The sequence below is a fragment of the Halobacillus karajensis genome (assembly GCF_900108515.1).
Taxonomy (GTDB): domain Bacteria; phylum Bacillota; class Bacilli; order Bacillales; family Halobacillaceae; genus Halobacillus; species Halobacillus karajensis.
Window position 1 is genome coordinate 115,343 of sequence record NZ_FNWW01000008.1, and the last position, 53,338, is coordinate 168,680.

A 53,338-nucleotide genomic window follows, 5' to 3' on the forward strand; every position below is an offset into this window, starting at 1 on the left:
TAATATACAACTTTTCTCCGGGGAAACGGTAACGGAAATAGACAAGGATCATAAGTGTGTCAAAACTGACAAATTGAGAGAAGTATCCTATGACAAATTGATTATAGCCACTGGCTCGTCACCTATAATTTTACCACTCCCTGGATCAGATAGAGAAGGGGTGATGTCCTTTCGTACAATAGAAGACTGTCACCGAATGGTGGAGGTATCAAAAAAGCATAAGAAGGCAGTAGTCATTGGTGGAGGACTTTTAGGCCTGGAAGCAGCCAGAGGTTTATTAAATATTGGGATGGAGGTAGATGTGGTCCACAAATCTCGGTTTCTAATGGAAAAACAACTCGATCAAGAAGCCTCGTTGATGCTTCAAACGGAATTGGAGAACCAAGGGATGCATTTTTTATTTGAAAAAGATACAGAGGAAATAGTTGGAGGGAAACGCGTAGAAGGGATTCGTTTTAAAGATGGGGATTATGTGGAAACTGATCTCGTTGTCATGGCTGTTGGAGTAAGGCCGAATATTAAGTTGGCACAAAAAAGCAAGATTGAAACGAACAAGGGCATTCTGGTTGATGATTTTCTGGCTACACGGTCTAGGGATATTTATGCTGTTGGAGAGTGTGCGGAGCATGAAGGAATGGTCTATGGGTTAGTTAAACCACTGTATGAGCAAGGGGAAGTATTAGCCCAGCATCTATGTGGAAATAATCCCTCCGGCTACCGTGGCACCGTTCTTTCTACGCAGTTAAAAATATCTGGTATTGATGTTTTTTCTGTTGGCCAGTTTATAGAGGACCGAACCTCTAAAACGATACATTATCAAAATGAATGGGATGCTGTTTACAAAAAAGTGGTTTTTCGAGGGAACAAAGTCATCGGTGCTGTGCTCTTCGGGGATACACGTTTGGGACCAAGTCTCTTAGATTCGATCGTGAAGCAAAGGGTGATAGCTGATAAGGATAAAGCTTCCTTGTTGGAATCCCCAAATCCGAGTGATTCTTTTGTTGCTTCCTTACCGGTTAGTGAAAATATTTGTACATGCAATAGTGTTTCTAAGAGGACAATCATTCATACTGTCCAGCAGGACGAATTGACAACCATTGAAGAGGTGAAAAACTGTACGAAAGCTTCCAGCTCATGTGGAGGATGCAAGTCTGCCGTTTCAGACCTGCTCGATTATATTCATAGTGAGCATTTTAACGAAGGGGCAGAACAAAGGTCATCCTTGTGTCATTGCACATCTTTAGATGAAGATGAGATTGTTAGGCAAATACAGCTGAACCACCTTTCTACATTACAAGAGGTCATGGATGCGCTTGATTGGAAATTTGAAAAAGGATGCTCCACTTGCCGTCCTGCATTGGAGTTTTATTTGGGCATCATTTTTACAGAGTATGAGATGGAAAATGAACATTCTTTTCTTAATGAACGGATGAATGCAACTCTTCAAAAAGACGGCACATATGCTGTTACCCCCCAGTTTTATGGAGGAGTGCTTGACGGGGATCAGTATATAAAAATTTCAAAAGTGGTGGAAAAATACCCCAGGACCAAGGTCGCTATTTCCAGTGACCAAAATGTTCATATTTTAGGGGTAAGAGAGGAAGAGTTAGAGGGGGTTTGGGCTGCTCTTGACATGCCCCTCCGTTCTTTTAATGAAAATATGGTTCATGTTACGAATACGGGCATTGGAGAATATAGCTGTCTTTGCGATCAAGATCCTTCCCTAAGATTGTCGGAAGAAATAGAACGAAAAACATCTTATTTAAGGCTGCCGAATCGAATCAAAGTCGGGATATCCCCCTGCTTGCATAAAGGAGTAGATTCTATAACCAAAGATATTGGAGTCATAAGGATGAATCAGGGGTGGGAGATTTATGTTGGAGGAAGTGGCGACAAACATGCCCAGGCAGGTGAATTGCTATATGTAGTTGGTATGGATAAGAAAGCTAGCGAGATCATTCGTGGATTTATCGAGTATTACAGGGAGTCTGCTAATTATCTTGAACCCGTATGGCGATGGGTGAATCGAATAGGGGTGGTTCACATAAGAGAAGCGCTATTAGATGAAGAGCTCCTTAACCATTTCCTTCAAAATTTAGACCAACATGTAATCCAAAGGAAACATAAATTAACCAAAAGTTTATTCGTTCAATGAAGATTGTACGTAAAAATAGTTTAGATGGAAGGGTGAAGCCGTTTGACTGAATTAATGCTAAAATACTTTCGGACTAAGCAGCAAGAGGTACAATCACAGAAAGTTTACGATACCCAATGCCCATTTTGCAGTATGCAGTGCAAAATGCAACTGATTGAACAAAGGGTTGTTTCGAGGAGAAATTACAAAACGGTCGGTAAGGACAATCCCACAACAAACGGGCGACTTTGCATAAAAGGTATGAGTGCTCATCAGCATGCCTTACACCATGAACGGATAAAACAACCGATGTTGAAGGTGGACGGGGAGTTTGTACCCATAACATGGAAGAAGGCCCTGGGACATATCAGAGAAAAATATACTGCCATTCAGAGGGAGGATGGTTTAGATGCATTATCAGTATACGGAAGCGCCTCTCTCACGAACGAGGAAGCCTATTTATTAGGTAAATTTGCTCGGGTCGCTTTAAAGACAAAACATATTGATTATAATGGCCGTTTGTGTATGGCTTCCGCAGCCACTGGTGCGAATCAAACCTTCGGAATGGATCGGGGATTCACGAACACCTTGCAAGAGGTTCCCTATACACGCTGTATCATACTTGCTGGAACTAATCTTGCGGAGTGTCAACCAACGGCCATGCCGTATTTTGAAAAGGCGAAAGAGAATGGCGCTTTTATCATTGCCATAGATCCTCGTGAAACGGCAACAACTAAAGCTGCTGATTTGCACTTAAAAAATAAACCAGGTACAGATGCAGCTTTGGCCAATGGACTATTGAAAATATTAATCGAAGAACAAATGATTGATCAATCATTCATCCAAAAACGTGTGAATGGGTTTGAAGAAGTTAGAGAGTACCTTTCTTCTATCGAAATAGAAGAAATTGAATCAATAACTGATCTATCAAAAGAGGAATTATACCAGGCGGCCAGCATTTTTGGTCAAGAAGAATCAGGTATGATTTTTACTGCCAGAGGCATAGAACAACAAACGGATGGTACAGCGGCTGTTCGTGGCTTTTTAAATATTTTATTAGCGACAGGGAAAATAGGCAAGGCTAACTCGGGATATGGGGCAATTACTGGACAAGGGAACGGTCAGGGAGCCAGGGAGCACGGGCAAAAGGCGGATCAGCTCCCTGGTTACCGATCCATTGAAAAAGAGGAGGACCGTGCTTATATTTCCAAAGTCTGGGGAGTAGAGGAAAAGGACTTGCCCGGCAAAGGGGTATCGGCCTACGAGATGTTCGAGAAAGCCTATGAAGGAACAATTTCCGGGATGTTTATAATGTGTTCTAATCCGGTTGTTTCTCATCCAAATGCAAATTTTGTAGAAAAAGCATTGAAGAACCTTAAGTCCCTTATTGTGGTCGATATGTTTATCTCTGAGACTGCGAAATTGGCTGATTTAATCCTGCCTGCTTCTTCATACTTAGAGGATCAGGGGACTATGACCAATGTTGAAGGAAGGGTAACCCTTAGAGAAGCGAACCGCCCCCTACCAGGTAACGTAAAGCATGATTGGCAAATCATTTGTGACATGGCTAAGGTTCTTGGAAAAGGAGATTACTTTTCCTTCACTACAGCAGAAGAAATCTTTGAGGAATTAAGAGTGGCCAGCCGTGGCGGTAAAGCGGATTACTTTGGGATAACTTATGAGAAATTGAGAAAGGAAGACGGGATATTATGGCCATGTCCAAGTGTAGAACATAGGGGGACGGAAAGGTTATTCGAAGACTCTTTTGCACACAAAGATGGAAGGGCAAAGATGGCCGCTATTAGCAATCTCCCTCGTGTTCCAAAACAATCTCAAAGTAAAAAGTACCCTTTATTATTAACGACGGGGCGAGTGATGTCTCAATATCTTACAGGTGAGCAGACAAGAAAAAGCTCCACTTTAGTCGCGAGGAACTTTGAATCTTTCATGGAAATTCATCCGCATACAGCGAAAAAATATCAGCTCGAAGACCATTCTGTAGTAAAAGTTGAATCCAAAACAGGCCATATAAAGGTTAGATGCAAATGGTCTATGAAAATAAGAAAAGATACAGTGTTTGTTCCTTTTCATTGGGTTGGAACACAAAATGTAAACAAATTAGTTTCCGATGATCTGGATCCTTCCTGCAAAATGCCAGGATTTAAAGTGATAGCTGTGAGAGTCAGCAAAGCTTCGAGCGATGGAAATGAAGAAATGGTTTACCCTGACGAATAACTAGAATGGGAGGAAGTATAGCATGGGAAAATCGTATGAAGGAAATCGACACATACTGATCATGTCAACATTGGCATTCTTTGTAAGTGTAATGGTATGGTTCAACATGGCTCCCTTTAATTCTACCATAATGAAACAAATGGGTATTAGCAAAGATGAAATAGGGGTATTGATGCTGGTTAATCTGGGTTTAGCTATACCTGCCAGAATCATTATGGGGCAATGGGTAGATCGATTTGGTCCTACAAAAGTATTTTCTTCCTTGCTAATGGTTATGAGTATTCCGTGTTTTGTCTTTGCTTTTGGAAATTCATATGAACAACTGCTCCTTTCTCGTCTCTTGTTGGGGAGCATTGGGGCGAGCTTTGTTATAGGTATTCGAATGATTTCGGAATGGTTTCCTCAAAAGAGCATGGGGCTTGTTCAGGGAATTTATGCAGGGTGGGGGAATTTTGGGTCGGCTATGGCTTCTTTTTCCCTTCCTTTGCTTGCCTTGATTTTCGGAGGAGAGAGTGGTTGGAGATATGCGATTGCTCTAACTGGCCTTCTTGCTTTGATCTATGGATTGATTTTTTATAGAAAAGTGGCCGATGCTCCCCCTGGAAAGGAATTTAAACGTTCCCCATCTTCTGGGATGATGAGAGTAAATAGTCATTCTGACCTTATTATACTAGTGTTTCTTATTTTTCCAATCTATGGAGGAGTCGCTTTACTTGTATGGTCTCTGCAACGTATGATGTTGCTATCTTTAGCGTGGGCAGTTAGCTTATATGCGTTCCTTGGGGTGTTTTACTTGGTCCATGTCATCAAAATTTGGATTTCAAACCGGTCGTATTTAAATGGAAAAGTTCCGAGCGGTGAGCAAAATTCGATGAAACTAGTCGGTGTATTAAGTCTTGCCTATTTTTCTACGTTTGGTGCTGAGTTAGCTGTTATTTCAATGCTGCCTATGTTTTTTCAAGGGAATTTTGCTTTAGGTGCTATAGGTGGAGGGATGATTGCCAGCAGCTTTGCATTTACTAATTTAGTTGCGCGTCCCGCAGGGGGATGGTTAAGTGATAGATTCGGTCGCAAAAAGATATTGGTGATGTTGTTACTTCTGTTATCTATCTTATATTTTAGCATGTCCTCTTTATCAGGTGACTGGCCGTTAATACTTGCCGTTCTATTGACGATGAGCTGCTCCATGGTCGGACAGGCTGCATCCGGATCCGTTTTTTCAATGGTACCTCTTGTTAAGAAGAGCCAGACAGGCCAAGTTGCAGGTATAGTTGGCGCCTATGGAAATATTGGATCTGTTTGTTTCTTGGCCGTACTTAACCTCCTGTTTCCATCCTTTTTCTTTATCACCATTGGGGTCTTTGCCTTCCTTTGTTCTATTTCCTCGTTCCTTATAAAAGAACCAGGGCCTAAAAATGATGTTCAAGAGCGGATAAACTCAGTAAATAACTACCGATACCCGACTGAAATAAGGCAAAAAGTTTAAATGGAAAACTTTTATCAAGGAATGGGCCACATAATTTTAGTGGTTTCAATCTTTAACTAATTCTTTGACTTGATTGATTAAACATTCATTCCTCATTCTAAATCGAAAAATCCTCTTATTTGTTCATTGAACTTTTAGGAGGATTTTTTTGTCCACTCGCTTTCGATAATTAGAGGGTTTCCATAAGTGATCGGATAGGGACACATATTATCCGCTTCTACGTTTGGTGGGGCCCTCGTTTTTATATACTCACAAAAACACTACAAATTGCCTGTTGTGCAATAATTCTCATTTTGCAACCATATAAATGTGGAAGCTTTTACAAAAAATATATCCATTTTATTTGGAAAGAAGGTGTACGCATAAGCGTTTTATGATGAGCAAACAAAGCTTACGTGAATTAAAAAAGGAAGCGACGGGACATGCGTTGGCTGATGCGGCGTTCGAACTTGCCATTGATCGAGGGTTGGATGGGTTCACCGTCGATGATATTGTCCAACGAGCTGTTTACTCCAGAAGAACGTTCGCAAACCACTTTTCCTGCAAGGAAGAAGCGGTGGCGACAGCAGCTCTGACCTTCAAATCCACCAAGGAAGCCGAAGATTTGATTGGTGACATGTCTGAAAACACTCCTTTACTCGACATGCTGTACCATATGATGAAGATGCAGATGACAGCAGACCATTTTTGGAAAATGCGTAAACTCGTGTCTCTTTCGAGACGAAATCCGACGCTCGTCCCCTATATTCTTAGCGCCTTACAGCGATTGAAAAAATCGGCGCAGCAGATTTTAACTGAATTATCTCATGGTCGTTACTCTAACGAGCACATCCATCTTCTTGTTGGCGCTGTTTATGGGGCTATACAGCCTTTGTACGACGGCAGCTTGGATGTATCATTACCAGGCGAGTCGGCATCGGAAACATCTGAGGCTATATCGTACGAACAATATGTAGACACGATTTTTAATTATTTGCGAAACGGATTTTAAAAACACTGATCCCAGCACAGGACCAGATATCTTTTATCGGAGCGGATTTTTTATTTTCTTCTTTTTGATGTGTGGCTAATACCATATCCATTGGAGAAATACGGAGGTGTGACGATGGGGAAATATGCAATCATTCATCGCGAATCATGTATTGGGTGCGGAAATTGCGAGGTTGTAGCACCAGAGCTTTTTGAACTTGATGAAGAGATGATAGCGTTTGTGAAATTAGATCACAATCAGGGGTCCATCCCAATACCTAAAGGGAACATTGATTTTTTGGAAGAAGCTGTTGAAGAGTGTCCAACGGAATCCATAAAGGTATCTGACCAGCCATTTAATAAGTAAGGTTCAATCGAATGTACTTGGATGACTTAAAAGAAGAGGTTACTTTTGGAAAATCTCCACCCTACAGGGATAAAAAACAAGTAGAACACATAGGGGATCATCCCTTCATTTTGAAAGTTAAAGGAGAGTATCTTGATGGCTAAAGAAGTCATTTCATTGCAGGAAGTGAAAAATTTTGAAACGCGTGCGGAGGAGTTTTTCCCGATACACTGGTATAAAGAAATGTTCAGTTCTCACCCTGTTTATTTCCATGAGGGGACGAATACATGGCATGTTTTTAAGTATGAGGACGTTAAACAAGTTCTGACGAATCATGATATTTTTTCGGTTGAAGGTGATAGGAGTGCCATTCCTGTAGGAGCGAATAACAAAGAAGGAACACTCCCTGATAATGCAAACATTATGGTCGACCCTCCCGTACACAAAAAGAGACGGTCCTTATTGTCGGCAGCATTTACTCCCCGGAGTTTGAAAAATTGGGAGCCCCGTATCCAACGAATTGCGAAAGAACTTGTGGACGACATACAAGTGAATTCCACTGTTGATATTGTTCAAGCTTTGGCAGCTCCTTTACCTGGGATGGTTATTGCGGAATTATTTGGAGTCCCTATAAAAGATCGCACTCAGTTTAAACACTGGGTGGATATTCTCTTTCAACCTTATGAAAAAGGAAAAGAGGATGAAATTGAGGTACGAAAACAAGAGGCTGCTAAAGAGTATTTCCAATACCTCTTCCCTATTGTTGTCGAAAAACGAAAAAATCCATCGGAAGATGTGATCTCTGACTTAATAAAAGCGGAAGTAGATGGTGAAAAGTTTACCGATGATGAAATTGTACGAGTGTCTATGTTTCTTTTAGGTGCAGGCATTGAAACAACTAGTCATGCGCTGGCCAATACGTTTTACTCATTACTTTATGATGATGAATCTCTATATGAAGAACTTCGAAAGGATATAGAGTTGGTTCCGGATGCAGTCGAAGAAATGCTTCGTTATCGGTTTCAGATTTCAAAGAGGGATCGTACCGTTAAACAAGACAATGATTTATTAGGGCCTGAGCTTAAAAAAGGGGATGTCGTTGTTGCCTGGATGAGCGCTGCCAATATGGATGAAGAGATGTTTGATCATCCTTTCACTCTAAATATTCATCGCTCCAACAATAAAAAACATTTGACATTCGGAAAGGGACAGCATTTTTGCCTGGGCGCCCCTCTTGCACGATTAGAAATAAGGGTGGCGTTGGAAGCATTTTTGCAGAAGTTTTCCAGAATCGAACCCATAGAATCATTTGATTTAGAAAACAATTTAACGGCTTCAGCTCCAGGTCAGTCTTTAATGCATCTGCCGATGAAGGTGTATCAATAAAAAAGAGATAGAACAACATTGGGAATCTATATCGTTTCGCTCCCCAAAATAAACGAAGGAGGCTATTTTCTCTTAAAGAAAATAGCCTCTTGTTGGTGTTCATGCTGAAATGGTTCCCTTTTCAATGAAAGGGGAGATCCATCTCTTTATATCTTACTTTATTTTTATTTTACCCATTCATCAACCAGGTCCTGGTTCTCCTCTACCCATTTTTCAGCCCCATCAAGAGGCTCTTCACTATTTTCCACATAGTCAATTAGCTCGCCGATTTGTTGGTCGTCCATTTTCCAGTTCTTAAACCATTCACTCACTTCAGGATAATCTTCTTCAAATCCTTTTCTTGTAGCATGGTGAATTTTTTCTACACCCCCGAATGTATTTTGCGGGTCCTTCAGAAATTTTAAGTCATATTTCGAGAAAACCCAGTGTGGGCTCCAAAGTGGTGCTACAATTGGTTCTTCCCTTTTTACGGCTTCACCAATTTCCGCTAGCATTGCAGATTCGGAGCTGGGTAATAGTTCAAAATTAAGATCGTAGTCCTTAATGGATTGTTCTGTCACTTCCATCGTACCTGCACCAGGGTCAAAACCAACAATTTCACTATTGAACAGTTCTTTATGTTTGTTTAAGTCTTCAATGCTGTTCACTTCTTTTAAATAGGTTGGAACTACCAGCCCTACTTTAGCCTTGTCATACCAAGTCGCATCTGAGAAATTAATCGTATCTTGATATTTCTCCAAATAATTTGCATCCTGAACCGGTAACCAAATTTCTAAACTAGCATCTAGATCGCTATTTTCTAACGCCTTCATCGTACTACCCATGTTCAAATTGTTTAGTTTCACGTCATAACCTTTATCTTTTAAAATCACTTTCCACATATTTGTTACGGCAATATTTTCAGCCCAGTTAATTTGGCCGATCGCTAAAGCTTGATCACTTTCCCCTGAATCTGTATCTTCCTGGTCACTGTTTGTCTCATTAGCGCTTCCGCATGCTGTCAGTAAAGCAACCATTAGAATCGCTAAAATAAAACGGAGTTCTTTTTTCTCCTTCATTTATAAAACGCTCCTTTTGTATATTCACTTCAAAATCTCTCTATATTAAATATATTAAGAATTTATTTAATATAAATGCAAAAAGAATATCGCTCTATTTTATGTATAAATAGAGGATAAATGTAATGCGGTAGTCTATAGCTGCCTTTCTATAGACTACCTGTTCCCTTACTCTTGTTGATCTTTCGGTAAGAATTCAAATATTTTACCGTTTCTTATACTTTCAACTAAGTCATCTAACCAGTGATAGTATATTTTAGATTCTTCTAATTGATCATAGTGCTCCTTTGCCTCCGCTACGATCTCGGGCGTGCTGTTGGAATCTTTTATAACCTCGATAAAATCTTCTTGCGCTTCCTCGATTGCTTCTAAATTCATTTTCACTTCGCGTTCCCACATCTGGCAATAAAAGGCCATAAAAGAACGGAAGAAATTTTTCTCAGCTGCATAGGTGTGTTTCCTAGAACCGCGGGTAAAGGTTTTTTTTACCATTTTTATTTCTTGGAGCCTGCGGACACTAGTACTCATACTCGGTTTACTCATCCCTAGTTCTGAACGCATTTCATCAAGTGTCATCTGATCTTTAAAGTACATCGTGGCATATAAATTTGCAGCAGCTGGTGTTACTCCGTATAAATCCATGGTCTCTGCAATGGCACCAATGACTTTATCTTTAGCTTGTTCTATTTTGATTTTTGGTCTTTCAGTAGATTCACTCATAGGGTCTCTCCTTCAATATAAAGTAAATCGCGTTAAACAATATTCAAATCTTCATTATGATCTTAATGTTAGCGTGTTCAGACGAAATGTCAAATGAAGAGTTGTTCTTTTTCCGAATTGTCATGTCCATTCCTTTCCTATCATAACTATTCCCGCTATTTTTCCTTCTTTATACTTTATTTTTGAATATATTTTGACAGCCCTAAAAAGACATGTTAGTGTTTTATTTGTTAAATAAATTCTTAATAAACTTAACGGTTTTAATACTTCAAAAATGGAGTTGATAGCATTGGACTTAAAATTACAACAATACATTAATGGTAAATGGGTGGGCGCAAATTCGGAGAATACGCGTAATATTATTAATCCATTTAACCAAGAGGTCATTGCCGTTGTCCCAGAAGGGGATGAATCAGATGCAAAAGCGGCCATCGCTTCAGCAAGAGAAGCGTTTGATAATGGGGAATGGGCTCATACCCCTCCCACTGAGCGAGGAGCCGTCGTAAGGAAAATTGCTGAATTGATTGAAAGAGACAAAGAAGAACTTGCTCATTTAGAATCTTTGGATACTGGCAAAACAGTAGAAGAAAGCCGGGGAGATATGGAAGATATCGCTGGAGTATTTCGTTATTATGCAGAACTTGCAGATAAAAATGGCGGTGAGCTGATCGATTCTCCAGTATCAAACTCTATCAGTAAAGTGGTTCATGAACCAGTTGGTGTTTGTGGGCAAATCACACCTTGGAATTACCCTTTACTTCAAGCGTCCTGGAAACTGGCTCCGGCGCTTGTAACTGGGAACACTTTAATTATGAAGCCAAGTGAAATTACACCGCTTACTACTATAAAAGTATTTGAACTAATAGGAGAGGCAGGAGTACCTGCTGGTGTTGCTAACCTAGTACTTGGTTCAGGCGATACAATTGGCGCAGAACTGTCTAGTAACACGGATGTAGATCTTATTTCTTTCACAGGTGGCATTGCGACAGGGAAGAAGATTATGCAAGCGGCAAGTACGAATGTGAAGAATCTTGCTCTTGAGCTTGGCGGGAAAAATCCAAATGTCATCTTTGCTGATGCTGATTTTGAGATAGCCGTCGATCAAGCATTAAATGGAGTATTCTTTCACGCTGGACAAATTTGTTCTGCTGGGACACGGCTGATAGTAGAAGAAAGCATTCATGATGAATTCGTTAACGCGCTTGTGGAACGAGTGAAAAAAATCAAGCTGGGAAGTGGATTTGATGAAGATACTCAAATGGGGCCGCTTATTTCAGCTGAACATCTTGCGAAAGTAGAAAAATATGTACAAGCAGGGGTTGAAGAAGGGGCTACCTTAGCAGTTGGCGGTAAACGCCCGGAAGATCCCGAATTACAAAAAGGCTTTTTCTACTTGCCTACTATTTTCACAGATTGCACAACAGACATGAGCATTGTTCAAGAAGAAGCATTTGGTCCCATTATTACAGTTGAGAAATTCTGTGCAGAGGAAGAAGCCATTAAGCTTGCTAATGACTCCATCTACGGACTTGCTGGTGGCGTATGGACTAATGATATTGCTAAAGCTGAACGCTGTGCAGCGAAGATGCGCATGGGTACGGTTTGGATTAATGAATTTAACTTATACTTCCCGCACGCTCCATGGGGTGGGTTTAAGCAGTCAGGTATTGGGCGCGAACTCGGCAAACTAGGCATTGAAGAATATACAGAAACCAAGCATATCTTCCAAAATCTTAAACCTGAGCCTTTGAACTGGTTCTAAGCTGATCATCTATTATTTATTTTACTAAAGTACACAAATCTATGAACTAGATTTAAATAAATAAGGGAGGGTGTTTGAGCAATGTTTTTCTATTGCTTGCATCCCTCTTTTTAATATCAACATGAGGAGGAATAAAACATGAGTGAAACATATGACATTGTTATCGTTGGAGGCGGTAGTGCGGGTTCTGTACTCGGCGATCGTCTAAGTGAAGATGGAACCAAGAGTGTTCTTGTTTTAGAAGCGGGGCGCAGTGATTATTCATGGGATCTATTGATTCAAATGCCGGCAGCTTTGCCATTTCCCGCCGGCAAGAGTCTCTACGATTGGAAATATGAATCTGATCCCGAGCCATATATGAATGGACGACGTATCAAGCATGCCAGAGGGAAGGTCCTTGGAGGTTCTAGTTCAATCAACGGGATGATTTATCAACGTGGAAATCCAATGGATTATGAACGTTGGGGAGCCGACGAAGGTATGGGAACGTGGGATTTTGCACACTGTCTCCCTTATTTCAAACGCTTGGAAAATGCTTTAGGCTCACCAGATGATGAGCTTCGCGGCCATGATGGACCAATCAAATTGGAACGCGGGCCAGCAAAGAATCCTTTATTTCAAGCATTCTTTGAATCAGGTGTACAAGCTGGTTACTCACGAACTCCTGATGTGAACGGTTTTCGTCAGGAAGGGTTCGGTCCGTTTGATAAGCATGTATACAAAGGGCAGCGATTGTCAGCATCACGTGCCTATTTACATCCGGCAATGAAACGTGAAAACCTAACGGTAAAAACGCGTGCTTTTGTTACGAGTATTGATTTCGATGGTACTCGAGCGAAAGGGTTGACTTACCGACGAAACGGTCAAACTCACCAGGTGAATGCAGGGGAAGTCATCCTTTCAGGAGGGGCAATCAACACGCCACAGCTACTTCAACTGTCAGGTGTAGGAGATGCCGAACACCTTCGCTCACTTGGCATTAAGCCGGTTGTTAACCTTCCAGGTGTAGGAGAAAACCTCCAGGATCATCTCGAAGTTTACATCCAGCACGCATGTCCGTTACCTGTCTCCGAACAGCCTAACTTAAATAAAACGCGCATGCCTTGGATTGGTTTGCAGTGGATGTTCGGACGCACTGGGCCGGCAGCGACTAATCATTTCGAAGGGGGAGGTTTCGTCCGTTCAAACGAGGACGTCGACTACCCGAATTTAATGTACCACTTCCTTCCGGTTGCCGTACGTTACGATGGACAAAAAGCGCCAACTGATCATGGATTCCAAGTTCATGTCGGGCCCATGTATTCTGATGCCAGAGGATCATTGAAGATTCGTTCAAAAGATCCTAAAGAGCATCCAAGCATGGTCTACAACTACCTTTCTACTGAACAGGACCGGCGCGAATGGGTGGAAGCGATAAGAGTCACCCGGAAGATCATGTCTCAACCTGCTATGAAGCCTTACAATGCAGGTGAAATCTCACCTGGTCCTACTGTTCAAACAGACGAGGAAATTTTGGAATGGGTGAAAGAAGATGCTGAGACGGCCCTTCACCCTTCTTGTACCGCGAAAATGGGGCCTAAATCAGATCCAATGGCTGTCGTAGATCCGCAGTCCATGAAAGTTCACGGGCTCGACAATGTACGAGTGGTCGATGCATCTGCCATGCCTTACGTTACAAACGGCAATATCCATGCACCTGTGTTGATGTTGGCGGAAAAGGCTGCAGACCTTATCCTTGGACGTAAACCGCTGGATCCTATTCATGCCGACTTCTATCGTCATGGAGTACATCCGGCTGATGCAGGCACAGCAACTAAATAACGCTTATCAGGAGAAGGCCTCTTTTAAAATGTATTTGCTGTTGGAGCATACATTTAGGAAAGAGTGCCTTCTCTTTTTTTCTAGAAGTATAATTATACCTACTGATCCAAGCTTTTTATGCCTATGGCGAAGCCCTCATTTACCGAATATCTTACTCAATATCGTAGGTTAGTAGATGTGGAATAATCTTTAAATAGAACCTAACGAATAGGTGTATAAACGTAATGGGTACTTTAATTTCTTAAAAACGCCTAAAATACTTTTCATCATACCCCATTCGTTCAGATGCCTCTTTTCCAGCTTCCATAACTTTTTTGGCAACATCAGGAATTTTGTATTCCTTCATGCGCTGGATAGGTCCGACTACGGTAATGGCGCTGACTACTTTCCCCTTATAATCCCGAATCGGTGCAGCGACTGATTTAGTTCCTTCTGTTAACTCCTCTGTACTGACTGCATATCCCTTCTCTCGTATAGTACATAGTTCTTGTCGGAGTAAATCTGGATCGGTGATGCTGTTCTCTGTATAGGAAACCAACCCTTGTTTAATGACATCCTCCACAATATCTCCTTCACTAAAAGCAAGCAGTACTTTCCCTGAACTTGTACAGTAGGAGGGGTTCCGCCGCCCGACATGCGTCAAGATTCGAACAGGGTGATGACACTCCTCTTTATGGATATATATGGTATCAAGTCCATCAAGGATCGCTAAATGAGCCGTTTCACCAGTATCATTGACTAGCTTATATAGAACAGGTGCAGATTCTTTGTGAATTTCCAGGTTGTTAGTAACAATCCCGCCTAGTGTGAGAACAGAGATTCCTAATCGGTAGGCATTGGTTTTTTGATCTTTTATTACAAACCCTTCACTAGCAAGGGTTGATAGTAATCGGCTGACTGTACTTTTAGCTAGATTTAAAGATTCGGCTAGTTCGCTCACCTTTTTGGTGGGCTCAAATGTAGTAAAGCTTTTTAAGATAAGTAATGCATTTTTAACCGAGGAAAGGGTTTGGGGTTGTTTTTTATTTTTAGTCATATTTCCACCTCTCTTAAATATCGTTCTGTATAAAGGAACGCCAAAATAGAGCAGTTGATCGTCAGTATACACATTAATTATAGGTAATTTTGGACGATATATAAATGGTAATTGAGTGAAAATTTAATTATTTCATTTTTGTTGCATATAGAGGAACGGCTGCCTTTTTCAAAATTTTAATTGTACCTATAATGGACTTGTGTTGAAAGGGATTTCAATAAATATAAGGGATTGGTTACCAAAACCTCGGGAACTATAAATAGTTTCCGGAAAATTAAGGAGGATTTCTATACTATGCAAACGACTAAAACCAAAGCGATTGATTGCTCTCATTACATTGATGGCGGCTATGTAAAGTCAAACAGTGGAAAATCGTTTAAAAATGTTAATCCAGCAACTGAGGAAGTATTAGGAACGGTTGCAGAAGGAGGGAAAGAAGAAGTTGACCAGGCGGTACGTGCTGCCAGAAAGGCACTTAATGGTGAATGGGGCGGCATGCCTTTAAAAAAAAGATCCAATATTATACGTAAAATTGGTGATTTGATCTTGGAGAGAAAAGAGGAACTCGCTGAGCTTGAATCTTTAGATACAGGCAAACCATTATGGCTTTCTAATAATGTGGATATTGACCGGGCGGCTAATAACTTCTATTTTTTCGCTGATTATATGACTTCAGTCGGGACCGAGGCTTACCAACAAGATGATATAGCCATTCATTATGCTGTTCGCCGTCCAGTTGGAGTGGTGGGTCTCATTAACCCATGGAATTTGCCATTATTCCTGATGACTTGGAAGCTGGCTCCTGCTCTTGCAGCGGGAAATACAGCCGTAATGAAGCCATCTGAAGTGACTCCAATGACAGCAACTGTGCTGGCTCAAATTTGTAAGGATGCCGGGGTGCCGGATGGTGTGGTCAATATGGTTCATGGCTTTGGTGAAACAGGAGCTGCTCTATCTTCTCATGAGGACGTTGATGCAATTGCCTTTACGGGTGAAACGGTCACAGGATCAACGATTATGAAGGCTGCTGCTCCAACATTGAAGAAATTGTCCTTTGAACTTGGGGGTAAAAATCCGAATGTCATCTTTGCAGATGCAGAAATGGACGATGTGATTGAAACTACGATTAAATCCAGCTTCATTAATCAAGGTGAAGTTTGTTTGTGTGGTTCAAGGATTTATGTGGAGCGTTCGGCGTACGATGAGTTCCTTGAACGATTTGTAGCGAGAACAAAAGAACTTAAAGTTGGAGATCCTTTTGACCCAGATACAAACGTCGGGGCATTAGTCAGCGAAGAACACTATAGCAAAGTAATCAGTTATTTGGGTATTGCAAAAGAAGAAGGCGGTACATTTTTGACGGGTGGTAAGGCTACGGAAGGATTAGATAAAGGGTTCTTCGTAGAACCAACGATCATTACGGGATTAGGAAGCGATTCGAGGTGTGTACGTGAAGAAATCTTCGGTCCGGTCGTTACTGTTGTTCCTTTTGATACAGAGGACGAAGTACTCGAACAAGTTAATGATACACACTATGGTTTAAGTGCAAGTCTATGGACAAGTGATATTAAGCGTGCCACCCGTTTCAGCGGACAAATTGAAGCTGGCATGGTCTGGGTGAACACATGGTTCCTCCGTGACTTACGTACACCATTCGGAGGAATGAAACATAGTGGTATCGGCCGTGAAGGTGGAGCTCATAGTTTTGATTTCTACTCCGAATTAACAAATATTACGTTAAAAATGTAGGGGGATGGCAATGAAAACGGAATTCTCAACGAAAAGGGAAACTTATGCTAAACATTTAGCTGATGCCTGGAGTAAAGGAGAAGGGGTTCAACCTATCACAGAGCTGGACCCTGAGCTCTCCATTGACGAAGCCTACCAGGTTCAGTTATGCACTATAGAACAAAACGTGAGAAACGGGCAGAGGATTACAGGGAAGAAAATCGGACTGACATCAAAAGCCATGCAGAATTCTTTAGGTGTCAACGAACCCGACTATGGACATTTACTAGATCAAATGGAGTGTAAGAACAGGGGAGAGATCTCCTTTAAGCAAGTTTTACAGCCGAGGGTAGAAGGTGAAATTGCGTTTATATTAAAAGATGATTTAGCCGGGCCAAATATAACGACATTTGATGTTTTAAAGGCAACCGATGTTATTGTCCCTGCACTTGAAATTGTAGACAGTCGTATTAAAGATTGGAATATTACATTAGCTGACACAGTGGCCGATAATGCCTCCTCCGGGATGTATATCCTCGGAGGAAGACCTAAAAAAATTGGTGATGTAAATCTAAAGCAAGTAGGGATGGCCCTTTATAAAAATGATGAATTACTAAACACAGGTGTTGGGGCAGCAGCCCTGGGGGACCCTGTAAAATGTGTGGCCTGGCTGGCCAATAAGCTGTCAATCTATGGCATCACATTAAAAGCGGGTGAAATTGTTCTTTCTGGAGCACTATCAGCTGCCATAGCCGCCGAACCTGGGGACCATTTTCACGCAAAATTTGCTGAGCTAGGTGAAGTACACGTTTCATTCAAAGGGGAAGAGGGGGCAAATGATGGAGACAAATCTAATTAATGAGCTTGCTAGTTATGTGCATTATGCAGAAAAAGAAAGACAGGAAATAACAAAAATTACAGCCGATTTATATCCGGAACTTTCCATTGATGAGGCGTACCTCGTCCAAGCTGAGCTGATTCGCAAAAAAATTAAAGAGGGGGGCCAAATCATTGGCCCAAAAATGGGAATCACTAGTGAAGCTAAAATGAAACAGATGAATGTGGATGATCCTATCTATGGATATGTATTTGACGATATGGTTGTCGAAGAGGGAGATTCCATTTCCCTATCGGATTATATTCATCCTAAAGTGGAACCTGAAATTGGCTTTATTTTATCTAGGGATTTAGAAGGACCAAATACGACAGCTCTTGATGTACTGCGAGCTACAGAATATGTATTTCCAGCAATAGAGATTATTGACAGCCGATATGAGAATTTCAATTTTACGCTACCGGATGTTATTGCAGATAATACATCTGCAGCAGGTGCCGTGTTTGGAACTTACTTTAGAAAACCGGAAGAATTAGAACTTGATGTTGTTGGTGTGACGTTGTCTATAAATGGAGAAATTCAATCTTTGGGGGCTGGAGCTGCTGTTCTTGGGAACCCTGCTAATTCTGTTTCAAGACTAGCTCATATGTTAAGTAAAAAGGGAGAAAAAGTACAAGCGGGGCAGCCGATTTTAACGGGTGGTGTCACAGCCGCCGTCCGTCTATCTCCAGGTGATTTAGTACAAGTTACTTATGGGGGATTAGGTGAAGTCTCATTTTTTGTGCAAGAATAATAGAATTTTTTAGAGGAGGTGAACCGACTTGCCGATTATCAACATACAATTAATGGAAGGAAGAGATTCTAATAAAATTCAAACGTTGATGAAGAATGTCACCGATATTGTCAGTGAGTCACTGGATGCTCCTAAGGAAAATGTACGTGTCCTTGTGAATGAAGTGCCAAAGACACATTGGTCCATTGGAGGTACAAGTGCGAAAGAATTAGGAAAATGACTGCATTGAACTTTAATAAGCCCCTATTTCATCCAAGGTATGAAATAGGGGCTTATTATTTTTTTACTAAAAAGTATATCAATATGGTCTCCTACGTGTTAAAGGATTTCGGTATATTTATGATTGATGATGGAGTATATAATCTTTTTTGCCAGACTTTCAATACGGGAATTAATTCGATATTGGACATAGACTTGATTGGGAATACTATAAATCTCATCGATTTCCCGGATTTCCACCTCCCCTTTATACCGTTTATCAATTCCCAATTTGGGTATAATTCCAATCCCTATATCATTGGCAACAGCATTTAACAGCATTTCGTTATTATCAACATCCATGCGGGTGACGTTTTGGGCGCCAATGAGCTGTTTATCAATTAACCTCCATAATGATGAATTTCTTCTATAACTTATGATTGTTTCCCCTTTTAAGTCTGTTACATGAAGGGATTGTTTATGACATAGCCGGTGTTTCTTTGGCAGAACAACCACCAGGTTGTTGTCAAATAAGTATTCTGAAATGATGTCAGGGTTATTTGAGAGAGGTTGTCTGGTAAAGATTAAGTCTACATCTCCTGATAGGGCTTTTTCATTTAAACTGACTGAATCATACCCTTCGATCACTTGAATATCTATATTCCCTATCGATTGAATCGTTTTTAATAGCTCAACAATAAATGAATGGGAATATCCAGGAGAGAAGCCAACTTTTATGACCGGATCTTTTAACAGGTTTGGAATTTCTTTGGAATGATTAATATAGATTAGAATATTTTTGGCGTAATCTATGAACATCTTCCCTTCTTCTGTTAAAAAGATTTCATGACCTATTCTTTTAAATAGTTGACATTGCAGGATATCTTCCAAAGCTTTTATTCGTGAGGTAACAGTTGGTTGTGTGACATTAAGGGCTACTGCAGCTTTTGAATAACTCTTATATTTGGCTATGGTAAGGAACGTATGTAATTGACATTCATTCATCTAATTCCTCCTAAACTCACGTGGTTAAAAGGGGTATTTAAAGAAAGCGTTTTCATATGTGGCTAATATTATTTCTAAATAATAGGTGAAGTAATGACCTAATGGGAAAATAGAGAAAGAAAGAGGTCAACTACCCTGAACGGCCATTTTTAAAAGGAGAGTGAAGGGCACCTTAAGCATCAGCACAAGAAGGTTACTTTGATTATATTTATAGGAAGAACAGCTTGTCAACTTAATTAACAGAATCTTTCTATTATAAAAGTCCTTTGCAGAACACTGTATTAATAATTTTTTTAAATTCATGAAAAAGTAAATAAATATTCAATTGGTATCTAAATATTCTGACTACTATACTTGAAAGTAAGCAATAACAAAGCAATCTATATTGACGACATGATTAACCGCTAAGGAGGGATTGCGGGAATTTATGTAAGCGCTGCAAAGTCCATGGGAGAAAGGAAGGGCTCTACTTTGGAAGATAACCGTATGAGTGAATCATTAGAGGGAAAGGTTGCTATTGTAACAGGATCTGCTCGGGGAATTGGGCGTGCGATTGCATTAAAGTTAGCTCATTCAGGTGCTAATGTGTTGATTAGTGGGACTAATGAAGAGCGAACACATAAAGCTTGCGAAGAAATGCAAGCGCTAACAAAATCGCAAATTAAATACTATGCCGGAGACCTTTCTGAAGAAGAAAATGTCGAGGAAATGGTGAAATACACCATAGATAGTTGGGGCAAAATTGACATTTTAGTAAATAACGCAGGTGGAGGGGTTATCTTACCATTTTTAGAACAAACCCCCGATACACTGAAGACAACAATAAATAGAAATTTATGGACCGCTATTTGGTCTTGTTACAAGGTCTTACCTTATATGGTCGAAGCCCGCCAGGGGAGAATTATTAATGTAGGCGCTGATTCAGTAAGAAATGGTTTATGGGAACATGCAGCTTACAATGCGGCAAAAGGCGGTGTCCATGCAATGACTACTGGGTTAGCAAGAGAATTTGCAGAAGGTGATATTACCGTAAATACGGTTGCTCCACCCGCAGTAGACTGTGAAGCGCTAGATAGGATAAGGGAAAGAGATTCCGGTTTAGTGGATAAATATATTGACATTATTCCAAAGGGGAGAGCCGCAAGAGAAGAAGAGGTAGCAGACTCCGTTTGGTATTTATCCACCGATGGAGCAAGCTTCATTACAGGTCAAGTGATTAGTGTCAATGGTGGAAGTAATATGCTTTAGGCAAATGTATTTTGAAAGGGTGAGCGAAATGAAGGAATTAATCCGGGATAATACGGAAAAATGTGAATTTCTTGTTCATAGAAGTGTATTTACTGATAGAGAGATACTAGCTAGAGAAAGAGCAGAAATTTTTAATAAGTGTTGGTTGTTTATTGGGCACGAATCGGAAATTCCTGAAAAAGGGGATTACAAACGGAAAAAAGTAGGAGGACGTAACTTACTACTTGTCCATAGCCATGATGGAGAAATGAGAGCATTATACAACACATGCCCACATCGTGGTGCGCTTGTTTGTAGAGAAAACTCAGGGAATTCTAGAGTGTTCCGTTGTTTCTATCATGCATGGAGCTTTACAAATGACGGTCAACTAGCAGGTATGCCAGGGAAAGATGGTTTCCCTGATGATTTTAACTGTGATGGAACGAAAAATATGACAGAAGTTAATAGGTTGGAAAGCTATCGCGGATTTATGTTTGTTAACTTTGACGATCATGCCAATTCTCTTGATGAATACTTAGGTAATGCCAAGGAATATATTGATTTGGTAGCTGATCAATCGGAAGCTGGAATGGAGGCTCTCGGTGGAGTACAAGAGTACAGTGTGAGAGCGAATTGGAAGTTGCTAGCTGAAAATAGTGTGGACCTCTATCATGGTATGCCTACCCATAAGACATATTTCGATATAAAACAAGGACAAGATCCTGACTTGAAAAAAGTGAAGTTAGAAGGAAAAGGAGTCGACCTTGGAAATGGTCACGCTGTTATGGAATATGTGGCTCCCTGGGGGAGACCTATTGCACAGTGGACTCCTATATGGAACGAAGACCTAAAAAAGGATATGGAGAAAATTAAAGCTAGGTTAGTGGAGAGGTTCGGCGAAGAACGTGCAGACAGAATCGCAAATTACAACCGAAATATTGTGATTTTCCCTAATCTGGTTATCAATGACATTATGGCGATTACGGCAAGAACCTTCTACCCTACCTCTCCTGGTTATATAGAAGTATCCGGGTATGCATTCGCTCCTAAAGGAGAGGATGAGGAACACCGAATGGCAAGAAATGATAACTTCTTAGAATTCTTGGGACCGGGGGGATTTGCTACGCCAGATGATAATGAAGCATTGGAACTATGTCAGGAAGCCTACAACAATAACCAAGAAGTTCAGTGGAATGATATCTCTAAAGGGATGGTAAGAGGAGAAGACAATACATTGGCAACAGACGAGATTCAAATGAGAAGCTTCTGGAGGCAATACAAAACCAGAATTGAACAATCCCTGAATAAGGAGGTTGCTCAGACATGACGGTAGCAACTATAACACGTCAAGATGTTGTTAATTTCCTATATACGGAAGCCAAATTACTGGATGAGTGGAAATTAACCGAATGGGCAGCATTGTTTACGGAGGATGCGAGTTATACCATTCCGCCTATAGGTGATCCCGATGCCAACCCAAAGGACTCTTTGTTTTTTGTTCATGACACTCGCGCACGCCTGCAAGAACGTGCTGAAAGATTACTAAAGAAAGAAGCCCATGTCGAATACCCGCACTCTACCACGCTTCGAAACTATCATAATATTATGGTTGGTGATTTGGACTCTCCGGTGATTCGCGTGGAGTGCAATTTTACAACACACCGGACAAAAAGAGAAGTATTGGATACGTTTATTGGAAGACATATCTATGAAATCGTTCAAATGAATAACGGGCTGGCTATAAAAAGTAAAAAGGTGATTCTACATTTAGATAGTCTAAGACCGCAAGGAAAGATTAGTTTGATCTTATAAAAGAGATATAAAAAGAAAGGTGGTGAATGAATTGAGTAATGAAAGAGAAGTGTTTGATATAACCATTGTGGGCGGTGGCCCAGTGGGGTTATTTACTGCTTTTTATGCTGGTATGCGTCAGACGAGTGTAAAAATTATTGAAAACTTATCTCAACTGGGAGGGCAGCTATCTGCATTATATCCGGATAAGTACGTCTATGATGTCGCCGGATTTCCTAAGATCAAAGCTAAGGATCTAGTCGATCAATTGAAGGAACAAATGGGACAATTTGAAAGTGATATTTGCCTTGATGAAGAAGTAAAAGAGGTAACGAAGGAAGATGATATCTTTACCATTAAAACAACCAGGCAGACCCATTATTCTAGAACGATTATTATAACCGCTGGAAATGGTGCCTTTAAACCCAGGAGCATGAAATTGGAAAATGAGGCCCAATTTGTTGGGAATAACCTTCATTATCGAATCGAGGATCTGAATGACTTCAAAGGTAAGGATGTTGTTGTTTTGGGTGGTGGTGATTCTGCAGTAGATTGGGCTCTCATGCTAGAGAGGATCGCGTCATCCGTGAACATTGTCCATAGAAGAGACCGATTCAGAGCTCATGAGCACAGTGTCAATCTATTGAGAGACTCATCTGTGAATATCTATACTCCATATACTCCAATTGAGTTAGTAGGGGAGAACGAAATAGAATCAATAATGCTGAAGCAAACCAAAAGTAAAGAAATTATGGAATTAAATGCAGATGAGTACCTGGTCAACTATGGCTTTATATCCAATCTAGGCCCCATAAAAAATTGGGGATTGAAAATAGAGAAAAATTTAATTCAAGTAAACTCAAAAGCTGAAACAAATATCCCAGGAATCTATGCTGTAGGAGATATATCAACCTACCCAGGGAAAGTTAAATTAATGGCTACCGGTTTTGGTGAGGCTCCCATCGCGGTAAGTAATGCGAAGATTTACATTGATCCAAGCGAATCCTTACACACAGCTCACAGTACATCCATCATGAGCAGGAAGGATAATAAGAAAAAAGTCGTTACCTATTAAGTGCACCATTTAACTGTCATCCATTTTTATGTTGGAACGTATCTAAATGAGGAGGATACTTATGTCTAAACTGAAAGAAAAAATTGCAAATAAAGAATCAGATCAAGAGAGATTAGAGAAGTATTTACGCACGGTTGCCCATATTGGCCATGTCGAAATCAGTGTGACAAATTTTGAAAAGTCTCTATGGTTTTTCACTGAAGTTATGGGGCTTGTATTAACTGAAACAGATGGAGACCGTGCCTATTTAAGAGCATGGCAGGACTTTGATCATCATACGCTGGTTCTTCAAGCATCCCATACATCGGAAGTCAACCGTATGGGATGGCGTGTAAGTTCAAGGGAATCTTTAGAGTTATTTGAAAAACAATTAAAAGAAATGAATATCGATTATGAGTGGATAGAGGGTGGACGGAAGAAGGCCCTGGGTGATGCCCTCCATTTTAAATCCCCATCTGGATTACCGGTTGAATTATATTGGGAAAAGGAACTCTTTGTGACGGATGACCCGCAATTAAAGTCAAATTTACCGAGTCATCCAAGTAAATATACCGGAAAAGGTGTCTCACCTCGTCGATTTGACCATGTTAATCTCATGGTGAATGATGTTAAAAAAGAACAACAATGGTGGACAGACCTACTTGGTATTCATCATCGATACTATATTCAAAATAAAGAGGACATCCGTTTAGGCTCATGGTTGAGTAGAACGAACATTGCGCATGAAATGGCCCTAATGAGGAATTCCAATCAAGATGGGGCAGCATTTCACCACTTAGCCTATTATTTGGATTCTCCAGATGAACTTATTCGAGCGTCTAATCTAATGGCAGAAAATGATATAAAAATAGAATGGGGTCCAGGTAAGCATGGGACAAGCGGAGCACAATTCATCTATGTTATTGAACCGTCTGGTCATCGGGTGGAAATTTGGACAGGCGGACTCCTCATTTTCTCTCCTGATTGGGAACCGATTGAATGGTCTCCCGAGGTAGGACAACTAGGTCTGGAAATGTGGGGAAGTACACCACCGGAAACCTATTTAACTTATGGAACGAAGATAGGAGAATAAATGGGAGAGAGACGAACGTATTTTATTCTTTTCCCTATAAAAACTATAAATATTGGGAGAGTTTATTTGTGAATCAACACTTAAAAATTGATTTTCATACACATATTATTTCAGAGGAATATCTGGATTTAAGAGAAAAATATGGGGATAACCGTTGGCCGGTGTTAGAGAAAACTTGTGACTGTGGGGCCAACATTATAATAAAGGGGAAGAAATTCAGGGAAATCACCAACCAAACATGGGATGCAGAGCAGCGAATAAAAGATATGGATAAAGAAGGTATTGATCTCCAAGTTTTATCGCCGATCCCAGTCACATTTAGTTACTGGTCGGAACCTGAACAAGGGTTGGAGATGGCAAAGTTCCAAAATGATTTTATTGCCTCTATCACAAAAGAATATCCGAAAAGGTTTATAGGTTTAGCAACCGTTCCATTACAGGAAGTTGACCTTGCGATCAAGGAAATGGATAGAGCGGTCCACGAATTGGGCTTAAAAGGTATTCAAATAGGAAGTAATGTGAATGGCAAGAATTTAGATGACGATTCATTAGAAAGATTTTTTCAGGCTGCGCATGAATGGGGGGTTCCATTATTTGTTCATCCTTGGGAAACATTAGGGAGGGAACGAATGCCAAGGCATAACTTTATGTACATGGTGGGGATGCCCTCAGAAACAGCTTTGGCTGCCGGAAGTATCATCATGAGCGGCCTGTTAGATAAATATCCAAACTTAAAGATATGCTTTGCCCATGGAGGCGGATCCTTACCCTACTTATTACCAAGAATGGACAAAGGGTGGAATGTATGGCCGCAAATAAGAAAGACCAAGAACCCACCCAGCCATTATGCAAAACTCTTGTATTTTGATTCATTAGTTTACGATGAAAGTAATTTACAGTTTATGGTCGATCGATTTGGAGTTGATCAGATCATTGCCGGTTCTGATTATCCTTTTTTACTACGTGAAGCCCCATCTGGAAGAGTGGTCGATCGATTATCATCATTGAATAACACAGAAAGAGAAAAAATCCATGGGCTTAATGCTTTACACTTTTTAAACCTTGATGACGAACAATATAGGAGATCAAACGAGGAAGAACTAGTACGAAATGAAATGCGGTAAGTAATCAAATTGGCTAGGGTTCATCAAGATATACAGAAAAGGAGGGTATTTTCATGGCCTTTGTAATAACTGATTCATGCCGTCACGAAAAGGCAGCCGAATGTGTCGGTATCTGTCCAGTCGACTGCATAGAAGAGGGGGCGGATCAATTTTTTATAGACCCAAATGTTTGTATAGATTGTGGCGCTTGTGTTGCTGCTTGCCCAGTTGATGCAATCGTAGATGAAAATGATTTACCAGCCGATCAAGAAGAACAACTGGAAAAGGCTGAAAGTTTTTTCGGGTAGGGAGCTTGTGATACCTTGCATGGACCTTAACCCTCTATATTTCTATAGATATCATTGGGAATGTTGTCGTTTAGGTAGCATTCCCTTTTTTAAAAATTCAAGTGTTTGGCATAGTCAAATCGCTTATTTTTAATAGAGAGAAGGTAGGAAGGTCACTTCATTGGTTGCTGGACCTTGCAAATTTCAGTTGTGGATAGGATTGTTTCTATCATTGGCTGATTAGAGACAACAGTGCGATGATTGCTGTTATTACTCGGAAGAATAAATGAGTTATAGGGAGAAATGAACATGTCGAATCAGAAAATAAAATGTGCCATTATTGGCTCCGGTAATATCGGAACTGATCTCATGTACAAATTACTAGGGAGCGATAAGCTTGAGCTTACCGCGATGGTCGGTATTGATAAAAATTCGAAGGGGCTAGCGCTGGCTAAGCAATATGGTGTGAAACCAATTTATAACGGTATTGATGGTTTGGTAGCGGATCCGGAATTAGCAGAAATCATCTTTGAAGCTACTTCTGCAAAAGCGCATGGAAATAATGCCCCGATTTTAAAAGATCTGGGGATGAAGGCGATTGATTTGACACCGGCAGCCATAGGGCCTTTTGTCGTACCATCTGTAAATTTGAAGAAAGATAGGATTGTTGGACTGGATAACGTTAACATGGTTACATGCGGTGGTCAGGCAACCATTCCTATTGTGAAGGCGATTTCTGATGTCGTGAAGGTAGATTATGCGGAAATTGTTGCGTCCATCTCTAGTAAAAGCGCCGGTCCTGGGACCCGGCAGAATATCGATGAATTTACGGTGACGACAGCAAAAGCTTTGCAGGAAGTTGGGGGTGCTAAAGAATCGAAGGCCATCATTACGTTAAATCCAGCTGAACCTCCGATCTTGATGAGAAACACGATTCACGTTAAAACTGCACAATCCGCAGAAGACCACCGTGAGGAAGTTTTATCTTCGTTGGATGACATTTTAAAGACGGTGCAACGTTATGTGAAAGGATACCGTTTCAAGGCAGATCCGGTTATCAAAGGAAATGTTGTAACAGTTTCTGTAGAAGTAGAAGGAAATGGGGATTTTCTACCTAAATACGCAGGTAATCTGGATATCATAACTTCAGCAGCCTTGGAGACTGGAGAAGTTATGGCGGAACATCTGAGGAAGGAGGAAACAGCACAATGAGTAACCATAGAAAAATAGTTTTTAATGACGTTACCTTACGAGATGGGATGCATGCCATTTCTCATCAATATACAAAAGAACAAATTGCTGAACTGACAAAGCTCATTGATGAGTCTGGCGTCGATATCATTGAAGCTACTCACGGAGATGGGTTAGGCGGAAGCTCGATCCAATATGGTTTTTCAAAAGAATCCGAAGAGGACATTATCACAACAGCAGTGAAAAACGCTAAGCGTGCGAAGATAGGTGTGCTCCTCCTTCCTGGTATCGGAACAATTGATCATTTGAAGCGGGCAAGGGAATGGGGGGCAGCTGTTGTACGAGTTGCCACGCATTGCAGTGAAGCTGATGTTTCCGAACAGCATATCAAAAAAGCTGTAGATATGGGGATGGACACCGTTGGTTTCTTAATGATGTCTCACCGTTCGACGCCGGAGGAATTACTGGAAGAAGCTAAAAAGATGGAATATTATGGGGCTGGAACGATTTATGTGGTAGACTCCGCCGGGGCATTGACGATGGATGATACTCGGAGAAGGATTGCGCTATTTAAAGAAAATTTGAGTACGGATATTGGCTTCCATGGCCATAATAACCTCTCATTAGGCGTGGCCAACTCAATCGTTGCTTTGGAAGAAGGCGCGAGCCGAATCGATACAAGCTTAGCAGGAATGGGGGCCGGAGCTGGGAATACGGCTACTGAACAGCTTATTGCCGTTATGAATAAAATGGAAATCCCTCACATTGTAGATTTATATAAGGCAATGGATGCAGCAGAAAACGTAATGAAGCCTATGATGAACCGTCCCGTGCAAATCGACCGCCTGAGCCTCACACTAGGTTACACTGGTGTCTACTCCAGTTTTCTTTTATTCGCAGAAAGAGCGGGAAAAGAGTATGGTGTTGATCCGCGTGATATTTTAACCAAAATTAGTGAAATGGGAGCGGTCGGCGGACAGGAAGACTGGATTATCGGGGTTGCGCAGGACTTGGCAAAAGAAAAAAAATACGTCTGACAAAAACGGTCCAGGCGAGGGAAACGCCCCTTATCTGGACCGTTTTTTATGGTCTAAGCCAAGTCTCCAGAATTCTATAAGCCCTGGATTGGAAACAATCCTCCATTGTACAGAGGAGCCGTTCTTGTTTTAAAGAACCTCTTTTTAGTTATCTATCCTACGGACCCAATCATGAATGCTCTGGATGAGCAGAAGGAATGCAGCATATCCAAAAAAAGAATAGATGTGCTTCCATTTTGAGCTGAAGGCAATGACCCCTATATCTTCCATCACCGGCTCCAGCACCATTGCAAGCACACTGGCAAGGAATATAAAAACGAACCGAGTCAGACCGCTCACCGATTTCATCACCCATAGAGCAAATAAGGTAAAAGCAGGAATAACCAATAAGGTGAATCGAATGTCAATGGGAAAGACATTTGGAAAGGGCCGGGTAAGAAATATGTAGTAATTTTGGGTGATAAGCCATATTTCGATGTACGTGACCAGCAGGGAGGCGGAAATCATAGTGAAGAGGTAGGATAAGAACGTTCGTCTACCGTTGCCGGTGGAATAAGATTTTTTTGGTAAAGACGGTCCATTCGAGTTTTTCGATAGATTCACAATAGTCATGTTTAATCTCCCCATTTATGTTTTCAGTCATAGGTTCTAAAAAATCTATTCCGCTCCATTCAGTAAACCAGTCCCCTTTTTCAGCCTTTGTTTGATTGCTATTTTTCCAAGCGTATTCCAGTCTCGGACTATAAATGCGGCTGGCGCCTTTTCGTAAGGTGCAATTTTTGGTTTGAGGAACATACAAGTTCCCCGGTACTGTCTCTTTCACATCATTAAACAGATGGGGCCAGTAATCTTTGCGAGACCCCGTATGAGGCGTAGTTTTAGCCCAGCCAATGATCTGCTGAAGGCGATTTGGATTTGAAAAAAGTAAAGCATATAATCGTTTCCCTAATTCAATGCGTTGGGACAAAGAGGAAAATGGAGGTAGTGTTTGCCCCACTAGCCAATTTTTTGTGAAAGGCTTTTGGGAATAGGGAAATAGAATATGGCTCATATTCAATAACTCCTGTAATTTAAACATGATCGTATCAAGTACCGTATTTTTATAGGTGGGATTTTGGATGACTCGTTTTTCCAAATAGCTTTGCTCATTAATGATCATCGCAAGGGCTAAGGTTGTGGTGTCTTGGGTGTTCCAAAAGTCTATCCAAACGACTTCCATAAATACGGATACATTTAGGTGTCGAAGAAGGTGGAAGTGGGGCTGCTTGTTTGCCAGACTCTCTTCATATAGGAGAAACTGGGGATAGATATCCTGGAAGATCAACCAATTTCCTCGCTCTAAGAATGAAAAGAAATCCGTTTGTTCCTTTTCCGTTAATAGCTTTGCTAGAAATTCTCCTTTTAAATCCGTCATATTCCAGCCACCGTTTCTCGATACCATGTGGCCAAGTAAAGCCCATTCAATTTCTGGATGCCTTAAATAGAAGTCAAGATAAGCTTGAGTCCGTGTTACGTTATTCAAGTTGAGCGTTTCCGTTTTTTCTCGAATCATTGTGATCAACTGCTGGTCTTTCGAGGACGGTGTGGCAAAAGGCTGAGCAGCTTTAGTTTTAAAATTATTGTTTAATTGCTTTTTTAGTTTTTCCAGGGAACGGAATGTTCTTGTAACCTTTACCAGAAGCGATCACTCCTCTCTAGGAATGTGTGTTTTCATATATGAATAAGTATAGGGAGTCATACTTTTTAGGAGGGATGGAATAGGTGAAACAATGGGTGCTATCTGAAATGGAACGCTTGATTAATCTCTTAAAAAGGGACCAATCTCAAGATGGGTCCTGGGACTATGCGTTTGAAACCGGAGTAGCGACGGACTCTTATATGATCATTTTATTACGTTCCCTGGAGATTCATGAGGAGAAGTTAATCCAGGCATTGTCAGAAAGAATTGTTAGTAAACAGGAAAAAAACGGGGCGTGGAAACTGTTTTATGATGAGGGCCCAGGTAATTTATCAGCTACCATCGAAGCCTATTACGGTCTCTTATATTCAGGCTATGCCAATTCCGAGGATCCTAACATGAAAAAAGCGGAACAGTTTATCCTTCAACATGGTGGATTAAATGAGGCAGGGATGTTTACGAAAATCATGCTGGCGTTAACTGGACAACAGGCCTGGCCAAAATTTTTCCCGATCCCCCTTGAAGCCATTTTGCTTCCGGTTCATTTTCCGCTCAACCTTTATGATATTTCGGTATTTGGCAGAGCAAACATGGTCCCGCTTCTTTTGCTTGCCCATGAAAAGTACCAATTAACTACACCTCAAACCCCTGATTTGTCCCATCTTTATGTTCATTTCGATGAACGTTCTGGGCACCATTTCTTTCGAGAATCGGACCGCATCCTGGAGTGGCGGAATTATTTATCCTCCTTAACGAAGGCTCTTCAGTCCAGTTTCTATACGCTTAACCATTTGGAAGAAATAGCTGCTGAACAAGCAAAACAGTACATGTTGAAGCGTATTGAATCTGATGGCACGTTCTTGAATTATTTTAGCGCCACGTTCTTAATGATTTTTGCCTTTATGTCGCAGGGTTTTTCAAAAAAAGATAAGAAAATCAGAAATGCTGTCAACGGATTAAAATCGATGGCCACTCTCATAGACGGACGTGTCCATATGCAATATACGACCGCTGATGTATGGAACACCTCTCTGATCAGCTATACCCTTCAGGAAGCAGGTGTTTCTGAGAAGGATGATGTCATCCAAAAGGCCAATCGTTATTTATTGTCCAGGCAGCAATTTAAATATGGCGATTGGGTGGTTCACAACCCTTCTACAAGCCCTGGTGGGTGGGGGTTTTCCGATTTGAATACGATAAACCCTGATGTAGATGACACCACAGCAAGCTTACGGGCAATACAAAAAATCCTTTCTTATCAACCAGGTTTCCATCAAGCGTGGGAGCGAGGAACTCAATGGGGGATGTCAATGCAAAACACGGATGGGGGATGGCCATCTTTTGAGAGGAACGTGGATAAGAAAATCTTAAACCTGCTGCCCGTGCAAGGAGGAGAGTTTTTGCTGCTCGACCCATCCACGGCTGATTTAACGGGAAGGACACTTGAATTCCTAGGGAACTTTACAAACGTAAATAAAAATCATTCTGCGATAGCTAGAGGGATCGAGTGGCTTAGGAAGAAGCAAAACCAGAACGGCTCTTGGTATGGCCGGTGGGGGATCTGCTATATTTATGGAACATGGGCTGCCGTTACCGGATTAATTGCATGTGGCGCGGACTCCAAAGCTCCGATGCTTCGTAATGCTGTCCAATGGCTAAAGGACATTCAAAACGAAGATGGGGGATGGGGAGAGTCCTGTAAAAGCGATACGGAGAAGCGCTATATGCCCTTAAAAGCAAGCACGTTGACTCATACCGCTTGGGCACTGGATGCTCTCATTTCCACCTCCTCATCACCCACTCCAGCCATTGAAAAAGGAATACAATTTCTTATTGAGAAGGGAAATAACAAGGATTGGACCCATAACTATCCGAAAGGACAGGGGATGGGAGGAGCATTTTATATCCACTATCACAGCTATCGTTACATTTATCCGCTTCTCGCTTTAAGTCATTATAAGCATAAGTTTCAACGCGAAGCGGTCTAAATAGTGATGACAACTCTTATTTAAAAAATGGGTATGAAAAATTTGTTTAACTAAAAAAACGATTGATCAGCTTTGATAAGTATGGAGAGTACTTACCGTAGGGTAAGTGCTTTTTTATTTTTATTTCAACTATTCAATTTTAGTTTTCTCCTACCAGCGATCATTCTTTGTCCTCCCATATTAAAGTAATTTGTTTAGCCATTCATGAATAAGGAAATGGAAATACCAAAAAAGGAGGGAATCTTCTATATGATGTTTTTTCAAATAGCCTTGAAGTTAATGGTCGGTTTAATAGGAATTGTCTTTATTACGCGCGTGTTAGGAAAAAAACAAATGTCCCAGGTTACACCCTTAGACTTCGTGTACGCGCTGATTCTTGGGGGAATTATTGAAGATGGATTATACGAGTCCCAAGTAACTGTATGGCACATGCTAATGGCCTTGGGGTTATGGGCCGTCTTTATTTTTACGGTAGAAAAAAGCGCTCAGAAATTTGCTAACTGGAGAAATATAATTAAAGGGAAGCCTTCCGTTGTTATAGAGAAGGGGAAAATAAACATAAAAGAAATGAAGCGAAATATGCTGGAAGCTGAGCAAGTTCGCACCCTGTTACGTATGCAGGGGATATTTTCCATTAGTGAAGTGGAATACGCTGTGCTTGAGAATAGTGGTACATTAAGTGTGCTTCCTAAAACAGGGGAACAACCTGTAGAAAAACAGGATTTTTTAAGAGATTATAAAGAAAGTGGACTTTCTTATCTCCTCATTGAAAAGGGAAGAATCAATGAAAGCACCCTAAATGATATCGGAAAAGATAAGCAATGGCTTATTAGGAAGATGCAGGAACAGGGATACTCTGTAAACCAAATCTATTACGCAGAATGGAGTAAGCAGGACGGATTCCTCCTACAAACCTATTAGTTTTTCAAATTATAAAATACCTTTACAGTTGATTAAAATAACATTTCCCTAAAGTAAATGAGGTTTAAGTTTCTTTGAAAATGAGAAATTATTAAATGTGACACGATAATTTTCAAAAGGAGGTTCATTCACATGGCCAAAAATAATCAAAAAATGACTACAGAGGAAGCAGGCAAAAAAGGCGGAGAAAAAACCTCCCGTAAATACGATCAAGAACATTTTGAAGATATCGGTCAAAAAGGTGGGCGTCATTCAGGTAACGGCTCAAGCAGGAATTCCTAAGGTTTAGGATTCCCATCACTGCTAATAGATTCAAATATTTAAGAGAGGTGGTAGATGATGGCGAAAGATAAACAATATAAAATAGGTGAAAAGGCTGCAGAAAGTGGAAAGTATAAAGTGGACAGCCTTGTGAACGGTAATTCTAGCAAAGATAAACAAACCATTGAGTTAAATCAAGGTGATCAATTCCCACCGTCTCCAGCTGATAATGAGGCAGCGTATTGGGTCAAAATATCCTAATATGATTTCTATCCCCCTCTTTAAGGAGGGGGATTCTTTTCTCTCTTGCCAAGGGCAGCCTCATTTTTGTAGATAAGAATCACTCTTTCATGTAAAACGTGAACATCCAGTCCTATCTATGTAAAAAACTTAAATGGCAGTCGAATATATTTCTCCAATAAGTTATTTGGTACGAAGCCTTACATAGGGCAATATTTAGGGGATCACTATAGGGAGGAATGTAATAATGGGATTGAAACTAAGACAAGAAATAAAAAAGTACTTTAATATGACAAAAAGAGAAAAGCGGATTTATAAATTTTCTAACCTTTGGATGACACCCGTTATTTATTCAATCGTAGCCTTTACACTATTTCTTTGCACTTCATGGGCTGACCTCTGGATGAATTTCGGCTATTTAGTACCTTCATTCCTAAACCCAAGTTACGAATTAACTCGAAATATATTAAGTACCCTGACTGCTGGTCTTCTGTCACTTACTTCCTTTACTTTTTATGGGGTGTTGACCGCGCTTACTACCTTTTCAGCTCAATTTTCACCTCGAATTTTGAAAAACTTTATGATGACTAAGAGGACTCAACACACATTAGGAATTTTTATAGGGAGTTTTCTATATGTACTTTTGAGCTTACTATTCCTTAATAAAGAAGCAAACTACTTTTTTATCCCAACTTCTGCAACTCTTTTAGCTGTCATTTCTCTCGGGGCTTTTGTCGTCTTTATTAACCATATTATTACTTGGTTACAAATAACAAACATGACATTAGATATGAAAAACGAATCGATAAATATTATGGATGATTCTTTGATTCATGAGTTGGATCCTTACCGTGTGGAAGACATAAGTGAAATTAAAAAGGATATCCCTAAAACTGAAGGAATCCAAGTAAGAATTAAAAGGTCGGGATATTTGCAGAAGGTTGACTTTATTGGACTCATTAAGGAAGCAGAAAACGATGGGATAGTTTTAAAGTTAGAATACAAAGTAGGGGATTTTGTTTATCATTCTACTCCATTATTCACCTATTGGAAGAGGAACTCTTTAAGCGAAAAAATTGATGTAAAAAAATATATGGGGATGTTTGATTTTGGAAAAACACAAACCGAAATACAAGATATTGAATTTAGCCTAAATAAATTTGTGGAAATTGCAATACGCGCTTTAGGAAACCATGACCCAAAAACGGCATCTGGTACAATCTATCAACTTGGAGACTTACTTATAAATATTTCACAGAATGCAAACTTTACCCCTTATCTATGGGATAATCAGGGGAATCTTCGAGTTATAGTAAAAAGCTTAGATTTCGAAGATTACTTGTATATTAGTTTTGCTTCTATACGACATTACTCAAGGAAAAATATAGTGGTTACCATGGATTTATTAAATGTCCTCCATGCAATTGCTCAAGCTGTACGGGAAAGAGATTATGATTCAGTTTGGGAGTTTGTGGTTTATACGGCTAAAGGTTTTGAACAGGAATATTTGCATAGTTTGGATCGGAGGAAGTTTTATAATATTCTATGGGAAATAGCTTCCATAACAGCTAATAAAGCTGGTTATTATAATATAGTTGATAAAACGTTATCCCAAATCTCTGATAAGGATGAGATTAGAGAAGCTAAAACAGTAGCTTATCCGAATTTTGATGAAAAGGAAAAGAGTTTTAATGTCTAATGCTAAGAAACATGCAAAATAAAGGAACCCTAAACATGAATAACGGAAGTTGTTTAGAGTTCCTTTTTATTTATTATAATGAGCACCATTCCTGAATTAATTATTTATAGGATAACAAAAAGCCCTCTTTATTAATTATTTATCGTTTTAATTGTATTGTGGTTCTTTTAGTTTATTGATTTCTTCGTTTCTAATCGTTGCCTGAGCTGTCGCAAGCCGTGCAGCAGGGACACGAAATGGTGAACAGCTTACATAATCCATCCCTAAATCAAAGCAGAATTGGATCGATTCTTTTTCCCCACCATGTTCTCCGCAAATCCCTGTTTTAAGTGCAGGTTTGGTATCTCTGCCTAATTTCACACCACTTTCTACAAGTTTCCCTACACCTTCCTGGTCTAATGAGACAAATGGATTTTGCTGCAGTACATCCTGTTCAACGTAGTGCTGGAGAAACTTCCCTTCGGCATCATCGCGACTAAATCCGAACGTGGTTTGTGTTAAGTCGTTCGTTCCAAATGAGAAAAAGTCAGCTTCTTCGGCAATTTGATCAGCTGTTAGGGCCGCGCGCGGCGTTTCAATCATAGTCCCAATAAGGTAGTTAAATTCTTGTCCAGTTTCTTGTTGAACTTGTTCGCCAACATGGATAACACGTTGACGCATATCTTTTAATTCATTTACATGGCTGACCAAAGGAATCATAATTTCAGGGTTTACTTTGATTCCCTTTTTCATAACGCTGGACATTGCATAAAAGATGGCTTTTGCTTGCATTTCATATATTTCAGGATGAATCATTCCTAAGCGACAGCCCCGATGTCCTAACATAGGGTTTGATTCTTCTAACACACGGACTTTCCGCAAGAGATTCTGTTTTTCTTGCAGATCTTTTGAACGAGGGTTTGAGATTTGCAGTTTAGTTACATCGACAAGGAGTTCCTCTTTGTCAGGGAGAAACTCGTGAAGAGGTGGATCTAATAACCTTACTGTAATGGGATATCCCTGCATGGTTTCAAATATTCCTTCAAAGTCTTGCTGCTGCATGGGCAAGAGCTTATCAAGGGCGTCTTTACGTTCCTCATTGGTTTCAGAGAGGATCATACTTTGAACAGTTGGGATGCGGGAAGGATCCATGAACATATGCTCTGTGCGGCAAAGGCCAATTCCTCCTGCTCCAAACTCTAATGCTTTCGCGGCATCTTCTGGATTATCAGCATTTGCTCTTACATCCATTTTTGTCTCTTCATCCGCCCAGTTAAGCAGTAATTGGAATTCGTCCGAAAGCTGTGGCTCGATCATGGGAATTTCCCCAAGAAAGATTTCACCCGTTGAACCATCAATGGTGATGACATCTCCGTGATTTACAGTCGTTGTTCCTACATGAAATTGTTTGGACTCTAGATGGATTTTTAGGGATTCACAACCGCATATGCAGGCTTTTCCCATTCCTCTAGCTACGACGGCAGCATGACTTGTCATTCCGCCGCGGCTCGTAACAGTCGCTTGGGCAGCTACAATGCCATGGATATCATCCGGTGTCGTTTCAGGGCGAACAAGAATCACTTTTTTTCCGCTTTTTGATAGCTCTTCTGCCTCATTGGCATCAAAGACGACTTGGCCTGTGGCTGCTCCTGGAGAAGCTGGGAGGCCATTAGCTAATTGTGTTTCTTTATGGTTAGGATCGATGTGATGATGGAGCAGCTGATTGAGCTGATCGGGATCCACACGTGTTAGAGCTTCCCGTTTATCCATGATATTTTCTCTTACCAATTCAACAGCAATCCGAATGGCTGCTTGGGCTGTACGTTTACCTGTCCGCGTTTGGAGAATAAAAAGCTTCCCGCGTTCCACTGTGAACTCAATATCCTGCATATCCTTGTAATGATTTTCTAGCAGCTGGCAGGTCTCGCTTAATTGTTCATATACATCTGGCATTTCCTGTTGCAGGCTGGCGATTGGCTGAGGTGTTCGAATGCCTGCCACCACATCTTCTCCTTGGGCGTTGATCAAATATTCTCCATAAAGATTAGCCTCGCCGGTGGATGGATTACGGGTAAAAGCAACTCCTGTACCAGAGTCATCTCCCATATTTCCAAACACCATGCTTTGAATATTCACAGCTGTACCAAGGTGGCTCGGGATATTATGAAGACGTCGGTACAAAATAGCCCGCTGGTTATTCCATGAGTCAAAGACGGCATTGATGGTCAGGAATAATTGTTCCTTTGGATCCTCAGGAAAGCTTCTTTTCGCATGTCTTTGGACAATTTTTTTGAATTCTTCGATCACCTGCTTCCATTCTTCGGCAGTAAAGTCTGTATCAGAGTGGTACCCCTTTTCAGTGCGAGTATTCTCCAACAACTGTTCAAAATAGAAGTTGTCTACATCGAGGACTACATCACTGAACATTTGTATAAATCTTCGGTAGGAATCATAAGCAAACCGAGGATTATTTGTCAGTTTTGCTACACCTTCAACGGTCTCATCATTCATGCCGAGGTTTAATACTGTATCCATCATTCCAGGCATCGAATGTACCGCACCTGAACGGACAGAGACGAGCAGCGGGTTTGATGGATCCCCTAATTGCTTGCCTGTTTTCATTTCAAGGGTATGAAGGGCTTCTAATACTTGAACTTCAGCCTCAGGAGGGATGACTTGTCCAGCTTCGTAATAGGAATTACAAGCCGTTGTCGTAATCGTAAATCCATAAGGGACGGGCAAACCAATCCGTGTCATTTCAGCTAGGTTAGCACCTTTTCCCCCCAGTAGTTCCTTCTTGCCGCTTTCTGGTTGATCAAACATGAAAACAAAGTTTTTATTTTTATCCATTAGCAAAGCTCCCCCTTTTATTAAACATGGCTAGGATGATATCAGCTGTCTCTTCTATCGCCTTATTAGAGACATCAATAATAGGACAGCCGATTTTTCTCATTATGTTTTGAGCACTATTTAGTTCTTCAAGAATTCTATCGAGTGACGCATAATTCGCTGGAGAAGTTAAACCTAAATTTTTAAGTCGTTCTCTGCGGATTTCATTCAGTTTCTCCGGTGTGATCATTAATCCTACACATTTACTTCTTGGGATGTTAAAAAGCTCTTGAGGTGGTGGAACCTCTGGGATAAGAGGGACGTTGGCTACTTTAAATTTTTTATTTGCTAAGTACATAGAAAGAGGGGTTTTCGACGTTCTGGAGACTCCAATAAGAACAATGTCTGCGAGTCTTAACCCTCGTACTTCTTGTCCATCATCGTACTTCACAGCAAATTCAATGGCTTCTACTCTTTTAAAATAATCCTCATCCAGCTTTCTCATTTGTCTGGGTTGATGACTGGGTTCGGTATTAAATGTTTGAGTAAACGCATTCATTAGAGGAAGCATTAAATCAACAGCGGTAATCCCTTCCTCTGCTGTTCTTTGATCAAGGTATTGCTTTAAAGCTGGAAGGACAATAGTGTAGGCAATGATTGAATGGCTATACTTCGCTGCAGTGATGACATTATTAATATCTTGTTCATCCTCCGCATAGGAAAAATGCTTAATTTCAACATCCTTTCCTAAAAATTGACTGGCTACAGCCTTTACCATTAAATCTGCTGTTTCTCCGACGGAATCTGACACGACATATATCGTTTCTTTGTTAGTCACTATCCATCTCCCTTTTCCTTAAAGTATAAATCACCATAAAGTTATCGCTAGAACCCCTCCCTTGTGAGTGCTCTATTGAACTAATGTGACATACTATTAATCTATTAAATGATATTATGACATACTTTTTGTATGAGTAGTATAGTATCATTCTTTGTGACTCGTTACAACATAAAGATAGTTTTCTGTTTGAATAAATTTTCCCTAATGTTCCGGGAGGGAGAAAAATAGGCAGTGGAGAGAGCGGTTTGTATGAACTTAAGGGGTGGGACTAAAGGGGCTTAAACAGAGGGGGGGCAAATTATAAAAAGATAGCTTTATAGGGAGAGGATAGCGCTATTCGGTTTTTTCTTATATGAAACTATACATACTTATTTTGAATCTCTGTGTTACCTTTGTTTACATGTGAGCGCTTTTTCTTATTTATATAGCGCAGGCTGCCGTTTGAATGTAGAATTATCCGATTATTAACGAGTCTCTTTTATTTTAAAGTGAAAAAGTATGTTAGGTTTTCTTACATAGTGTTTGAAAAGGAAGAGGGAGGTCGTTAACATTGACATATAATTTAGAATATTACCACAAATAAAACGGCGGAGGGTTTCCATGGAAAAACAGAAACTTATATTGATCGGAAATGGAATGGCTGGGATTCGAACTTTAGAAGAAGTATTGAAACTGGAGCCGGATACATTTGATATTACGGTTTTCGGGAAGGAGCCTTATCCAAATTATAATCGTATAGAATTATCCAAGGTTCTCCAGGGAGATACTTCCGTTTCTGATATTACATTAAATGAGTGGCACTGGTATGAAGATAATAACATTCGACTCTATCCGGGGGAAACGGTAACGCGCATCGATAAGGAGCAAAAGATCGTCTATACGGATAAAGATCGTGAAGAATCTTATGATCAGTTGATTATCGCTACTGGGTCCGACCCGGTGATATTGCCTTTACCTGGAATAGACAAAGAGGGCGTGACTGCCTTTCGTGATATTAAAGATTGTGAAAAAATGGTTGATTACTCAAAGAAATATAAAAAAGCTGCTGTGATTGGCGGTGGGCTTTTAGGACTTGAAGCAGCCCGAGGCTTGCTTAACCTGGGGATGGAAGTAGATGTTATACACCTCTGTGATTCATTGATGGAGCGACAGTTAGATAAAGAAGCGGGAACACTACTGAAAGAAGAGTTGGAAGAACAGGGAATGCATTTCCTACTAGAAAAACAGACGAGCGAGATTTTAGGCAATGATCATGTCTCTGGCCTTCGGTTCAATGATGGAGAAGAAATAGAGGCGGATTTGATCGTCATGGCTGTTGGAATTAAACCGAACGTTGCACTGGCGAAAGAATCCGGGATTGAAGTGAATCGTGGAATCGTTGTCAATGATTATTTGGAAACGAATGATCCTAATATTTTCTCGGTTGGAGAGTGTGCGGAACACCGGGAAATGGTGTATGGGTTAGTTGCACCTCTTTATCAACAGGCTCAAGTGTTAGCTAAACGGATTTGTGGTATGGGGGGAGATGGTTATCAAGGGTCTGTTCTATCCACCCAGTTAAAAGTCTCTGGGGTTGATGTATTTTCCACAGGACAAATTATGGAGAATGAACATACAAAGGCCATCAAAGTGTTTGATGATTGGCGTGGAGTCTATAAAAAAATTGTTGTCGAGCAAGGAAAAATAACAGGAGCTGTCTTGTTTGGTGATACAGGAGATGGGAATCGCCTTCTTAATCTTATTAAAAAAGGGGCGGATGTTGAGGAGTACACGGATACCGATCAAAACCAGGAAGCAGGAGCAGGTTTGGTTGCTGATATGCCTGACGATGAACTGATTTGTGGTTGTAATGGAGTCACGAAAGGAACGATCATAGAGGCAATCGAAACACAAGGGTTGAATTCTGTTGAACAAGTGAAGGGATGTACGAACGCCTCTCGTTCCTGCGGTACATGTAAGTCTCTAGTTTCCGATTTATTAGAATATACACTTGGTGAAGAATATGACGAAAATCAAAAAGAAACGGTTTGCGGCTGTACTACCTTATCTAAAGATGAAGTGATTGCTGAAATAAAAGAAAAAGGGATGACAAATACTCGAGAAGTAATGAATGTGCTGGGGTGGAAGAATGAAGAAGGCTGTGCGAAGTGTAAACCAGCACTGAATTATTATTTAGGAATGCTTTATCCAACGGAATACGAGGATGAGAGAGAGTCGCGTTTTGTGAACGAAAGACTACATGCCAATATTCAAAAAGATGGAACTTTTGGTGTGATCCCACGAATGTACGGTGGGGTAACGAATGCACAGGACCTTAGAAAGATAGCAGATGTGGCAGAAAAATATGATGTAGGCATGATTAAGCTGACAGGTGGACAGCGTATCAATTTATTAGGGGTAAATAAACAAGATTTGCCTAATATTTGGGAAGAACTGGATATGCCATCCGGTCATGCCTATGCGAAAGGCCTCCGGACGGTGAAAACATGTGTCGGTTCTGAATTCTGTCGGTTCGGTACACAAGATTCCACAGGACTTGGAATTAGGCTTGAGAAGAAGTTTGAAGGGTTATCCGGACCACACAAACTCAAAATGGGTGTTTCTGCTTGTCCGAGGAATTGTGCAGAAGGTGGAGTGAAAGACGTTGGGGTCGTTGGACTTGAAGGAGTCTGGGAAATCTATGTAGGGGGAAATGGTGGAACGGATCTGAGGCAGGCGGATTTATTATGCAAAGTAGAGACAGGTGATGAGGTCCTTGAGTGGGTAGGAGCCTTCTTACAGTACTACAGAGAAACAGCGAATTATTTAGATCGGACGTCCGTATGGGTGGAAAAGATGGGAATAGAACATATCCGAGAAGTGGTTGGAAATAAAGAGAAGCGTGACGAGTTGAATGAACGTATGGATCTAGCTCTTTCAGCTATTCAGGAACCATGGAGCGAAGCAATCAATAATGGGACCCTGCTAAAAGATTTATATGAGAAAGTGAATGCTTAACTTGTTTAAAGATCAATTTTAGGAGGGGTAAAATGGAAAGAACATTAAGTAGAGTATTAATCGGGAATTACTCTGAACTGCCTGAACGCCTGGGAAAAACCGTCATTATTGGTGATAAAGAAATTGCCGTATTTAAATTGGCGAATGGGAAGATACGTGCGATAGAAAACCGCTGCCCTCATAAAGGCGGGGTTCTGGCTGAAGGGATGGTTAGTGGAGAACATATATTTTGCCCAATGCATAATTGGAAGATTAATGTAAACAACGGTCAAGCACAGGCCCCGGATGAGGGATGTGTAGGTACCTATCAAGTGGAAGTCAAAAACAATTCTGTTTATGTGCTTGTCTAATGTATAAATTATCATTCTGGGGAGGGGGATTATGACTTACGTTAAGCCCGGTCAAGTAATGGAAAATATGATTGATGCTGGAGAATCCAAAGCGCAATTGTCTATTAAAGATATGCTTATCCGAGGAGTCATTGCCGGTGCCCTCCTCGGGTTTGGTACGACTTTGGCCTTTACCACCGAAGTTCAATCAGGCTTAGGTGTTCTTGGAGCTTTGTTGTTCCCTGCGTGTTTTGTAATGGTTATTTTATTAGGGTTAGAACTTTTGACAGGGAACTTCGCATTCATTCCTTTAGCTGTCCTTGAGAAGAGAGTGTCTGTAGGTGAGATGCTCAACAACTGGTTTTGGGTGATGATCGGTCATCTGATCGGAGGTGCTTTCTACGCTTTTCTATACACCATCGCTTTATCTCAGTTGGGGCATGTGACAGACAATGCGGTAGCAGAAAAACTGATAGCTGTATCTGAAGCGAAGACATTAGGATATGCAAGTCTTGGGAGTGAAGGTTTAATCGTCGTTTTTGTCAAGGCCATGTTATGTAATTGGATGGTCACATTGGGAGCCGTGTTAGCATTTGTGTCTACATCAACGATCGGGAAAATGGCTGCGATGTGGCTGCCGATTTTAATTTTCTTTGCCCAGGGGTTTGAACACGCAGTTGTCAATATGTTTGTAATCCCGGCAGGAATGATGCTTGGGGCTGATGTTACTATAGCGGATTGGTGGATGTGGAACCAGGTCCCAGTTTTGCTCGGTAATTTGGTAAGTGGAGTGGTATTTACAGGTCTAGCTTTATACTTTACCCACCACAAGGTGGAAACGAGGATTTTGAAAATGCCTAAAAATGAATCTAGGATTCCGAATACAAAACGCGGACAAGCATAGAGGAGGAAAAGAAAATGGGAAAAGTATACTTAGTTGGTGCGGGTCCTGGGGATCCTGAGTTAATTACTGTAAAGGCATTAAAGTGTATTCAGCAAGCAGAAGTGATTTTATATGATCGTTTAGTTAATAAAGAGTTGCTGCGGGAAGCAAGACCAGACGCTGACTTGGTTTATTGCGGCAAGCTGCCAAACTTGCACACGATGAAACAAGAGACAATTAATCATCTGTTAGTAAAATATGCGACCCAGGGCAAGGTGGTCACGAGACTTAAGGGGGGAGATCCATACGTATATGGCAGAGGTGCAGAAGAAGCGGGAGAATTGGCGAAAAAAGGCTTGGAGTACGAGGTGGTTCCTGGTATTACAGCTGGGATTGCGGCCCCGGCCTTTGCCGATATCCCTGTCACTCACCGTGAATTGTCCAGTTCATTTGCCATAGTGACAGGCCATCGTCCCAAAGGGAAACCTAGAGATATTGATTGGGAGAGTTTAGCCAAAAGTGTGGATACCATAGCGATTTACATGGGGATTGGAAATCTTCCATATATTTGTGAACAATTGCTTAAATATAAAGAGGATACACCTGTAGCCATCATTCAACAGGGGACTACGGAAAACCAACAAGTCGTCACAGGAACGCTAAAATCTATTGTTCATATCGTTGAGAAAGCAGACGTAAAGAATCCGGCGATGATTATTGTAGGCGAGGTAGTTCGTTTCCGTAATCGAATGCAGCAATTTAAACTTCTAAATCAACAACATGTCGATCATTCCCCTATAAAATTAGAAAAAGCATAGAGGGGGACCTTACATGCAAGCTGTACTTTACGTATGCCATGGCAGTCGTATGAAGGCGGCAGTCAATGAAGCGGTAGACTTCACAAAAGAATGTATGAAAACCGTCGCTGCCCCTCTCCAACTCTGTTGCTTTTTGGAATTCTCTAACCCGTCGGTTCAAAAAGGAATAGAAGAATGTGTGCGAAGAGGGGCAAAGGAAATCGCCATTGTCCCTGTACTCTTGCTGACCGCTGTCCATGCTAAGAAAGACATTCCTGATGTGTTGAATCGTGCAAAAAAGATATATCCAAACGTAGAGTTTACCTACGGGCGTCCTTTAGGGATTCAAAAAAGACTGGTGGATGTATTAGTAGAACATATTGAAAAAGAGAGAGAGACCCCGAATGATATGCATCTATTATTAGTTGGCAGGGGAAGTAGTGATGAGGAGGCAGTAGAAGATACGAAGACGATTGCCCGATTACTAGAGCAACGAGTGAACGTTCATGTTCACGTTTGCTTTCTCGCTGCGGCTCATCCACATTTTGAAAAGAAATTACAGGCAATTATTTCTGGAGGCGCTCATCATATTGTCATTCTACCTTATTTATTATTTACTGGGTTACTCATGAAAGATATTAAAGACACCGTCCATGAATTTCAATCCAAAAAACAAAAGGTAACAGTTTGTGATTACTTAGGGGGACACCGCAATGTGCCTCATGCCTTAAGGGATAGAGTATTAGAATTAATATAATCAATTGGATGAGTTTAAAGGAGCATTAGTAAAAAAAGGACCACTAATGCTCCTTATACATAGGAACATATTTCATTCGTTTCATTAGGATTTAGACGATTTATTGAACTTTTAAATTTACTCCCAAGTAAGAAAGAGCATCTTTGACCGTAGCCATTGTTGGGATGGAAGATAAATCTGTATGTAAGTTTGTTGCGGCCATAGATAATTCAGGCCTTAAGCCTGTGATAATAGGACGCACACCAAGCAGAGATAACACACTGTTTATTCTAAAAAGATTATCAATGACAACACTATCTAAAGTATAAATGCCTGAAAAGTCAATAATTAAATAACTGATGTCTTGCTTCTGCACTTTTACTGGGACAATCTCTAAAAGTAATTGTGCTTTCTCTTCGTCAAATTTCCCCACTAATGGGAGCACGGCTATTTCGTTTAAGATAGGAACCACGGTTGCAGACAATTCATTTATTTGTTTGATCATTTCCTTTTGCTTTTTTTCTATTTCTTTTCGATCAGTGATGTCACGGATGTATGTTTGTATGGCCTTTTTATTCTCAACCACAATTGGGTGACAATATAATTCAACTTCAACTGTCGTTCCATCTGCTCTATATATTGTTTCTTCTATTACTTCCGCCGGATGTCCATAGGCAGATTGTATTCTTTTCCTAATCGCCCCCTTTGACGTTTCCTTAAATATATCTAACGGGCTCCCACCGATCACTTCTTCTTTCTCCGTTTTAAAAAACTCTTCGGCAGCCTGGTTTATATAAATAATCTTATAATCAGTATGGATAATGAGTGGATCAAGAGAATATTCTGTAACCTCACGATAATCGATGTCTGAAATTTTATCACTCACAATTTTCCCCCTTTCATTAAAAAGGTATCGTTTCTCATGATTATTATCAAGGAGTTATCCTCGTATCGGGATGTAAGTGAAAGTATTTCCTAACGGGGAAGACATAATATGTGGGGCAATGGGAAGGTTCACTCAACGTAAGATTTTAGCGGCTTCTCTCCTTTAACAGAGCGTTAACACAGTCAGGCTTCATAGCCTTATTATTGTGTTGGCTGATTTTTATGAACGGTTATTTTACCCTCCGCTATGGGTAGTTTATAATGAGAGCAAATAAACAAAGACAGGAAGTGCCTATGAGTAAACGAAAGAATAAGGGAAATTGGAAATCCAAACGATCTGAAAGACCCTATGGGAAAAAGAACTCCTTGAAAGATCGACCATCCAAAAAGAAACGGAAGGAAGTCGATGCGCCTCGACGTCATAAGGAACCCATAACCGCAGAGGTGACCTGCTCAGGTCTGACGAATGAAGGGAAGGGTATTGCCGAGTGGAAAGGAAAACAGCTGGAAATACCTCTTCTGTTGCCTGGTGAAAAGGCTGAGGTGAACGTGTTTCATAAAGGGCGATTTGTGAATGCAGAGTTGAAGCGCGTCATCACTCCAGCTAAGGAACGGGTGGATCCACCGTGTCCGTATTATTACAAGTGTGGGGGATGTCAACTTCAGCACATGAGTAACCAAGCCCAATCTCGTTTCAAACAGGACACGATAGATACCTTAATGGAACCCTTCTTAAAGCCGAAGCCTATTATGACGATGGATCATCCGTATGATTACCGAAATAAAAGCCATACAACATTCGGCCTGAATCACAAGCGTCAAGTCATTGGGGGGCTTTATGCTCTGAATACTCATGAAATTATCCCGATGGATCAGTGTCTAATTCATGATCCGAAAGCGGACGAGATTGTGGAGACCATCAGGGACTATATGAAAAACTCAAAAATGCAGCCGTACAACGAAGATACTGGACAGGGATTTTTGCGGCATGTATTGATTAAAGTTGGCAAAGTCAGCGGGGAGATCATGTTGGTGCTGGTCGCCGCTTCCTCTGAATTTAAGGGGAAAAGGAATTTTATGAAAGCTATACGAAAGGCTCACCCGGAAATTACGACCATACTGCTGAATGTAAATAGGCGGGACACCAGCGTCGTTTTGGGCGATCAGGAGGAAGTTCTGTTTGGTAAGGGAACGATTACAGACATTTTATGTGGACTGAAGTTCGAGATCTCGGCGAAATCGTTTTATCAAATCAATCCGCTTCAAACAGAGCATTTGTATGGAAAAGCCATTGAAATGGCTGAGTTGACAGGAAAGGAAACCGTGGTCGATGCCTACTGCGGGATTGGTACGATTGGTCTAGTTGCCAGCCGGAAAGCTGGAAAGGTAATTGGTGTCGAGATGAATAAAGATGCGGTTCGCGACGCCATCCAAAATTCGAAACGTAACGGTGTGAAAAATGCGCGATTCTATCATGGGGATGCCGGGGAATTCATGGTAGAGATGGCAAAGCGCGGGGATAAGGCCGATGTGGTGATCATGGATCCTCCAAGAAGCGGGAGTGACGAAGCGTTCTTATCAAGTGTTGCTAAGCTGCAGCCGAAGCGGATTGTATATGTGTCCTGTAATCCGGAAACGCAGGTGAGGGACTTGAAATACTTGGTGGAGAATGGGTATGAGGTTGAAGGAATTCAGCCCGTGGATATGTTTCCACAGACTTTTCACATTGAGTCAGTTGCAAAGTTAGTATTAAAAGGGGAACCAACTAATAAGTAAGAATAGTTGCTTCATAATAGATGCCCGTCCCTAGTGAAAAAAGTATGAACTTCGCAGGGGACAGGAACTTTTTTTATAAAGTGGCATACCTGTCTGAATTATACTATTCCATAAAAAAGATGGCGGGCAAATACCCGCCATCTTTTGGTTAGTGTTTTTTCCTATAAAAAGAATACAACAAATAGTTGAAGATAAATCTGCACCATGACATAAAAGACAAGGGCGAATCTGTAGTTGAATAGCCATCCGTTCTTGATGATGCTGAGTCGGTTCACAGAACTTAGAATGATCGATGGCAAAATCAACGGAGATAACATAATCGAAATGACACTTCCTGATGTAATCCCCAGCACGACAATCTCTGGAGGGTAAGGGAGATCAACGCCTTGCAAAATTCCTGAGACGAGGACAATGACCGTCAATGGACCAAGTCCGATAAATCCTAAAATGATAACAACAAATGGAAGTACCCATAAGAAATTGAGGAACGGGACAGCATCTGTTACGTAAAAGAGGCCGTCAATAATATATTCCCCATACCCCGATTGATTCACCGCATCGATCAAAAATCCAGCTGCCAATAGTATTGAGAATTGTTGTGCTTTTTTTGGAATGCTTGTCGATACATATATTTTCCCGTTTTCCGTGATCGCACTGCTTCTTCGACGAATGATAAAGTAGAGAATGACCCATGCTACGATAACGATAGGGATAATGAGCAATAGCTCCACGTCCCAAATTGCGTTGAGGAGAAAAATGGAACCGAATAAAGTCACAAAAAGCAGGCCGAATTCGAGTGCGTCCCGGTTCCCTTCCGTCTCCTGTTTTTTTTGTTCTGCAATCTTAGCCAGCTGCTCTTGAATACCTGCCGTAAGATCCACTCCGTAATGCCGTTCTTGAAAGTACGAGAAGAGAACCGATAACAAGATCCCAACAAAGGAGATAAAAAAACCTTGCAAGATCGATAACCCTAATGATGCTCCAAGGGCTTCAACAGCAAAAATAAAACTTGGTATACTAACAACCCATAATGTTGTTAAAGAGAATCCCCGAAGTAAAGCGGTTCCTTTATAATTCTCCCATACCTCGCCTTTTTGATTACTTAAAAAATCGTTGATCATTCCATATACCATAGGAATAGAACCAAATAATAGGAAATAGGAGATGATCTGCGTAATCACCATCATCCCAAAATAAAACTTACGACTTGTATTGAGAAGTTTCTGAGCAAAATTAATGACGGATTCAATGTATGGCTTTTCTTCCAATACCCAGCTAATCATAGGAACGATAAGCAAGAGGGAAATCAGTCCGCTCATTACTGTAAAGCCAGACATGCTTGCTTGTATAAGAGAGGTACCTGCTGATATATGAACAATTAAGGCGATGACAACAAGTAAGATCGATATCCATGCCTGTTTCAGGGGCAAGAAGAAATACCCGGTAATAAAAGTGGCCAACCCCAATAAGGAAAGAGTTGTCGAAAGCTCTTCTCCACCTGTTAAGGAACCGATGAAATGCATGAGTACATATAAACTAATAAATAAGGTATAACCTCGTGTAGCCAGTTGTACCATTGTTGTTGCTCCAATCCTGGTTCAGTATTTTAACTTACACATCGTAACACATGGAAGATAAATTATCTTGTATCCTGCCCAAGAGGCGAGAGTGATAAATAACTACCTTTTAAGAGGAGGAAAACTATCCCGAGTAGACAAAAGTGAGTAGATTCCCCATTACCTGGAAATTATATTGCTTCAAAGCTTCTTATTACATCTATCATTTCTCAACGGCTGCAACGCTGACTAATCTGCACCTCACCTCGAATTTCTATTACAAGTTTATAAAGTCTATAGGTCATCGGATAACACCTTTCATTAATATTGCCTTTTAAAGGACTGTTCTTCGTTCATTCCTTGTGAATGAAAAAATACATTGGAGTAAGAATAACCTTAAAAGGTGGTGTGTCAGTGGATATTTTAATTGCTCTGATTCCTGCTCTGATGTGGGGAAGCATATTACTTGTGGCCTCAAAACTTGGTGGAGAACCGGATAATCAAGTGGTGGGAACTACATTCGGCGCTCTTCTCTTCGCGATCGGGGTTTTCTTTTTTATTTCTCCTGATTTCACCTTAACAGCTGTTATTGTAAGTTTCATTTCCGGTCTGCTTTGGTCGTTAGGGCAAATGAATCAATTCAAAGCTGTAACGCATTTAGGAGTGTCAAAAACTTTACCTATTTCAACGGGGTTACAACTGATAGGGACCTCATTATTTGGTGTTTTAGTTTTTGGAGAATGGTCAAGCACTATGAAATTGATCATTGGAATCTCTGCCCTAATCATAATTATCATCGGAGTCGTATTCACCTCTTATCAACAGAAAGATGAGGAAGATAAGGATAAGCAAAGCCCCTTGACCAAAGGGATTCCAATATTATTAATCTCGACCGCTGGCTATGTAGGTTATGTGGTGGTTATTCGCTGGTTTTCAATCGATGGGTGGACAGCTGTGTTGCCCCAGTCAGTTGGAATGGTGGTTGGCGCGGTTTTTTTAAGTATTAAGGAGAAACCCTTCAGTAAATATACGCTACGTAACTTGATTCCAGGGTTCATGTGGGCAGCAGGTAATCTTGCTTTGCTGCTTTCCATTCCAAGAGTTGGAACAGCAACTAGCTTTTCTTTATCACAAACAGGGATTATTATTTCTACGCTCGGTGGTATTTTTTTATTAGGTGAAAAGAAAACAAAAAAACAAATGATCTTTGTCATCATTGGCTGTGTTCTTATTATCATCGGTGGAGTGATGCTTGGGTTTACAAAAAAATAAAGGGGTTTGGAACATGTATAATGACTTAAAAGGGCAGGTAGCTATTGTTACAGGGGCTTCCTCCGGTTTAGGAAAAGCAATTGCTAAACGTTTCGGCGCTGAGAAAATGAAGGTAGTAGTTAATTATTTAGATCAAGAGAAAGAAGCAAAAGATGTCGTCAATGAAATTCATCGCTTAGGTGGAGAAGCTGTCGCAGAACAGGGGGATGTATCTAAAGAGGAAGATATAGATCGTCTTATTACCTCGGCTCATGAAAACTTCGGGTCGCTTGATGTAATGATGAATAACGCAGGCATTCAGACAGAAACCTACTCCCATGAAATGTCACTTGAAGAATGGAATAAGGTGATCTCCGTAAACCTGACAGGGACTTTCCTAGGGTCCACGAAAGCAATTGCTTATATGCTTGATCATCAAATTAAAGGATCCATTATTAACATGTCTAGTGTCCATGAAGTTGTGCCATGGCCCTATTTTGTTCATTATGCCACAAGTAAAGGCGGGATGAAACTCCTTACCCAAACGTTGGCCTTGGAATATGGCGGGAAAGGAATCCGGGTGAATAATATAGGCCCTGGTGCGATTAACACGCCTATAAATAAAGAAAAGTTCTCTAACCCTGAGGAAAGGGAAGGGGTTTTATCTATGATTCCAATGAAGGAGATTGGAGAACCTGAACAGGTAGCTTCCATTGCTGCTTTCCTAGCTTCTGAGCAAGCGAGTTATGTTACAGGTTGTACCTTATTTGTCGATGGAGGCATGAAACTTTATCCATCATTTCAAGCAGGAAGAGGATAAAGACAATCGGTTTATTTTAAATAATCGCTAAAGTGTAAGAAAAAAGTGGATTGGTATAGAGCGGCTAGTCAAGAAACCTACTTCTATAATATAGTAATGAACTGGTCTTACCGTAGTATGACGTTTGGTTTAATTTTCAACTTCACGTTTAACATCCACCAAATCATGGCAATGGGGAGAATGTAGACCCATTAAAAATCTTACTTGAAAGGTGGATGGAACCATGAGCGTAGTTAAAGAGTTGTTGAACACAGACTTGGCTACATGTAAGGCTACAGATGATTTGTTTACCGTCGCTAAGCAAATGAAAGACGCGGATGTAGGTTTTGTCCCTCTGGTAGAAGGTGAAAAGTTTGTGGGTGTCGTTACAGACCGTGACATTGTTGTCAAAGGGCTTGCCAAAGGTTCAGCCGATCATGTAAAAGCTTCAGATGTAATGACTGAAAAAATCATTACTGGCTATCCAGACATGCATACGGAAGAGGCAGCTCGTTTAATGCAAGAACATCAAATCAAACGACTGTTAGTTGTAGAAAATGATTCCGTCAAAGGTGTTGTCTCTCTGGGAGATGTGGGTGTGCAAGGTTCTGATGAAGCTGCAGCTGATATTGTGCGTGAAGTTTCTAAAGGTGCTGCAAATAACTAGGCATATAAGGTAGAATGCGCAGTAGTAGGGTTTCTTCTACTGCGCTTTTTTAAGGAGGGAAAGTGATGTATGATAAAATCCTCAAACAAACAGCTCATCGATCCTCATCTCTTCCAAATGGAGCGTGGATGATGAGTCAAAAGTGGGAAAACCTTCTTTTTATGCATTTCCCTGTATCCAAACAAGCGCTACAATCCTATCTTCCTGATGGGATGGTCATGGATTGCTATCAAGGAGACGCATGGGTGACAATTTTGCCATTTGAAGTGTCGGATATGCATTTCCGAAAGACCCCGTCCATCCCATATCTACATACGTATTTAGAGCTGAACGTGAGAACATACGTAAAGAAGAACGGCATACCAGGCTTGTATTTTTTTAGCTTGGATGCGAACAAACTGTTGACTGTTTTAGGAGCAAGAATGACTACCCTCCCTTATTACTATGCTCGGATGGACATGTGGCGAGAAGGAAACACTATTCATTATAGAAGTAAGCGATGGGGAAGATCGAAGGCTAGTTTGCAGGCTTCTTTTCTTCCTTATTCCTCACCTTATCTCCCAAAGCAAGAGTCTATAGATAAATGGCTGCTTGAGAGGTACTATGCCTGGAAGACCAATAGGAAATGTACGGTTGAAATAGGAATCCACCATATGCCCTGGGAGATTCAAGAAGTGGAAGCAAACATCCAGACCTATCAGTTAACCCCATTTAATTTTGAAAACCTTGGGAAAGGAAGGGTGGTCTTTCATTTTTCTCCCGTCAAACGTGTCTTATTTTGGCCGATGAGAATCCTAAAATAGATTCTCTCCATAAAACTAAAGGTTTGAAAAATGGAGGGAAGACTTTTATATTTTTCCCAAACCTTTTGAAAAAAGTGGTATAAAAAACAGCTCCTGACTTTTATAGTACAGGAGCTGTTTTTTCGTGGAGTTATTTAGTGGGCGTAGGAGCGGACGCGGTTATTCTTGGGTAAAACATGTGACGCTAAATAGACGTGAAATCCATATTCTGCGATGGCAATGATGACAGCTGAGATGAATGCAGCAAGGGGGGCTGACCCATCTATAGTTATGAACCAACTGACGGCTGCCCATACGACAAGGAACGTTAAACCTAGATCAGCTAGTGTGGCTGGTAAATTGTTTGCTTTTGGAAGTATAAAAAGATCTCCAGCCAGATAGGATATGCCCCCTAGGACTAGAGTGAGCAGTAATACTCCTCCAAAGGAAGCTCCATACCCAACTCCTAAGACGAGATAAAGGACAATCAGTGTCAAAACGCCTTTGACTAATAACGCTTTAACATGCTCCATAGGGTCATTCTCCTTTCTAAAATTAGGTTTATGTTTCTATAACCGGCCATTTACTCTAATAAACGTAAAAATTACAAATGAGTATTCGATGATAGATTTGCAAAATAACAGGACAATGTCGAAATTTTTACGAAAATATTAATGCTATTGCAAAAAAATAACATTTAAATTTTTAATAGAAAATGAAGTTTATTTTTTCTGGGAAACGAGTAAAAAACTTATGTGACACGATATAAATTTTCTAAAGGAGGTCCATCGAAATGGCGAAAAATAATCAAAGAAGTATGACTACAGAGGAAGCTGGCCGTAAAGGCGGGGAAAAAACGTCCCGTAAATACGATCAAGAGCATTTTGAAGAGATCGGTAAAAAGGGTGGAGAAAAAGTAGCGGAAGAATACAGCCAAGAGCACTTTGAAAACATTGGTCAAAAAGGCGGAGAAACGACTAGCGAAGAATATGGTCAAGATCACTTCGAAGAGATTGGCCAAAAAGGTGGAGAAAAAGTGGCGGAAGAATACAGCCAGGAACACTTTGAAGATATCGGTCAAAAGGGTGGAGAAACCACCAGCGAAAAATACGGGGAAGAACATTATGAGAAAATTGGCCAAAAAGGCGG

48 protein-coding genes (1 of these 48 only partly in view) are annotated in these 53,338 nt (G+C 40.7%); 37 read left to right on the plus strand and 11 right to left on the minus strand.

Going from position 1 to position 53,338, the window contains the following annotated elements; genetic code table 11:
- The 6 genes from nirB (BLW54_RS16005) to BLW54_RS16030 form a co-directional block, all read left to right on the plus strand.
- Nucleotides 1-2,155, plus strand: partial view of a nitrite reductase large subunit NirB gene (nirB, locus tag BLW54_RS16005; RefSeq protein ID WP_074735824.1) — the 3' portion only. Its footprint begins 215 nt before the window's first position; 2,155 of the gene's 2,370 nt are visible here — the last part of the coding sequence; the start codon falls outside the window, past its left edge; the stop codon is at nt 2,153-2,155.
- A gap of 42 nt (nt 2,156-2,197) precedes the next feature.
- Nucleotides 2,198-4,369, plus strand: a complete 2,172-nt coding sequence (gene nasC / locus BLW54_RS16010; protein ID WP_074735826.1) for an assimilatory nitrate reductase catalytic subunit NasC — start codon at nt 2,198-2,200, stop codon at nt 4,367-4,369.
- Nucleotides 4,370-4,391: 22 nt separating this feature from the next.
- Entirely contained in the window at nt 4,392-5,855 is a 1,464-nt protein-coding gene (locus BLW54_RS16015) for an MFS transporter (protein ID WP_074735829.1), read from the plus strand.
- A gap of 373 nt (nt 5,856-6,228) precedes the next feature.
- Complete coding sequence (locus BLW54_RS16020; protein WP_244153533.1) at nt 6,229-6,846, plus strand: TetR/AcrR family transcriptional regulator; 618 nt, start codon at nt 6,229-6,231, stop codon at nt 6,844-6,846.
- Between the two features lie 114 nt (nt 6,847-6,960).
- Nucleotides 6,961-7,191, plus strand: coding sequence for a ferredoxin (locus BLW54_RS16025; protein WP_074735831.1), 231 nt, complete (start codon nt 6,961-6,963; stop codon nt 7,189-7,191).
- A 135-nt stretch (nt 7,192-7,326) separates the two neighbouring features.
- Nucleotides 7,327-8,556, plus strand: a complete 1,230-nt coding sequence (locus tag BLW54_RS16030; protein ID WP_074735833.1) for a cytochrome P450 — start codon at nt 7,327-7,329, stop codon at nt 8,554-8,556.
- Between the two features lie 164 nt (nt 8,557-8,720).
- On the opposite strand, the gene BLW54_RS16035 is transcribed toward BLW54_RS16030, so the two are convergent.
- The gene (locus BLW54_RS16035) at nt 8,721-9,614 is read right to left on the minus strand and encodes a glycine betaine ABC transporter substrate-binding protein (protein WP_074735835.1); all 894 of its coding nucleotides are present in this window, start codon (nt 9,612-9,614) and stop codon (nt 8,721-8,723) included.
- 168 nt (nt 9,615-9,782) lie between these two features.
- On the minus strand, nt 9,783-10,334 hold the full coding sequence (gene cudC, locus BLW54_RS16040) for a choline uptake/conversion transcriptional regulator CudC (RefSeq protein WP_074735837.1): 552 nt from the start codon (nt 10,332-10,334) through the stop codon (nt 9,783-9,785).
- 274 nt (nt 10,335-10,608) lie between these two features.
- Between cudC and betB the strand changes: the two genes are divergently transcribed.
- Together betB and betA are read left to right on the plus strand one after the other, a co-directional pair.
- A complete protein-coding gene (gene betB, locus BLW54_RS16045; protein WP_244153534.1) occupies nt 10,609-12,096 on the plus strand; it encodes a betaine-aldehyde dehydrogenase in 1,488 nt (495 codons plus the stop codon).
- A 138-nt stretch (nt 12,097-12,234) separates the two neighbouring features.
- Nucleotides 12,235-13,917 carry a choline dehydrogenase gene (gene betA / locus BLW54_RS16050; protein ID WP_035508148.1) on the plus strand — a complete coding sequence of 561 codons (1,683 nt, stop codon included), beginning with the start codon at nt 12,235-12,237 and terminating at the stop codon, nt 13,915-13,917.
- A 241-nt stretch (nt 13,918-14,158) separates the two neighbouring features.
- On the opposite strand, the gene BLW54_RS16055 is transcribed toward betA, so the two are convergent.
- Nucleotides 14,159-14,953, minus strand: a complete 795-nt coding sequence (locus tag BLW54_RS16055; RefSeq protein WP_074735841.1) for an IclR family transcriptional regulator — start codon at nt 14,951-14,953, stop codon at nt 14,159-14,161.
- A gap of 294 nt (nt 14,954-15,247) precedes the next feature.
- Between BLW54_RS16055 and BLW54_RS16060 the strand changes: the two genes are divergently transcribed.
- Genes BLW54_RS16060 through BLW54_RS16075 form a run of 4 tightly spaced genes read left to right on the plus strand, consistent with a single transcriptional unit; the run spans nt 15,248 to nt 18,529 of the window.
- Nucleotides 15,248-16,702 (plus strand): aldehyde dehydrogenase, encoded by a 1,455-nt coding sequence (locus BLW54_RS16060; RefSeq protein WP_074735843.1) that lies wholly within the window; start codon nt 15,248-15,250, stop codon nt 16,700-16,702.
- 10 nt (nt 16,703-16,712) lie between these two features.
- Entirely contained in the window at nt 16,713-17,540 is an 828-nt protein-coding gene (locus tag BLW54_RS16065) for a 2-keto-4-pentenoate hydratase (protein ID WP_074735845.1), read from the plus strand.
- The gene (locus BLW54_RS16070) at nt 17,521-18,309 is read left to right on the plus strand and encodes a 2-keto-4-pentenoate hydratase (RefSeq protein WP_074735847.1); all 789 of its coding nucleotides are present in this window, start codon (nt 17,521-17,523) and stop codon (nt 18,307-18,309) included. The genes BLW54_RS16065 and BLW54_RS16070 overlap by 20 nt, the downstream gene beginning before the upstream one ends.
- Before the next feature lie 28 nt (nt 18,310-18,337).
- Entirely contained in the window at nt 18,338-18,529 is a 192-nt protein-coding gene (locus BLW54_RS16075; protein WP_074735849.1) for a 4-oxalocrotonate tautomerase, read from the plus strand.
- A 98-nt stretch (nt 18,530-18,627) separates the two neighbouring features.
- Here the strand turns inward: BLW54_RS16075 and BLW54_RS16080 are convergent, their stop codons facing one another.
- Nucleotides 18,628-19,512 (minus strand): LysR family transcriptional regulator, encoded by an 885-nt coding sequence (locus tag BLW54_RS16080; protein WP_074735851.1) that lies wholly within the window; start codon nt 19,510-19,512, stop codon nt 18,628-18,630.
- A gap of 471 nt (nt 19,513-19,983) precedes the next feature.
- On the opposite strand from BLW54_RS16080, the gene BLW54_RS16085 reads away from it, so the two are divergent.
- The 9 genes from BLW54_RS16085 (at nt 19,984) to dmpG (ending at nt 28,295) form a co-directional block, all read left to right on the plus strand.
- On the plus strand, nt 19,984-20,760 hold the full coding sequence (locus tag BLW54_RS16085; protein WP_083391570.1) for an SDR family NAD(P)-dependent oxidoreductase: 777 nt from the start codon (nt 19,984-19,986) through the stop codon (nt 20,758-20,760).
- Nucleotides 20,761-20,788: 28 nt separating this feature from the next.
- Nucleotides 20,789-22,066 carry an aromatic ring-hydroxylating oxygenase subunit alpha gene (locus BLW54_RS16090; RefSeq protein ID WP_074735853.1) on the plus strand — a complete coding sequence of 426 codons (1,278 nt, stop codon included), beginning with the start codon at nt 20,789-20,791 and terminating at the stop codon, nt 22,064-22,066.
- Nucleotides 22,063-22,551: an aromatic-ring-hydroxylating dioxygenase subunit beta gene (locus BLW54_RS16095; RefSeq protein ID WP_074735855.1), complete on the plus strand. Its 489-nt coding sequence runs from the start codon at nt 22,063-22,065 to the stop codon at nt 22,549-22,551. The genes BLW54_RS16090 and BLW54_RS16095 overlap by 4 nt, the downstream gene beginning before the upstream one ends.
- Before the next feature lie 31 nt (nt 22,552-22,582).
- Nucleotides 22,583-23,605 (plus strand): NAD(P)/FAD-dependent oxidoreductase, encoded by a 1,023-nt coding sequence (locus BLW54_RS16100; RefSeq protein WP_074735857.1) that lies wholly within the window; start codon nt 22,583-22,585, stop codon nt 23,603-23,605.
- 61 nt (nt 23,606-23,666) lie between these two features.
- Nucleotides 23,667-24,677, plus strand: a complete 1,011-nt coding sequence (locus BLW54_RS16105; RefSeq protein WP_167358832.1) for a VOC family protein — start codon at nt 23,667-23,669, stop codon at nt 24,675-24,677.
- Nucleotides 24,678-24,745: 68 nt separating this feature from the next.
- Nucleotides 24,746-25,801, plus strand: a complete 1,056-nt coding sequence (locus tag BLW54_RS16110) for an amidohydrolase family protein (RefSeq protein ID WP_074735859.1) — start codon at nt 24,746-24,748, stop codon at nt 25,799-25,801.
- Between the two features lie 53 nt (nt 25,802-25,854).
- Complete coding sequence (locus tag BLW54_RS16115) at nt 25,855-26,088, plus strand: DUF362 domain-containing protein (protein ID WP_074735861.1); 234 nt, start codon at nt 25,855-25,857, stop codon at nt 26,086-26,088.
- 288 nt (nt 26,089-26,376) lie between these two features.
- On the plus strand, nt 26,377-27,279 hold the full coding sequence (locus BLW54_RS16120) for an acetaldehyde dehydrogenase (acetylating) (RefSeq protein ID WP_074735863.1): 903 nt from the start codon (nt 26,377-26,379) through the stop codon (nt 27,277-27,279).
- Nucleotides 27,276-28,295, plus strand: a complete 1,020-nt coding sequence (dmpG, locus tag BLW54_RS16125) for a 4-hydroxy-2-oxovalerate aldolase (RefSeq protein WP_074735865.1) — start codon at nt 27,276-27,278, stop codon at nt 28,293-28,295. The genes BLW54_RS16120 and dmpG overlap by 4 nt, the downstream gene beginning before the upstream one ends.
- 144 nt (nt 28,296-28,439) lie before the next feature.
- Here the strand turns inward: dmpG and BLW54_RS21215 are convergent, their stop codons facing one another.
- Together BLW54_RS21215 and BLW54_RS16135 are read right to left on the minus strand one after the other, a co-directional pair.
- Complete coding sequence (locus tag BLW54_RS21215) at nt 28,440-28,922, minus strand: CBO0543 family protein (protein WP_341853316.1); 483 nt, start codon at nt 28,920-28,922, stop codon at nt 28,440-28,442.
- On the minus strand, nt 28,831-29,847 hold the full coding sequence (locus tag BLW54_RS16135) for a DUF2515 family protein (protein ID WP_083391568.1): 1,017 nt from the start codon (nt 29,845-29,847) through the stop codon (nt 28,831-28,833). The genes BLW54_RS21215 and BLW54_RS16135 overlap by 92 nt, the downstream gene beginning before the upstream one ends.
- 209 nt (nt 29,848-30,056) lie before the next feature.
- On the opposite strand from BLW54_RS16135, the gene shc reads away from it, so the two are divergent.
- From shc to BLW54_RS16155, 5 genes are all read left to right on the plus strand, one after another.
- Entirely contained in the window at nt 30,057-31,961 is a 1,905-nt protein-coding gene (gene shc, locus BLW54_RS16140; RefSeq protein ID WP_341853317.1) for a squalene--hopene cyclase, read from the plus strand.
- Nucleotides 31,962-32,210: 249 nt separating this feature from the next.
- The gene (locus BLW54_RS16145) at nt 32,211-32,882 is read left to right on the plus strand and encodes a DUF421 domain-containing protein (RefSeq protein WP_051744111.1); all 672 of its coding nucleotides are present in this window, start codon (nt 32,211-32,213) and stop codon (nt 32,880-32,882) included.
- A 132-nt stretch (nt 32,883-33,014) separates the two neighbouring features.
- Nucleotides 33,015-33,164: a hypothetical protein gene (locus tag BLW54_RS20510; RefSeq protein ID WP_208598926.1), complete on the plus strand. Its 150-nt coding sequence runs from the start codon at nt 33,015-33,017 to the stop codon at nt 33,162-33,164.
- Nucleotides 33,165-33,218: 54 nt separating this feature from the next.
- On the plus strand, nt 33,219-33,404 hold the full coding sequence (locus tag BLW54_RS16150; protein WP_341853318.1) for a YjzC family protein: 186 nt from the start codon (nt 33,219-33,221) through the stop codon (nt 33,402-33,404).
- Between the two features lie 226 nt (nt 33,405-33,630).
- Nucleotides 33,631-35,082: a DUF2254 domain-containing protein gene (locus BLW54_RS16155; protein ID WP_074735873.1), complete on the plus strand. Its 1,452-nt coding sequence runs from the start codon at nt 33,631-33,633 to the stop codon at nt 35,080-35,082.
- Between the two features lie 147 nt (nt 35,083-35,229).
- On the opposite strand, the gene ppdK is transcribed toward BLW54_RS16155, so the two are convergent.
- Both ppdK and BLW54_RS16165 read right to left on the minus strand, forming a co-directional pair.
- Complete coding sequence (gene ppdK / locus BLW54_RS16160; protein WP_074735875.1) at nt 35,230-37,911, minus strand: pyruvate, phosphate dikinase; 2,682 nt, start codon at nt 37,909-37,911, stop codon at nt 35,230-35,232.
- Nucleotides 37,904-38,728 (minus strand): pyruvate, water dikinase regulatory protein, encoded by an 825-nt coding sequence (locus BLW54_RS16165; RefSeq protein WP_035508160.1) that lies wholly within the window; start codon nt 38,726-38,728, stop codon nt 37,904-37,906. Before BLW54_RS16165 ends, ppdK begins: the two co-directional genes overlap by 8 nt.
- A 603-nt stretch (nt 38,729-39,331) precedes the next feature.
- Between BLW54_RS16165 and nirB (BLW54_RS16170) the strand changes: the two genes are divergently transcribed.
- Genes nirB (BLW54_RS16170) through BLW54_RS16190 form a run of 5 tightly spaced genes read left to right on the plus strand, consistent with a single transcriptional unit; the run spans nt 39,332 to nt 44,494 of the window.
- Entirely contained in the window at nt 39,332-41,728 is a 2,397-nt protein-coding gene (nirB, locus tag BLW54_RS16170; RefSeq protein WP_074735877.1) for a nitrite reductase large subunit NirB, read from the plus strand.
- A gap of 32 nt (nt 41,729-41,760) precedes the next feature.
- Nucleotides 41,761-42,078: a nitrite reductase small subunit NirD gene (gene nirD, locus BLW54_RS16175; RefSeq protein ID WP_035508162.1), complete on the plus strand. Its 318-nt coding sequence runs from the start codon at nt 41,761-41,763 to the stop codon at nt 42,076-42,078.
- 31 nt (nt 42,079-42,109) lie between these two features.
- Entirely contained in the window at nt 42,110-42,961 is an 852-nt protein-coding gene (locus BLW54_RS16180; protein ID WP_071414301.1) for a formate/nitrite transporter family protein, read from the plus strand.
- Between the two features lie 14 nt (nt 42,962-42,975).
- The gene (gene cobA / locus BLW54_RS16185; RefSeq protein ID WP_035508163.1) at nt 42,976-43,758 is read left to right on the plus strand and encodes a uroporphyrinogen-III C-methyltransferase; all 783 of its coding nucleotides are present in this window, start codon (nt 42,976-42,978) and stop codon (nt 43,756-43,758) included.
- 13 nt (nt 43,759-43,771) lie between these two features.
- Nucleotides 43,772-44,494: a sirohydrochlorin chelatase gene (locus BLW54_RS16190; RefSeq protein WP_074735879.1), complete on the plus strand. Its 723-nt coding sequence runs from the start codon at nt 43,772-43,774 to the stop codon at nt 44,492-44,494.
- A gap of 100 nt (nt 44,495-44,594) precedes the next feature.
- Here BLW54_RS16190 and BLW54_RS16195 read toward each other — a convergent pair whose 3' ends face one another.
- Nucleotides 44,595-45,359 (minus strand): PAS domain S-box protein, encoded by a 765-nt coding sequence (locus BLW54_RS16195; RefSeq protein ID WP_035508164.1) that lies wholly within the window; start codon nt 45,357-45,359, stop codon nt 44,595-44,597.
- Nucleotides 45,360-45,652: 293 nt separating this feature from the next.
- Here BLW54_RS16195 and rlmD point away from each other — a divergent pair, with 293 nt between their 5' ends.
- Entirely contained in the window at nt 45,653-47,134 is a 1,482-nt protein-coding gene (rlmD, locus tag BLW54_RS16200) for a 23S rRNA (uracil(1939)-C(5))-methyltransferase RlmD (RefSeq protein WP_074735881.1), read from the plus strand.
- Nucleotides 47,135-47,295: 161 nt separating this feature from the next.
- Here rlmD and BLW54_RS16205 read toward each other — a convergent pair whose 3' ends face one another.
- Nucleotides 47,296-48,711, minus strand: a complete 1,416-nt coding sequence (locus tag BLW54_RS16205; protein WP_074735883.1) for a hypothetical protein — start codon at nt 48,709-48,711, stop codon at nt 47,296-47,298.
- A gap of 393 nt (nt 48,712-49,104) precedes the next feature.
- Here BLW54_RS16205 and BLW54_RS16210 point away from each other — a divergent pair, with 393 nt between their 5' ends.
- The 4 genes from BLW54_RS16210 to BLW54_RS16225 all read left to right on the plus strand — a co-directional run bounded on the left by BLW54_RS16210 (nt 49,105) and on the right by BLW54_RS16225 (nt 52,210).
- On the plus strand, nt 49,105-49,962 hold the full coding sequence (locus tag BLW54_RS16210) for a GRP family sugar transporter (protein WP_035508166.1): 858 nt from the start codon (nt 49,105-49,107) through the stop codon (nt 49,960-49,962).
- Nucleotides 49,963-49,975: 13 nt separating this feature from the next.
- Nucleotides 49,976-50,761 carry a glucose-1-dehydrogenase gene (locus tag BLW54_RS16215; protein WP_074735904.1) on the plus strand — a complete coding sequence of 262 codons (786 nt, stop codon included), beginning with the start codon at nt 49,976-49,978 and terminating at the stop codon, nt 50,759-50,761.
- 223 nt (nt 50,762-50,984) lie between these two features.
- Nucleotides 50,985-51,407: a CBS domain-containing protein gene (locus BLW54_RS16220; protein WP_035508167.1), complete on the plus strand. Its 423-nt coding sequence runs from the start codon at nt 50,985-50,987 to the stop codon at nt 51,405-51,407.
- A gap of 65 nt (nt 51,408-51,472) precedes the next feature.
- Entirely contained in the window at nt 51,473-52,210 is a 738-nt protein-coding gene (locus BLW54_RS16225; protein WP_074735886.1) for a YqjF family protein, read from the plus strand.
- A 134-nt stretch (nt 52,211-52,344) separates the two neighbouring features.
- On the opposite strand, the gene BLW54_RS16230 is transcribed toward BLW54_RS16225, so the two are convergent.
- Complete coding sequence (locus BLW54_RS16230; RefSeq protein WP_035508168.1) at nt 52,345-52,722, minus strand: DUF2512 family protein; 378 nt, start codon at nt 52,720-52,722, stop codon at nt 52,345-52,347.
- 260 nt (nt 52,723-52,982) lie between these two features.
- On the opposite strand from BLW54_RS16230, the gene BLW54_RS16235 reads away from it, so the two are divergent.
- The coding region (locus BLW54_RS16235) for a hypothetical protein (protein WP_074735888.1) at nt 52,983-53,338 on the plus strand (356 nt) is incomplete at its 3' end.

Coding starts and splice junctions, on each gene's coding strand:
- BLW54_RS16205 (WP_074735883.1), bottom strand. CDS start 48,711: ATGGTACAACTGGCTACACGAGGTTATACCTTATTTATTAGTTTATAT.
- BLW54_RS16030 (WP_074735833.1), top strand. CDS start 7,327: ATGGCTAAAGAAGTCATTTCATTGCAGGAAGTGAAAAATTTTGAAACG.
- BLW54_RS16070 (WP_074735847.1), top strand. CDS start 17,521: ATGGAGACAAATCTAATTAATGAGCTTGCTAGTTATGTGCATTATGCA.
- BLW54_RS16135 (WP_083391568.1), bottom strand. CDS start 29,847: ATGATTCGAGAAAAAACGGAAACGCTCAACTTGAATAACGTAACACGG.
- BLW54_RS16105 (WP_167358832.1), top strand. CDS start 23,667: ATGTCTAAACTGAAAGAAAAAATTGCAAATAAAGAATCAGATCAAGAG.
- BLW54_RS16015 (WP_074735829.1), top strand. CDS start 4,392: ATGGGAAAATCGTATGAAGGAAATCGACACATACTGATCATGTCAACA.
- BLW54_RS20510 (WP_208598926.1), top strand. CDS start 33,015: ATGGCCAAAAATAATCAAAAAATGACTACAGAGGAAGCAGGCAAAAAA.
- nirD (WP_035508162.1), top strand. CDS start 41,761: ATGGAAAGAACATTAAGTAGAGTATTAATCGGGAATTACTCTGAACTG.
- BLW54_RS16060 (WP_074735843.1), top strand. CDS start 15,248: ATGCAAACGACTAAAACCAAAGCGATTGATTGCTCTCATTACATTGAT.
- BLW54_RS16145 (WP_051744111.1), top strand. CDS start 32,211: ATGATGTTTTTTCAAATAGCCTTGAAGTTAATGGTCGGTTTAATAGGA.
- BLW54_RS16080 (WP_074735851.1), bottom strand. CDS start 19,512: ATGAATGAATGTCAATTACATACGTTCCTTACCATAGCCAAATATAAG.
- BLW54_RS16220 (WP_035508167.1), top strand. CDS start 50,985: ATGAGCGTAGTTAAAGAGTTGTTGAACACAGACTTGGCTACATGTAAG.
- BLW54_RS16055 (WP_074735841.1), bottom strand. CDS start 14,953: ATGACTAAAAATAAAAAACAACCCCAAACCCTTTCCTCGGTTAAAAAT.
- cudC (WP_074735837.1), bottom strand. CDS start 10,334: ATGAGTGAATCTACTGAAAGACCAAAAATCAAAATAGAACAAGCTAAA.
- BLW54_RS16120 (WP_074735863.1), top strand. CDS start 26,377: ATGTCGAATCAGAAAATAAAATGTGCCATTATTGGCTCCGGTAATATC.
- BLW54_RS16230 (WP_035508168.1), bottom strand. CDS start 52,722: ATGGAGCATGTTAAAGCGTTATTAGTCAAAGGCGTTTTGACACTGATT.
- BLW54_RS16225 (WP_074735886.1), top strand. CDS start 51,473: ATGTATGATAAAATCCTCAAACAAACAGCTCATCGATCCTCATCTCTT.
- BLW54_RS16155 (WP_074735873.1), top strand. CDS start 33,631: ATGGGATTGAAACTAAGACAAGAAATAAAAAAGTACTTTAATATGACA.
- dmpG (WP_074735865.1), top strand. CDS start 27,276: ATGAGTAACCATAGAAAAATAGTTTTTAATGACGTTACCTTACGAGAT.
- BLW54_RS16065 (WP_074735845.1), top strand. CDS start 16,713: ATGAAAACGGAATTCTCAACGAAAAGGGAAACTTATGCTAAACATTTA.
- rlmD (WP_074735881.1), top strand. CDS start 45,653: ATGAGTAAACGAAAGAATAAGGGAAATTGGAAATCCAAACGATCTGAA.
- BLW54_RS16190 (WP_074735879.1), top strand. CDS start 43,772: ATGCAAGCTGTACTTTACGTATGCCATGGCAGTCGTATGAAGGCGGCA.
- BLW54_RS16215 (WP_074735904.1), top strand. CDS start 49,976: ATGTATAATGACTTAAAAGGGCAGGTAGCTATTGTTACAGGGGCTTCC.
- BLW54_RS21215 (WP_341853316.1), bottom strand. CDS start 28,922: ATGGGGAGATTAAACATGACTATTGTGAATCTATCGAAAAACTCGAAT.
- BLW54_RS16035 (WP_074735835.1), bottom strand. CDS start 9,614: ATGAAGGAGAAAAAAGAACTCCGTTTTATTTTAGCGATTCTAATGGTT.
- cobA (WP_035508163.1), top strand. CDS start 42,976: ATGGGAAAAGTATACTTAGTTGGTGCGGGTCCTGGGGATCCTGAGTTA.
- BLW54_RS16180 (WP_071414301.1), top strand. CDS start 42,110: ATGACTTACGTTAAGCCCGGTCAAGTAATGGAAAATATGATTGATGCT.
- betB (WP_244153534.1), top strand. CDS start 10,609: ATGGAGTTGATAGCATTGGACTTAAAATTACAACAATACATTAATGGT.
- BLW54_RS16115 (WP_074735861.1), top strand. CDS start 25,855: ATGGCCTTTGTAATAACTGATTCATGCCGTCACGAAAAGGCAGCCGAA.
- betA (WP_035508148.1), top strand. CDS start 12,235: ATGAGTGAAACATATGACATTGTTATCGTTGGAGGCGGTAGTGCGGGT.
- BLW54_RS16020 (WP_244153533.1), top strand. CDS start 6,229: ATGATGAGCAAACAAAGCTTACGTGAATTAAAAAAGGAAGCGACGGGA.
- BLW54_RS16025 (WP_074735831.1), top strand. CDS start 6,961: ATGGGGAAATATGCAATCATTCATCGCGAATCATGTATTGGGTGCGGA.
- BLW54_RS16095 (WP_074735855.1), top strand. CDS start 22,063: ATGACGGTAGCAACTATAACACGTCAAGATGTTGTTAATTTCCTATAT.
- ppdK (WP_074735875.1), bottom strand. CDS start 37,911: ATGGATAAAAATAAAAACTTTGTTTTCATGTTTGATCAACCAGAAAGC.
- BLW54_RS16150 (WP_341853318.1), top strand. CDS start 33,219: ATGATGGCGAAAGATAAACAATATAAAATAGGTGAAAAGGCTGCAGAA.
- nirB (WP_074735877.1), top strand. CDS start 39,332: ATGGAAAAACAGAAACTTATATTGATCGGAAATGGAATGGCTGGGATT.
- BLW54_RS16090 (WP_074735853.1), top strand. CDS start 20,789: ATGAAGGAATTAATCCGGGATAATACGGAAAAATGTGAATTTCTTGTT.